Genomic DNA, 46997 nt, shown 5'->3' with positions numbered 1-46997 from the left:
GAGCGGCCCATCCCGGAGGTCACCCGCCTCGTCCAGCTGCTCTCGTCCTCGACGCACGATCCGCGCACCGGTGCCGAAGCGGTGCACACCGCCGCCACCAGCAGGTCCGTCGAGGACCTGCTCCAGCTCATCAACAACCTGAGCGAGAACGGCCGTGGCGGCGCACCCGTGGTGGAGGCGACCCCCGTGGTGCCCGCCGAGCCGGTCGCGCCGCCTGCCGAGCCCGCGCACTCCGCGGCCGAGACGGCGTCGGACGCGCCCGACCAGCGGGAGCGGCAGCGCGGCCCGGCCACTCCCCTGGTCTGGATGCGGCGCGCCGCGGGCGTGCTGATGCTGCTCTGCGCGGCGGCCCACTTCCCGATGGACTGGTCGCACGGGTCCGCGTTCAGCGTCTCCGCGGCCATCGGCATCTCCGCCATCTGTGCCGCGGCGGGCATCGCGCTCTGCGTGAGCCGGTCACTGTCCGTGCCCGTGGCGGCGACCCTGGTGGCCGGTGCGCTGGTCGTCGGCCATCTGGTCGACAACCGGCTCGGCATCGACTCGCTCACGCAGGCGCTGCGCCCCGACGGTGCCCCGTCGCCGCTCCCCGCCCTGTCGGCGGTCGTGGCCGCGCTCGCCGCGCTGCTCGTCGTGGCGATGACGGTCGCGGGCGTGCGGGCCTCGACCGCCGAACGCTCCCCGGCCGCGCGCGTCTGACCACCCGCTGAGCCGAAGCTGCCCCGGCCACGGAGGCCGGATCCCCCGGGATCTCGTCTCCGTGCCGGGGCAGCGGCGTGTCCGCGCCCGGGCTCGCGTGGGTCCCTGGGCGTAGGACCTGCGCCTCAGGCGCGGGCGCCGCCCGGCTGGCTAGGGTCGGTCCCCATGAACACCACGGGAACGGTCGGCCGCCGAGCGGCGGAGCGCGTACGCGACACCTTGCATCGGCTCACCACCGAGCGGGACATATGGGTGTCGACGTCCCACCCCGACCACGGTCCGCATCAGGTGCCGCTGTGGTTCCTCTGGGACGGCCGAGCCGTGTGGATGTGCACGAGTGCCACGTCCGCGACGGCCCGCAACATCCGTACGGAGCCACGCGTACGCCTGTCCCTGCCGGACACCTACGACGTCGTACTCCTCCAGGGCGAGGCCGACGGCCACATCGACGAGACGGTGCCGGCCGACGCGGCGGATGCCTTCGCGGACAAGTTCGGCTGGGACCCACGTGCGGAGGAGAGTTCCTACCTGTACATACGTGTGACCCCGAAGACGGTACGGGCATGGCGCGGTGTTCCGGAGCTCCGGGAAAGGGTCATCATGCGCGACGGGGCCTGGCTCGTACCCTCGTCAGCCTGAGGAATCGCCGACCAGATCCGCGCGACAGAGCAGTTCGCCGCACCGGAACGGCGAGGTTCACTGCCCGTGGCCGGCCAGCTTGCCGTCCGGGCACTCCCAGCGCTGGTGCACATGTCCCGTCTTGGGGTCGAACGAGCGCTCGTCCATCAGCTCCCTCATCGGGGTGCCGCACGAGGGGCAGAGCGGCGGGACGTCGGCGAAGTCGGGGTTCAAGGGCTGCGCGGGGTTCATGGGGTTCACGGGGTTCACGGTTCCTCCCGGGTGAGTACGCGGTTGCGCGGTGATGCGCTCGGGCCCCCACGACTCCAGGGTGAGCCGCGCCCCGGGTCCACGCACCCCGGGCGGCCGGGCCCTACTCGAGGACGCCGAGCGCGGTGTCCGGGCGGCAGTGCGGGCAGGCGTCGATGCCGCTCGTGAGGGACTGCCGCGCCTGGTCGCGGGTGGCGGCGCGGGACCGTTTGCCCGCCATGTGGCAGCCGCCGACGTGCACGTAGACCGCGTGGCGGCCCTGGAGTCCGCGTTCGATGAGCCAGTCCGGCGCCGGGGGCCGGGCCGCCGCGCCGTACGCGCGTTCCGTCTCGCGCCGCTCCTCGTCCGCGATCCACCGGTTGGTGCGCGCGAGGTCCTGCTCCTGGACGCGTTTGAGGAAACGCAGCAGGTCGAGGCGGGTAAGCGGCACACGTTCGGTCACATGTTCGAGTCTAGTGAGCGGCAGGGTCGCCGCTTGAGCCAGCCCCTACGCGCCGGGTGTCGAGCTAACCGTGCAGCGCCCGGTACGCGGCCGCCGCCCCCGGATGCAGCGCGATCCCACCCGTACCGATCAGGCTGCGCACGTCCAGGAACTGGGTGCCCACCGCGTTGCCGGGGACGAGGGACGTGGCGCGGCGGACCAGGAGGCGGGCGAGCGCCTCGGCCACGTCGCGGTCCAGGTCGGGGCGGCAGACCAGGAGGTTGGAGACGCCGATGGTGGCGACGCCGCCCGCCGCGCGGTAGGCGCCCGGGGGGAACGAGACCTGCTCCAGGCCCGCTCCCGCGCGGCTCTCCGCACCGCCGAGCCGGGGCAGCAGCGCGGCCAGCGGAAGGAAGCGCAGTCCTGGCCCCTCGTCGAGGTGCTTCAGGGCGGGCAGGGGGACGCCGCCCGCGACGAGCAGCCCGTCGACCGTTCCGGCGGCCATCGCGTTCGCCGCCTCGTTCAGCGGCAGGTGACGCACCTGGACGTCCGCGGGCGCCGAGAGCCCCGCGGCGCGCAGCAGCCGTCGGCCGAACACGGCGGCCCCGGAGCCCGGCGGCCCGAGCGAGACGACGCGTCCGCGCAGGTCGGCCACGCTCCGCACGCCCGCGTCGGCGCGTACGGGGAACTGCAGGTAGGTCTCGTACACCCGGCCGATCGCGCGCAGCGGCACGGGGCGCGGGAAGACGCCGGTGCCCGCCGCGTCCTGGGCCGTGGCGGTCAGGACGAGGGCGAGGTCGGCGCGGTGGTCGCGCAGCAGCCGGATGTTGTCGACGCTGCCCGCCGTGGTGCGGACCCGGCACTCCAGGCCGGGGTGGTCGGCCGCGAGCTGCTCGGCGAGCAGGTGGCCGAAGGCCTCGTAGAAGGCGGTCGGTTCGCCGGTCGCCAGGCGCAGTACGGCGCTGGGGCCGTGCGCACGCGCGGACCCGTCGCCCGCGAGGGCGCCCGCGAGACCGACGGCTGCGGTGGTGCCGAGCGCGGCGCGCAGGGCGGTCCGGCGGTTCATCGGGCACCGTCCGCCGCGTCGGCGCGCGGCAGGACCGCCCGCGCGACCAGGCCGTGGGGGGCGGCGGGGCGCAGCTCCAGGTGACCGCCGCGTCCGGTGAGGAGCTGCTCGGCGATGGCGAGGCCGAGGCCGGTGCCGGTGGTGCCGGACTGGCGGCCCGAGCGCCAGAACCGCTGCGTGGCCCGGTCGCGCTCCTCCGCGTCCAGGCCAGGACCGTCGTCGGTGACGGTGAGGACGGTCCACGGCCCCTCGGCCGCGCAGCGGAGGGTGATCTCGGCACCGCCGTACTTGATGGCGTTGTCAAGGAGGACGTCGGTGACCTGGGCGAGTTCGTGCTCCGTACAGACGACCGGGGCCGGGCCCATGGGGTCCAGGGTGATGTGCGCTCCCGCGCGGCGCGCGACCGGTACCCAGCGCCGGTGCTGCTCGGCCGCGACCGTGGCCGCGTCGCAGGAGACGGCGGGTTCGTCGCCGACGGTCAGCTCTCCGGCGCGGTGCTCGGCGGTGGCGAGGGTCAGCATGTCGTCGAGCAGCGTCTCCAGGCGGTCGAGTTCGGTGGTGACGCCGGTGTACGTGCGGTGCGCGGTGGCGGGGAGGTGGGTGTGGAGGGCGTCGACGCGGAGCCGGAGGGCGGCCATGGGGTTGCGCATCTGGTGGGAGGTGTCGGCGACGAGGCGGCGCTGCTGCTCCAGGGCGGCGGTGACGGTGCTCGCCATCCGGTTGAACCCGGTGGCCAGCTGGCGCAGCTCGGGCGGTCCCGTGGCCCGGGTGTGCGCGGGCGGCAGTCCGGCGGCGAGGCGGCCCACGGCGCGGTCGAGGCGGCGCAGCGGTCCGACCACCCAGTGGGTGACGGCGCGCGCCAGGGCCGTACAGCCGACGGCGACCAGCGCGGCGGCGGCGAGGACGGCGGCCCAGCGCCAGGCGATGTCGGTCGCGGCGGTGCGCACGGAGGCCCGCAGGACGACGGCTCCGGAGACCCGGGTGCCGGTGCCCGCGGGCTCGGCGAACATCCGGTACCCCCGCGACCAGGGGGTCAGCGACCTCGTCGGGTGTGCGGTCTGGTTGCGCAGGGCCGCGTCGATGAGGCGGGAGACGGCGGGGTCGGCGGCGCGCATGCCGCCGGTCTCGACGACGGGCTCGTGGCCGGTGTCGGTGACGACCAGCGCCTCCCCGTACAGCTCGGTGTAGCGCCGCGCCTCGGCGGCGAGCCCGGAGACGTCCCCGGTGGTCGCGGCCTGGTCCATGAGCGAGCCGAAGCGGTCGAGGTCGGAGCTGCGGGCGAGCACCAGTTCCTGCGTGCGGTCGGACGCGGTGAAGAAGAGCAGCGGGACGGCGAACGCGGCGACGGTGAGCACCACGAACGCCAGGAGCGCGGCCTGGACCCTCTTGCGCACGCGCCGCTTCCTCAGTCCGCCGCGTCGCCGAACCGGTAGCCGAAGCCCCGGATCGTCGTGAGCAGGTGGGGGCGGTCGAGCTTGGTCCGGAGCTGGGTGAGGTGCACGTCGAGGGAGCGGGACCGGGCGCCCTGGGTGTCGCCCCACACCTCGTCGAGGACCTGCTCGCGGCTGACGGCCGTGCCCGCGCGGGCGGCGAGGACCGCGAGGATGTCGAACTCCTTGGTGGTCAGCTCGATGTCGGCGCCGTCGGCGACGACCCGCCGCGCGTCGAGGTCGATCTCCACGTCACCGGCCCGCACCTTGCGGGCCTCGGGCGCCCCGGAGGCGCCGCGCGCCGCCGAGCGGCGGGTGACGGCGTCGATACGGGCGAGGAGCTCCGCGAGCCGGACCGGTTTGACCAGGTAGTCGTCGGCGCCGAGCCGCAGCCCGCGCACCACCGACCGCTCGTCGCCGCGAGCGGTGAGGACGACCACCGACATGTCGCTGACCGCCCGCAGGGAGCGCAGGACGTCGAGGCCGTCGATGTCGGGCAGGCCCAGGTCCAGGAGGAGCAGATCGGAACCGCGGTGGTAGGTCAGGACCTCCCGGCCGTGCCGGACGCGCCGGGTGTCGTGCCCGTGGTCGTAGAGCACTTCGAGGAGCGCGGCGGCCACACCGTCGTCGTCCTCGGCCAGCAGAATCTGCACGTGCACCACCTCCCATCTGCGATGTCTGCGCGGGCACCGCCCGACGAATGTAGACCACGCGACGGGCAGGGGCCGTCCCGGCGGTCGGCGGAGGGGCCCGAATGTTAAGGGACGGTTAGTTCGGTGTGCGGGGCGTTCGGCGGGCGGTGCGCACGGGGTGAGGCTGCGGGCGTCGACGACGACGAGCCGGACCCGTAAGGACACCCCACCATGATCATCGACTGTCACGGTCACTACACGACCGCGCCGCCCGCCCTCGCGGCCTGGCGCGAGCGGCAGATCGCCTCGCTCACCGCCCCCGCCCTCTCCCCGCCCATACGGAGCTGCGGATCAGCGACGACGAGCTGCGCGCGTCCGTCGAGCCGAACCAGCTGCGTCTCATGGACGAGCGCGACATCGACCTGACGGTCTTCTCGCCGCGCGCCTCGTTCATGGCGCACCACATCGGGGACTTCGCGACCTCGGCGGCGTGGGCGTCGCTCTGCAACGACCTGTGCCACCGGGTCGCCGCGCTGTACCCGGACCGGTTCGCCCCGGCCGCGATGCTGCCGCAGTCACCCGGCGTCGACCCGGCCACCTGCGTGCCGGAACTCACGCGCTGCGTGAGGAGTTGGGTGCGGTCGCGTGAACCTCAACCCACCCGTCGGCGGCCCTGGACCGCGCCGCCGCCACCGACCGCTCGGGTCCCGTCTACGAGAGATGGTCGAGTACGACGTCCCGGCCATGTCCACGTCAGTACGAGTGTGAACCCGGCGTTCCACACGACCGGCGCGCACTACCTCACGCCGACACGACGGCGTTCATGCAGCTGGTGCAGGGCGACCTGTTCCGCGACTTCCCCCCCTGCGGCTGGCGTTCGACGGCGGCGGAGCCGTTCCGTACACTGGGGCCGGTTCCGCGGTCTGGCGATGGCGCTCGGAAGCCCCCGCTGGAGGCACGTCGTCTTCTTCGACCACAATGTGTTCTACCACCCAGCCGGGCTCCGACCTCCTCTACGAGGTCGGTCCCGGCCCCGGAACATCCTCTTTCCGCCTCCGAGATGATCGGCGCCGTCCGGGACATCGACCCGTGCACCGGCCACCACTTCGACGACACACGCCGGTACGCCGAAGCCTCGCGCCTGCCCGCGGAGGACCTGGCGGCGGTCCAGGAGCACAACGCCCGCGCCGTCTACCCGCGCCTCGACGCCCTGCTGAAGCGCCAAGGCCGCTGACAACGCCACCCCCACAGCGGAGATTCCACCATGCACACCCTTTCCCCCAAGACCCCCGGCTGGCTGGACTGGTACCAGGACCCGTCCCGGCCGACGTTCAAGCTCCCCGCCGGGGCCGTCGACGCCCACTGCCACGTCTTCGGCCCGCAGGCCGAGTTCCCCTTCGCGCCCGAGCGCAAGTACACCCCGTGCGACGGCGGCAAGGAGCACCTCTTCGCGCTGCGCGACCAGTTGGGCATCGCCCGCAATGTGATCGTGCAGGCCACCTGTCACGGCGCGGACAACTCCGCGATGGTCGACGCGGTCCGCGCCGCGGGCGGCAGGGCGCGCGGCATCGCCACTGTCCGCCCGGACGTCACCGAGTCCGAGCTGCGCGCTCTCGACGCGGCGGGCGTGCGCGGGGTGCGGTTCAACTTCGTACGCCGTCTGGTGGACGCGCCACCCACGGACGCGCTCACCACCATCGCCCGGAAGATCGCCCCGCTCGGCTGGCACATCGTCCTGTACTTCGAGAGCGCCGATCTGCCCGAGCTGGAGGGGTTCTTCGGTTCGCTGCCCACCCCGCTGGTCATCGACCACATGGGGCGCCCGGACGTCACCAAGGGCGCCGACGGGCCGGAGTTCGGCCGGTTCCTGCGCTTCGTCGACCGGCACGACGTGTGGGTGAAGGTGACGTGTCCCGAGCGGCTCAGCGTCACCGGACCGGCCGCGCTCCACGGCGAACGGCGCCCCTACACCGATGTCGTCCCCTTCGGCCGCCGCGTCGTGGAGGAGTTCGGCGACCGGGTGCTGTGGGGCACGGACTGGCCGCACCCCAACCTCACCGACCACATGCCGGACGACGGCCTCCTCGTCGACCACCTGCCGCAGGTCGCGGTGGACGAGGAGCAGCAGCGCAGGCTCCTGGTGGACAACCCGATGCGCCTGTACTGGCCCGGCGAGGACGCCTGAACCCCGAGCCCCTCCCCCGACCATCTGACAAAGGCGTCACATGTCACCCTCCAACGCACTGAACCGGATCGACCGGCTGCCCGTCTCCCGGTTCCACAAGCTCACCCTGATCGCCGTGTCCTTCGCGTACTTCTTCGAGTTCGCGGACATCAACAGCTTCGCCACCACGGCACCGAAACTCATCGACGTGTGGGGGGTGACGGTCGACCAGGTCGCCTATGTCACCTCCCTGTCGTTCTTCGGCATGTTCATCGGCTCCGTCGTCGGCGGCGCCGTCGCGGAGCGCTGGGGCCGCAAACGGGCCCTGCTCCAGACGACGTTCTTCTTCGCCTTCTTCTCGTTCGCCTCGGTCTTCTCGTGGAACCTGGTGTCCCTCGGTGTGTTCCGCGTCCTGACGTCGGCGGGCCTGTCGGCGATGACCGTCGTCGCCGTCGTCTACGTCAACGAGATGTATCCGGCGGCCGTGCGCGGCAAGTACCAGGCCTACGCCATCGTCATCGGCATCTGCGGCACCCCGGTCACCAATCTGATCGCCAGTGCCGTCGTCCCGCTCAGCGACTGGTCGTGGCGCCTGGTCTACCTGTGGGGTTCGCTCGGCGTCCTGCTGATCCTGTTCACGCGGCGCCTCAAGGAATCCCCGCGCTGGCTGGAGAGCCGGGGCGAGCACGCCGCAGCCGACAAGGTGCTGCGTGAGATAGAGGCGCAGGTCGCCGCGGAGAAGGGACCACTGCCCGAGCCGGCGCCCCCGGCCGAGGAAGCCGTCTTCCGGAAGGCCCCGCTGCGGCTGCTCCTGCAGAAGAAGTACCTCTACCCGACGCTTCTCCTCACCGTCCTGTGGGTCACCCAGACCATCGGCTTCTTCGGCTATTCGAGCTGGGCGCCGACGCTGCTCGCCAAGGAGGGCATGAGCGTCGAGAAGTCCGTCTTCTACGCGGCCCTCACGACCGTGGGCGCACCGCTGGGCTCGTACCTGGCCTCCCTGGTCACCGACCGCTTCGAGCGGAAGTGGTCGCTCGCCGTGTTCGGCACGGTCATCGCGGTGTGCGGGCTGCTCTACGGGCTGACGTTCAGCCCGGTCCTCATCGTCGTGTTCGGCTTCCTGGTGAACTTCTTCGAGCGCGGCTACACGGCGCTGGCGTACGCCTATTCGCCCGAACTCTTCGACACGCATGGCCGGTCCCTCGGGACGAGCATCTCCTACGGGCTCGGCCGCCTGTCGAACGCCGCGGGCCCGCTGATCGTGGCGGCGCTCTACAGCAGCCACGGATACCGCAGCGTCTTCTACTTCATCGCCGGGACCTGGCTCGTCGGCGCCCTCGTCCTCGCGCTGTTCGGCCCCCGCACACGCAGGGCCCGCCTCGCCGCGGCCGAGGAGCAGCGGAGAGAGCGGGCCCAGGTGGTCGGCGCCGGTTAGTTCCCGTGCCCGGTGAGCGGGTCGCCCGCCTTGCGGACGGCGCCGGCGATCCAGGCCATGGCCTCGGGCACGTCATAGTTCCCTGCGTGCGGCTGGTTCCAGGCGAGCCGGTAGTCCAGGTTCTCGACCTGCTTGTCGGCGGCGAGCGCCCGGTCGAGGTTGAGGGAGACGGTGAACGCGGTGTCGCGGTCGCGGGTGCCGTGGCGGACGTACCAGTTCGGGGCGGTGTCGGCGCGCGTGCCGATGAACGCCATCGGGTCGATGAGGCGGACCTGGTCGTCGACGGTGGTGCTCTTCTTCGCCGTGTACTGCTTCCAGGTCAGGCCGGTGTCGTCGAGGCCGCTGCCGTCCCCGGCCACGTCGTTGTGGTCCCAGCTGTACGCGGTGTAGTTCATGTACCGCTGGGTCGGCGGGCCGAAGAGGTCGGTCTCGGTGCCGCTGGTGGTGGAGCCGTTGACGCCGAGGGCGTCGAAGGCGGGGGTCGTCTTCAGCTTCGCCTGGGTGGCGACGAAGGCGAGGTAGTTCTCCATGTCGAGGGAGCGCACCGTGCCGGTGGCGGTGTCGACGTCGATCCAGTCGTTGACGTAGGACTTCGTGGTGGGCGGCGTGCCGGGGCCGCCCGAGCTGATCTCGAAGGTGCCACCGAGCGGCGGGATGGTGTGCGCCGGGTCCGCCCGGAGGTAGGTCTCGGCGGAGCGGACGACCTCCTTTCTGATCGTGTCGAGCAGGGTCGCGGTGGTGAGCCGGGAGCCGTCGGGGTTGCGCAGGCCGAGGCCGCGCTCGTAGGCCGCGAACCGCTCGGCGAGCGCGGTCGCGTCGGCCGGTGAGGGGTTGGAGTCGGTGGCGTCCCGGGTGCCGAGGACGTTGAAGAGCCACTCGTAGGCGATGTCCGCGTTGCCGAGATCGGTAATGGGGCAGTACGCGTTGACGGCGAAGACGTCGTCGCGCAGGGTGCTGCGGCCCTTGGCGTCGATGCCTGCCGCGCCGATCCCGGCCAAGTAGCGGTCGTAGTCGGGGCTGTTGCCGGAGGCGCCCAGGATCGACACGAGGGCGCCGCCCCCGCTGGTGCCGTTGATGACGATGCGCTCCGCGCTGCCGGGCATGGCGGCATCGTTGAGGCGCAGGTAGCGCACGGCGGCCTTGGCGTCGACGACCGCGGCGGGGGCCTTGCCGGGTGCCGTGCCGTCGGCGCCGACCAGGCCGCGGCTGCGGTTGGCCACGTCGACGAACACGTATCCCGCCTTCAGCGCGGCGCCCACGTTGCTCGTGGAGCTGTTGTAGGAGGAGCCGTCCGTGACGCTCGCCTTGAGGTAACTGGCCTTCCAACCGCTGTTGTTGACCGCGAAGTAGATCGGCGTGCGCTGATCGCCGAAGGCGCTCTCGGGGACGAACACGTTCATGCTCTGGTAGCCGCACGCGGTGTCGGGGATCGTGGTGGTGCCCCCGCCGGGGCCGCCCGGCTGCTGGGACGCGGCGGCGACGGGGTTCGCCACGTAGCAGATCTCCTTGTACCAGCGGACCTTCACGGGGCGGCCGTCGACCGCGACCGTGATCGTCGTGTACGCGGCGGAGCCGAAGTCCAGGGCGGCGTCCTGCGGGTCCGCCACGGGTCCGCGGCCCGGGAGCGGGGCCGCCGCCGCGACGGAGGTCGGCACCGCGACCGCCGCGAGTACGAGGGAACTCGCGAGCGCCGCGCCGCGCAGGAGGCGGCGGCGCCCGGTTCCCTTTCCGGACTGATCGGCGAGCGCGTCACGACCGTCACGACCGTCACGGCCATCACGGCCGTCACGACCATCACGACCGAGAAACACAGACTTCCTCCGCATGGTTGACCCCTTATCGAGCACGGTTCGTCGGGCTCACGCACGCTACGGGATTGTTAACAATATGCCTAGCAATCTCGCGGACATTCACAGTCCGGTGCGGGTGCGGAAGGTGCGGCGGTAGGTGTCCGGCGGGACGCCCAGGGTGCGGTTGAAGTGGCGGCGCAAGGTGGTGGCGGTGCCCATGCCGGTCGATGCGGCGACGGCGTCGATGCTGTCGTCCGTCTTCTCCAGCAACTCCTGCGCGCGGCGGATGCGTTGGGCCAGGAGCCATTGCAGCGGAGTCGTCCCGGTGGCGGCCCGGAAGAGGCGGCCGAGGTGGCGGGGGCTCATACGGGCCTGCCGGGCCAGGTCCGCCACGGTCAGCGGCTGGTCGAGGCGCTCGACGATCCACGGGATCAGGGCGGTGAGCGGATGGTCGTCCTGGTCGGGCACGGGCGCGGTGACGAACTGGGCCTGGCCGCCGGAGCGGTGCGGCGGCACGACCAGGCGGCGTGCGGTGGTGTTGGCGACGGCGGAGCCGTGGTCGAGGCGGACCAGATGCAGACACAGGTCGAGGGCGGCGGCCTTGCCCGCGGACGTCAGCACCCGCCCGTTGTCCACGTAGAGGACGTCCGGGTCGACCTCCACCTCGGGATGGCGGGCGGCCAGCACGTCGGTGTGGGCCCAGTGGGTGGTGGCGCGCAGCCCGTCCAGGACGCCCGCGGCGGCGAGCACGAAGGCGCCCGTGCACAGGGAGACCACGCGGGCGCCCGCGTCGTGGGCGGCGCGGACCGCGTCGACGAGGTCGGCGGGCGGGTCCACGTCCACGTCGGCCCAGCCGGGGACGATCACCGTGCCGGCGCGTTCGAGATGGTCGAGGCCGTGGTTGGGCTCCAGGCGGAACGGACCGAAGCCGACGGCGGCGGGGCCGCAGAGTGCGAGGTCGTACCAGGGACCGGTGACGGCGGCGGGCGCGGGACCGAACACCTCGCAGGCGATGGCGAGTTCGAAGTGCAGCATCCCGTCGGTGACGGCCAGCGCGACGGACTGTGCGTCGACAGATCGCATGTCCGTAATTGTACGCACCGTGTCGTTGCGGACACTCACACGTACTCACTCGACGACACCAGGATGTATCGCGTCGGCCGATCGGCACGACACACGAGTTTTCAACGGGAGAGACGAACATGACAGCGGGACAGGGACAGGGACTGGGACTGGGACAGGGGCTGAAACAGGGACAGGGCCTGGGACGGCGCGTGACGGTCTACGGGGCCTACGGGCACACCGGCCGGTTCGTGGTGGCGCACCTGCGGGAGCGCGGCTTCGTCCCGGTCCTGTCCGGGCGCGACGCCGACAGGCTGAAGGCGCTGGCCGCGACGGTCCCCGGGCCGGAGGCGCTGGAGATCCGCCCCGCCGAGGTCGCCGAACCCGCCGCGCTGGACCGGGCGTTGAGTGGCGTGGCGGCCGTCGTCAACTGCGCGGGCCCCTTCGCGACGACCGCCGCACCGGTGATCGAGGCCGCCCTGCGGGCCGGGATCCCGTACGTCGACGTGGCGGCGGAGATCGAGGCGAACGTCGACACGTTCACGCGGTTCGCCGACCGCGCCCGCGCGGCGGGGGCCGTGGTCCTTCCGGCGATGGCCTTCTACGGCGGCCTCGGCGACCTGCTGGTCACCGCCGCGATGGGCGACTGGACGGCGGCCGACGAGGCACACATCGCCTACGGGCTGAACAGCTGGGACCCCACTCCGGGCACACGTGCGGCGGGCAAGGTGTCGGCGGAGCGGCGCGGCGGTCGCCGGGTACGTTTCGCCAAGGGCCGCCTGGAGTACCACGACGATCAACTGCCGACCCTCACCTGGCCCTTCCCCGATCCCGTGGGCCCGCGCCCCGTGCTCGGCGAGTTCTCGATGGCCGACATCGTCACCGTCCCCCACCACCTGGCCGTCCCCGAGGTCCGCACCTACATGACGACCGAGGCCGCGGGCGGTGTCGCCGCACCCGACGCGTCGGCACCCACGGCGGTGGACGAACGCGGCCGCTCCGCGCAGACCTTCCTCGTCGACGTCGTCGTACGCGCGGACGGCGGCGAGCGCCGGATCGCCGCGCACGGCCAGGACATCTACGCCGTCACGGCGCCGCTGGCCGTCGAGGCGGTCGCCCGCATCCTCGCCGGGGACACACGCGCCGCCGGCGTGGTCTCGGCGGGCGAACTCTTCGACGCGCCCGGATTCCTGCGCGCCCTGCGCCCGCATGTCACGCTGGTTCGAGGCTAGCCACGACCGGCGGCAGCAGCCCTTGCACGACGAGGCCGGCGTGCCGCCCCGGCAGCGCGGTGACCTCGACCTGGTGCTCGCGGCCGGAGACCGTGCGGCTCTGCCAGGGGACAGGACGACGGCGTCGAGGTCGGCGGGCAGGTCGTCGACGCCGAGCGCGGGTTCGTGCAGCCGTCTGCTGCTCAGGCCGTGCCCCAGGTAGGCGTGCCAGCCGCGATGCTCGAAACAACGCCCAACGGGATGAACTCGGACCAATCTCTCCCCCGGGGCTCTCGAACCGTTGACGGAGCGGCCCCCGTGGACACGTACAAGCTCAGTGAACCGGAGCGATGGCACGGTCACTCGTCGGCGCGCGGCCGACCTGCCCCACGCAGTCCTCGCCACCGCTCCGGTCGCAGAAAATTCAGCACTGGTGCCCGTGCTCGGCCTTCCCCCCCTGAACGGCCGACGGGTACAGCCCCGCGGGGCGGCCCGCGGGCGTGCCGCCGCACGGCCGGCCGGGGTCCGTCAGGAGACCCGTACGGCCGTCGGCTCAAGCGGCCCGCCACAGTGCGGGCACGTTCGGCGGCTCCCACCCCGGCTGGGCCGTGTGTGCCTGGAGACACACATAGGCGCGGCTCCCGTACGTGACCCGGTCACCCGCCCGGTAGGTGACGCCGACGGCCCATGTGCCGCCCGGCGGGGTGGGGGTGCCGGGGCCGGGGTCCTGCGGCACGTCGAGGACGAAGTCGAAGGCCGCCTCCCGGCCGCTGCTCCCGTCCCGGACGTTCATGAGCAGTCGCGGGTCGAAGATGGTGTCGGTGTTGTTGTTGCGCGGCTCGTTCGGGAAGTACAGCTGCGTGGTCAGGACCCGACGGCCGGGCGCCTGCACCTTGACGTGCAGGTGGCGCGTGCGCCCCGGATACAGGCCCGGCACGATGGTCGTGAGCGTGAACGCGCCGCGTGCGTCGGTGAATTGGTGCCCGCGCAGCCGGAAGCCCGTGTTGTCGTAGGCGCCGCCCGTGTCCGCCTGCCACCAGTCGAGGAGGACGTCGGAGACGGGGAGGCAGGCGCGGCCGAAGACGTAGCCGGTCACGGTGAGCGGCGTGCCGGGCAGGCCGGACTCCCGGAGGTTGCTGCGCAGCGGTGAGTTCGGTTTGAAGTAGGGGCCCTCTGTCTGCTCCGGGGTGGGGTCGTCGCCGTCGTCGCACTCCGGGGTCAGCTCCGGTGTCCCGCCGCTCGTCGCGACCGAACGGGCGAGGGCCGGGCCCGCGGCGAGGGCGGCGGGTATGGCCACGGTGGCCGCGAGCGCCGCGCGCAGCACCGTCTTGCGGCGGACGAGCCGGGGAGAGTCCGCCGCGCCGTCGGCGCCGAGGTCGTCCGGTTCCGCGCCGCGCGTGCCTGCTTCGTCCATGTCTCCTCCTCGTGGGGGTGGTGGGCACCGAAGCTAGGCGGGCGCGGGAGGTGGTTCGAGGGACTGGTGTGCACGGCTGTGGTGTTTTCGGAAGGCGCCGGGGCTGCTGCCGGTCTCGCGCCGGAAGAACCGCCCGAAGTAGGCGGGGTCGTCGAATCCGGTGCGGGCGGCGACCTGTCGTACGGACAGCTCGGTGTGGGCGAGGAGTTGCTGGGCCAGGTAGACACGTGTCTCGATGAGCAGCCGGCCGGGCGGGCGTCCGGTGGCCGCGCGCACCGCCTGGGTGAGGTAGCCGGGCGTGACTCCGAGCCGCTCGGCGCACCCCCGCACGCTCAGGGCCGCCGCCTCGGGGCGGGCGATGAGCCGCGCGAAGTCCTCGGCCACGGCGGCCGTACGGCCCTCGGCGCGCGGCACCCGGCCCGGCCCGTGGCCGACGGGCAGCCGGGCGGCGCGGACGACGCGGACGACGAGGACATGGAGCAGCGACCGCAGGACGCTCTCGTGCCCGGCGGCCCGTTGCCGGTGCTCGGCGATCAGCTCGGCGACGAGGGTCCGGATCGACCGGTCGTGCTCGGCGTCGAGGCCGAACCAGCAGAGCGCACCGAGGTCCCGCAGGATCTCGCGGTCGCCGGGGTGGTCCACCAGGAAGTCGTCGGTGAACAGCACGAGGGAGCCCTCGGGGCCCCGGCCGCCCTCCCAGTGGTGCACCTGTCCGGGGAGGATCACCGCCAGTTGCGGAGGCCGCACGGGCCAGCGGGCGAGGTCGACGACGTGGTCGCCCGAACCGGCGCGGACGTGCACGATCTCGTAGAAGGTGTGCCGGTGCGGCCGGTCCCACCGGGACAGCGGGCCCACCTCCTCGAAGGAGCCCGCGGCGAACGGCGGGGCGCCGGGCCCGGCCACTTCCAGGCGGTGCAGCGGCACGTCCCCCGCGCCGGGGGGCTGGCTCGGGGTTCCCGGTAGGACGGTGGTGCTGCGCATCGGTCACGCTCCTCTCACGGATCACGGATCACGGATCACGGATCACGGATGCGGATCACGGGTCACGGACACCGGCCGGATCGGGCAGATGCGTTCCCCTTCTGGTCTGTACCAACCCCTTGCCCGTCGCCCGGGTCCGCCGCAAGCTCCCTTCATGGAGCTGGAGTTGCGGCATCTCAAGACCGTCCGGGCCATCGCGGACGCCGGCAGCCTGACCCGGGCGGCGGTGGTGCTCGGGGTCGCGCAGCCCGCCCTCAGCGCGCAGCTGAAGCGCATCGAACGAGCCCTCGGCGGGGAGCTCTTCGAGCGCGGCCGGCACGGTGTACGGATCACCGCGCTCGGTGAGCTGGTCCTGGAACGTACCCGCATCGTGCTGCCCGCCGTGAGCGAACTCCAGCGCGAGGCCGCCCGCTTCGCCCGGACGAGGCCGGACGGGGACCGGCCCCGGTCGCGGCTGCGGCTCGGCGGGACGCACGGACCGCTCCTCGGCGCCCTGGTGGACCGGCTCGCCGACGCCGCGCCCGCCACCACCGTGACCACCTGCGCCTCCTGGTCGGAGCGTGAACTCGCCAAGTCGCTCACCGAGGGCGGCCTCGACTTCGTGCTCACCGGCGCGTGCGGCCTGGCTCCGCCGCCGGAACCGCCGGAGTCCCCGCGGGTCCGGTGGGAGGAGATCGCCGTCGACCCGGTCTTCGTCATGCTCGCCGACGGCCACCGCCTCGCCCGGGGCCGAGAGGTCGAATTGACCGCGCTGGCCGGCGAGGAGTGGTCGTGCGTCCCCGGCGACGGCTGCTTCGCGGACTGCTTCACGGCGGCCTGCGCCCGCTCCGGCTTCACGCCCCGGCGGATGTACGAGACGGACACCGCGTCCTGCGTCCACCTCGTGCAGGTCGGCCGGGCGGTCGGGCTCTGCCGGGCCACCTTCCCGCCGACCCCCGGCCTCACCATCCGTCCGCTCGCCGGTACGCCCTTGTCGTGGCGGCATCTGCTGGGCTGGCTCCCCACCGGACAGCAGCCGGACACCGCGGCGGTCGTGCTGGCCCAGGCGCGCGAGGCCCACGCGGACGCGGCGGCGCGCAGCGACAGTTACGCGCACTGGCTGGCCCAGCGCCACCCGGAGCCGGACGCCGTGCCGCACCCGGCACCGGCCGCGCGCCCGCACCCCGCCGCCGGTTCCATAACGCGAGGGCAGGGGGTCGGCTGACGTCTTACGGGCAGGGCGCGTCCCTCCTACGGTGTCGGCACTCCCCACAGATCCAGCACCGGAGCGCTGGATGATCCGCCGCTCCGACGTTCCCCCGATCCCCAGGAGACCTCCCCATGCCTCACAGACACCTCAAGGCCACCTGTGCCGCCGTCGCGGCGGCCGGTGCGCTGCTCGTTTCCGGACTCACCGGCTCCGCGCACGCCGGGGCGGCCCCTTCCCCGGCCGCCCCGACGGCCGCCGAGACCCTGCGCACCGCCTCGGCGCCGACCGCCCTGCTCACCGCGCTCCGGCGCGACCTCGGCCTCACCCGGCAGCAGGCGGACCGCCGCCTGGCCAACGAGGCCGAGGCGGGCGCCACCGCGGGCCGCCTGCGCGCCGCCCTGGGCGGGCACTTCGCGGGTGCCTGGGTGAGCGGATCCGTGTCCGGCACCCTGACCGTGGCCACGACCGACCCGGCCGACGTACGCGCCATCCGCGCGCGGGGCGCCGACGCCGCCGTCGTCGACCACACCCTGGGCGCGCTCGACGCGGCCAAGACACGTGTCGACCGGGCCGCCACACGTCACGCCACCACCAGCACACCCGTCTGGTACGTCGACGTCACCGCGAACAAGCTGGTCGTCCAGGCGACCCGGGCGGACGCCGCCCGCTCCCTGCTCGCCGCGGCCGGTGTCGACGCCTCCCTCACCCGGATCGAGCGGGCCACCGAACAGCCCCGCCCGCTCTACGACCTGCGCGGCGGCGACGCCTACTACATAGGCAGCGGCAGCCGCTGCTCCATCGGCTTCCCGATCACCCGCGGCACCCAGCAGGGCTTCGCCACGGCGGGCCACTGCGGACGCGCGGGCGCCACCACCTCCGGCTCCAACCGGGTCGCGCAGGGCACGTTCCAGGCGTCCGTCTTCCCCGGCAACGACATGGCGTGGGTGGCCGCGAACTCCAGCTGGACCGCGACACCGAACGTCAACGGCTCCAGCGCGCAGGTCGCCGGGTCCACCGTGGCCACGGTCGGCTCCTCCGTGTGCCGCTCCGGTTCCACGACGGGCTGGCACTGCGGGACGGTGCAGCAGCTGAACACCAGCGTGACCTACCAGGAGGGCACCGTCTCCGGAGTCACCCGTACCTCGGTGTGCGCCGAACCGGGCGACTCCGGCGGCTCGTTCATCTCCGGCAGCCAGGCGCAGGGCGTCACCTCGGGCGGCTCCGGCAACTGCACGAGCGGCGGCACGACCTACTTCCAGCCGATCAACCCCATCCTGCAGAGCTACGGCCTGACCCTGAAGACCACCACATCGGGCCCCGGGGACCCGGGAGAGCCCGGCGAACCCGGCGAGCCCGGTGGCACCTGGGCTGCGGGCACCGTCTACCAGGCGGGCGCCACGGTCACCTACGGCGGCGCGACCTACCGCTGCCTCCAGGGCCACCAGGCGCAGGCGGGCTGGGAGCCGCCGAACGTACCGGCGCTGTGGCAGCGGGTGTGAGCACTGCCTGACACCGAGGTGCCGGGGCCCGCCCGAACGGCCGGGCCCCGGCACCTTCTCGACGCTGGACGCGCTCAGAGCGTCACCACTCGACCCGGGCCGCCACCGGCCGGTGGTCGCTGCCGGTCGCCGGGAGCACCCACGCCCTCGTCGGCTCCACACCCCGTACGAGGATGTGGTCGATCCGCACCACGGGGAACGCGGCCGGCCAGCTGAACCCGAACCCCGCGCCTGCCACGTCCTGGGCCGAGCGCAGACGGGCGGTGAGGGCGGAGAACGCGCGGTCGTCCGTGGATCCGTTGAGGTCGCCGAGCAGCGCCACCCGCTCCGTCCGCTCGGCGGCGACGGCGGCGCTCAGCGCCTGGACCCCGCGGTTCCGCTGGGCCGTTGCGAAGCCGCCGCTCGGGGTGGCGCGGGTGGAGGCGAAGTGGGCCACGTACACCGCGAGCGGCCCGCGGCCGGTGGTGACCGTGGTGCGCAGGGCGCGGTTGTCGGCCGTGTCGGCGCTTCCCCGCTTGGTGGCCGCGAGCGGCCCGTGGTCCATCCCGATGTCGACCGGTGCGGTCCCCGACAGCGGGAGCTTGCTCCACAGCCCGACCGTGCCGCGCACGGTGTGGTGCGGGTAGGCCGCCGCCAGCTCCTTCTCGTACGTGGGCGTGGCCCGCGCGGTGATCTCCTCCAGGGCCAGTACGTCGGCGCCCGAGGCAGCGAGGGCGTGGGCGGTGGCCGCCGGGTCGGGGTTGTCCGCGCCGACGTTGTGGCTCACCAGGGTGAGGTCGCCGCCCGCGTGGGACCTGTCGGTGAGCAGCCCGCCGTACAGATTCAGCCACAGCAGGACCGGCAGCAGCAGCGCGGCCACCGCGCACGCGGAGCGCCGCCACAGTGCCGCCGCGAGCAGGGCGGGGACGAAGAGGCCGCACCACGGCAGGAAGGTGTCGACGAGGCTGCCGACGTTGCCGACACCGTTCGGGATGTACGCGTGGAGCAGGAGGAGCAGGGCCAGGAGCACGGCCGATGCCGCGACGATCCGGCCGCGCCGCCACGGTCCGGGGCGCAGGGCGGCGCGGGCCGCCCTGCGGGCGCCGCCGCGCAGGGCGGAGGGGCTGCTGATCACCGTTGCATCCTCGGGTCCTCGGTGGGGTCGGCGTACGGGGCCGGGCAGCCGTCGTCGATCGCGGCGGTGCGCAGCTCGTAGTGCCAGGGTTCGTTCCGGTAGATCCGGCACAGCCCGTACGCGGCGCCGTGCTCGGACAGCCATGCCGTCGCGTCGGAGCGTCCGAGATCGACGGCGTCGCCGGACACGTGCGGGGAGGTCGCCGCGGTCGCCACCCAGCGGGCCGCCTCGTCCTCGGAGCCGTACTCGGCGACGGCCTCGCGCAGGAGCTGGTTCTGGTAGGCGGCGGAGCGCCAGCCGCTGTTGAGGCGGAAGACGGTTCCCGTGCCGCCGGCCGCCCGCGCCGCCCGGTGCAGTGCGTCGCGCAGCTCCGGGTCGAGGCGGGCCACGGCCGGGAGGCCGGTGTCGAAGACGGTCGCGCCGTCGGGAACGACACCGTCCGCCGTGTCGGGCGCGCCGTCGCGCGCTGCCCGTGAGCCGAGCGGTGACGGCCGCGCGGGGGGCGCCGCCGTCGAGGTCGGCTGCGCCGAGGCGGCCCCGGAATGCGTCCCCTGGCGAGCGAGAACGGCGGTGCCCGCCGCGATGACGGCGACCAGCGCGACGGCGACGAGCCACCACCGCGTCCGGCGGCTCGGTCGGCTCGGCATGTGTGCTGAAGGTGTGGTGCGATCCATGACGTCAGTCAAGGAGCGGCCGTGTTGCCGACACGTATGCGGTTTTCGATATGCCCGCGATATGCGGCGGCTCGTAGCCTCGTTCCCATGCGTGTGCTGATCGTGGAGGACGAGCCCTACATGGCGGAGGCCATCCGTGACGGCCTGCGCCTGGAGGCCATCGCGGCCGACATCGCGCTGGACGGGGAGAGCGCGCTGGAGCTGCTGAGCGTCAACGCGTACGACATCGCCGTCCTCGATCGCGATGTGCCGGGACCGTCCGGTGACGAGATCGCGCGGCGGATCATCGCGTCCGGCAGCGGTATGCCGATCCTCATGCTCACCGCCGCCGACCGCCTCGACGACAAGGCGTCCGGGTTCGAGCTCGGCGCGGACGACTACCTGACGAAACCCTTCGAACTGCGCGAACTCGCGCTGCGGCTGCGGGCGTTGGACCGCAGGCGCGCACACAGCAGGCCGCCCGTGCGGGAGCTCGCGGGGCTGCGTGTCGACCCGTTCCGCAGGGAGGTCTACCGCGACGGCCGGTTCGTCGCGCTGACCCGGAAACAGTTCGCCGTGCTCGAGGTCCTGGTCGCGGCCGAGGGCGGTGTCGTGAGCGCCGAGGACCTCCTCGAACGGGCGTGGGACGCGAACGCGGACCCGTTCACCAACGCCGTGCGCATCACGGTCTCCGCACTGCGCAAGCGGCTCGGCGAACCCTGGCTCATCACCACCGTGCCCGGCGTCGGCTACCGCATCGACACTCACACCCGTGCGGGCTCCGGGGAGGGCGATCGTGGTTAGGGAGCCCGGGGTGAGCGTGCGGCTGAAACTCACCCTCAGCTACGCCGGTTTCCTCACGCTGGCCGGGGTCCTGCTGCTCGCGGCGGCGTGGTTCTTCTTGATGCGTGTGCCGCACCCCGGGCTCATCGTCCAGCCCGGATACCGCCTTCCGGTGCTGCGCGCCTTCGCGCCGATGGCCGCTGTCGTGCTGGCCTTCCTGTTGCTGTTCGGCCTGGTCGGGGGGTGGTTCCTGGCCGGCCGGATGCTCGCGCCGCTGACCCGGATCACGGACGCCACCCGGCTCGCCGCCACCGGGTCGCTCTCCCACCGCGTCCGGCTGCCGGGCCGCGAGGACGAGTTCCGCGAGCTCGCCGACGCCTTCGACACGATGCTCGCCCGGCTCGAGGCGCACGTCGCCGAGCAGCGCAGGTTCGCGGCCAACGCCTCCCACGAGCTGCGCACGCCGCTGGCCATCTCCAAGACGCTCCTGGACGTGGCCCGCAGCGACCCGGACCGCGACGCCGACGAGCTGTTCGACCGGCTCCACACGGTCAACACCAGGGCGATCGGCCTGACCGAGGCGCTGCTGCTGCTCAGCCGGGCCGAGCAGCGGGCCTTCGCCCGCGAGCGCGTCGATCTGTCGCTCGTGGCGGAGGAGGCCGTCGAGACGCTTCTCCCCCTGGCGGAGAAGCACGGGGTCACCGTCGAGATCCACGGCGACATCAGCATGACCAGCGGATCGCCCGCGCTGCTGCGCCAGTTGGCGGTGAACTTCGTGCACAACGCGATCGTCCACAACCTGTCCGGCGGGGGCACTGTGTGGGTCAGCACGGGTGTCCAGGCCGGCGCGGTGGTGCTGACGGTCGAGAACACGGGCGAGGTCCTCGCCCCTGCTCTCGTGGCGACGCTCAGCGAGCCGTTCCAGCGCGGCACCGAACGCGTCCACACCGATCACGCCGGGGCCGGCCTCGGCCTGGCCATCGCCAAGACGATCGCCGAGGCCCACGACGGAGCACTCACCCTCACACCGCGCTCGTCGGGAGGGTTGCGCATGACGGTGGAGCTGCCCCTGTCCACAGCGTGAGCCGCACGCCGGTTACCACCGGGACTTGCCCCGTGAAACCGATCGGTTTACTCTTCCGAGAGTAGGAAACCGATCGGTTTCCAACGGCTTTCCAGCTTTCCACGGGCCTCTCCATGGCCCTTCAACGGCAGGGACGGAGCGAGTCATGACCGCGATCGAAGGCGCAGTGGTCCTGGTGACGGGTGGCGGCAGAGGCATCGGAAAGGCCCTCGTGGACGGCCTTCTCGACCGAGGAGCGAAGAAGGTGTACGCCACCGCCCGCGATCCGCGCACCATCACGGACCCGCGTGCGGTGCCGCTGGCCCTTGAGGTCACCGACCCCGCGTCCGTCGAGGCCGCCGCGCGTACGGCGGGGGACGTGACCATCCTGATCAACAACGCGGGCGTCTCCACCCACGCGTCCTTCCTGGACTCCCCGCTCGACGACGTGCGCCGGGACTTCGAGACGAACTTCTACGGGCCGCTGCTCACCGCCCGCGCGTTCGTCCCCGTCATCGAACGCGCCGGCGGCGGACACATCCTGAACGTGCACTCCGTGCTGTCGTGGATCGGCCTCGCCGGTTCCTACAGCGCCTCCAAGGCCGCGCTGTGGTCCCAGACCAACTCGCTGCGCCTCGATCTGGCCCCGCGGGGCATCTCCGTCACCGGGCTCCACGTCGGCTACGTCGACACGGACATGACCGCGGCGATCGACGCCCCGAAGTCCTCACCGGCCGACGTCGCCGCCCAGGCCCTCGACGGCATCGAGAACGGGGCCTTCGAGGTGCTCGCCGACGAGCTGACCCGCCAGGTCAAGGCGGGCCTCTCGGGCGACATCCCGGCCCTGTACCCGCAGCTGGCCGCCTGACCGGCCGCCGTGAACCGCTCGGCTCCCCGGAGGTAACCTCGCCCCATGGCCACCACCACGGACAAGGCGTCCACCACGGACAAGGCGTCCACGAGGGACCGGCTGCTCGACGCGGCCATGGAACTCTTCTACCGCGACGGCGTCTCTCTCGGCGTCGAGGCCCTGTGCCGGGCCGCCGGAGTGTCGAAGCGCTCGATGTACCAGCTCTTCGGCGGCAAGGACGAGGTGCTCGCGGAGAGCCTGGCGCGGCGGGCGCCCGCGTACCGGCGCACCTTCGGCCTGGACGCGGAGACCGAGCGGCCGCCCCGCGAGCGCATCCTGTACGTGTTCGAGCAGTTGGAGCAGGCGTCGGCGGCGGCGGACTACCAGGGATGTCCGTTCCTGTCGGTCCTGGTCGAGCTGAAGGACCAGGACCACCCGGCGCGCGCCGTCGCCCTGCGCGCCAAGAACTCCCTGACCGAGGTCTTCCGCGCGGAGGCCGAGCGCGGCGGCGCCCACGACCCCGAACTGCTCGCCCGTCAGCTCACCCTCGTCTTCGACGGCGCGAGCGCGCGGGCGGGCGCGAAGGCGGAGACCCTGCGGGGCCTGGCCACCACGACGGCCAGGGCCTTGCTCGACGCGGCGGGCATGGAGTAGTCCCGGTCCGACATCGACACGGCTGTTCAGGGCCTTCAGCGCGACGTGCGGCGGGAAACCGGCGCCGCCACGGCCGCCCTCGCGTACATCAGCCACCTCGCGCTCGGGCTGCTGCACGGGCTCGGCGTGACCGGGCGCCGCGTCCCGGAGGACGGCAGCCTCGTAGCAACCGGCGGCCTGAGCACGCTCAGCGCGACGACCCCGCCGGTCACCGCGCTCGACGCGCCGCTGCGCGAAGTCGGTTCGCTCGCCGGGGCCACGGCGGCCGCCGCCGTCCGCGCGTCCTGGAACGGCGCGGATGGACGACGGGTGCCGGGTCGCCTCGGGCTCGTACACCTGGGACCTGACCGCGCGACCCCGCGACGGTCAGGGCGCCGATCTGTCCCTGTCGGGGACGACCACCGTGAACTGACGTCACGCCACCGCGTACTTCCGGCCACATCCGCGCATCTCGGCCACTTCGACGCCGACACGACAACCCTTGCCCGGTCCGGGATGTCACACCAAGCAGGAGGAAGCACTCCAAGAACAACAAGGGGGAAATATGCGATTCAACCGTTCTGTGCTGTCACTGTCCGCGGTGGCGGCCCTCGCGGCGGGCTCCACGGCCGTCCTCGCGTCACCGGCCTCCGCCGCACCCAACACCACACCGCAGAAGGTCTGCGGGAGTGCCTACAAGACCGTGAACTCCGCGGCGGTCGGATCGCTCGGGACCATCTACCTCACCTACAACAGCAGCAACGGCCGCAACTGTGTCGCGACCATCCGCTCCACCCCCGGCACCGCGGTCGACATGTCGGCCTGGGTCTACGTCCCCGACACCGACCAGGGGGACTCGGACTACGGCCGCTACACCTCGTACGCCGGTCCGGCCTACGTGTACGGCAAGGCGCACTGCGTGGACTGGGGCGGCAGCATCAAGAACGTCTACGTCTCGGTGTACGGCTCCAACTGCGGGGCCCTGAAGGAGCAGCGGGTCACCACGATCCGCTGACGCATCTCCGCCCCGGCCAGGTCACGGACCTCGGCCGGGGCGGTGGCGTGCGTGAGATCATCCGCGCATGGGCGATGACCTCGAACTCGCAGTGAATGCTCTGGCGATCAACGTCACGATCCCGGAGGCGCTCCGCTGGACGGACACCCGGCGCGGCCAGGTGTTCGCCCTCACCACACTCAACGTCCGGCTCCTCCCCGACGGACACCTCGCCACGAAGGCGTACGGCAGGCCAGTCGAGGGCGGCCGGGGCGCCTACGTGTCGTTCCCTGTTCCCGACAGACCCGAACTGGCGGCGCTGATCTCGCAGGCCGCCGAGCGCGCCGGGGAGTTGTGGGCCGCACACCGCGGTCTCGGCTGAGCACGGAGGACGGACGCGTCAGCCCTCAGCCCTCAGCCCTCAGCCCTCAGCCGTCAGCCGTCGGGGGGTCACCTCCCCCGCGCCACCTGCGCGGCCAGCAGATGCGAGTCGAGGAGCGTCATGTCGGCGGTGCGGTCGGCCCGCGAGTAACCCGCCAGCATGCGTTTCGTCGTGACCAGGGCCTCCGGTGCGCGGCGGCCGAGGGGGCGGGTCCAGGCGGAGACGGCCCGTTCGAGGCCGTCGGCCGGGGTCACCTTGTGCAGGAGGGAGATCCGGTGCGCGGTGGCCGCGTCGAACGTGTCGCAGGTCAGCATGAGTTCCCGGATCCTGGCGGCGCCGCCCTCGGAGATCAGGCGGCCCATGGCACCGCCCCAGGCCGGGGGCAGCCCGACGCCCACCTCCGGCATACGGAAGGTGCAGGTGTCCGCGCCCGCGCGCAGGTCACAGTACGAGGCCAGGGCGAGGCCCGCGCCGATGACCTTGCCGTGCAGTTGCGCGATGGTGACCGCGTGGGTGTTCTCGAGCGCCTGGCACAGACGGTGGGCCTTGTCGGCGATGCGGCGCAGGGCGGCCCCGGTCGGGTCCGTCTCCATGGCGGCCTGGAACTCGGTGCGGTCGGCGCCCAGGCAGAAGTTCTCGCCCAGGGAGGAGAGCACCAGGACACGCAGGTCGGGGCGGTCGTGGAGGTCGTCGAGGACCGCTGTCAGGGCGTCGAGGACGGCGGCGCTCAGCGTGTCGTCGCCCTGCCCCTCGGGGTTGAGGCGGACGTGCAGGACCGGGCCGTCCTCCTCGACGAGGACCGCCTTACGGGACGCCCCGGACGCGTCGGAGGCCTCGGAAGACCCGGCCGACTCCGACGACCCGGTGAAGAAACGATTCAGCATTGTCATGCGAAAGCAACGTCCAAACTCAGGGGGCGCCGGAACGCCACGCGGGGCGCCCAGGTCGGGGGGCGTACGAGGGTGAGCCGGGGAAGGCGCTGGATCATGCGGCGGAGCAGGGTGTGCGCCTCGAGCCGGGCCAACGGGGCGCCGAGGCAGTAGTGGATGCCGCCGCTGAAGGCGAGGTGGGCCGGGCGGCGCAGCGGGTCGAAGCGGTGGGGGTCGGGGTGCCGGGCCGGGTCGCGCTGGGCCGCCGCCACCATCAGGTGCACCATCTCGTCCTGGCGTATCTCGATCCCGCCGAGGACGGTGTCCCGGGAGGCGACCCGGCTGATGACATGGGTCGGCGGGTCGTACCGCAGTGATTCCTCGACGAATGCGGGGACGAGTTCGGGGCAGGAGGTCAGCAGATCCCACCGCTCGGGGTTCTCGACCAGACGCAGTGCCATCGTTGTCAGCAGGGTCGCGGTCGTCTCCAGTGCGGCCAGGACGACGAACAGGGCGAGCAGGTAGACCTGTTCGTCGGCCTCGGCGCGGTCCGGTTCGAGGGCGTCCCACGTCCGTATCCACCCGGAGACGGGGTCGTCGCCGGGCCGGGCGCGCCGGCTGCGGACCAGCTCGACGAAGTAGGCGCGCAGTTCGGCGGTGGCCGCGTCGGACCGGGCGAGCTGGCTGGCGGACGGGAGCAGTTCCTGGGTGAAGACCTGCTCGTGGGTCAGGGCGCGCAGCCGGGGCCAGTCCGCCGCGGGCAGCCCGAGCCAGTGCCCGACGGCCGCCACGGGCAGCTCCTCGCTGACCGCGGCGGCGAAGTCGGTACCGCCCTCGCGCAGTTGCTCGACCAGCGCGTCGAGGAGCTGGTCGGTCACGGTCTCGACGGTCCGGCCGAGGTCCGCGATGGTCGAGCGGTCGAAACCGCCGGCGGCGCGGCGTACGCGCGTGTGGTCCGGGGGGTTGAGCGCGGGAAGGGTCTTGCCCATCTCCCGCGAGGAGGGCGCGTTCCAGCGCGTGCCCGCCCCCTGGCGTTCTCGCCAGCGCGCGTCCGGTTCGAGCCACTCGCGACTTCGCAGGATCTGGTCGCAGACGTCGAAGTCCGTGACGAGGGAGCCGCCCCAGGGGGCCGGGCTGACCCCGCCCCTGGCCGCGAGTTCGGCGTAGAGGGGAAAGGGGTCGGCCTGTCCTTTGGCGGTTCGCAGTCGTGAGAACAGTGAGACGGCGGCCCGACGGTCGTAGGGCTGAGCGGAGACAACTCCCATGGCGACGGCTCCTTCCTGAGCTTCGAGCGCCATGGATACCCACAAGATCGTTGAACCATCCAATTACTTACTGTTTTCGCGGAGTTACTTAAATCACTCGCCCCGGGTCCAGGAGAGGAATCGGCTGAAGAGACCCCCTTTGCGCTGCTTCGAAGCAGCGGAACCGGCATCCACCTGGTTGTTCCGTGCCACCAGCGCATCCGCGGGGGCGACCGAGGGCCGGGAAGCGGAACCGGAGGACGACTGACTCAGATCGCCGCCTGCAAAGGGAATCGTTCGCGGAGTGAAACGGACCGGGAGCGTCACCAGGGAGCGGCTCCACGGCGAGGGCACCCACGCGAGAGCCGCGAACGGACGGCTCAGCTCGACGTCGGGAAGCCGCTTCAGGAGCGACTCGACGGCCGTGACCGCGATCATGAACGCCGGGTCCTTGGCCGGGCAGCCGTGCGGCCCGGCCCCGAAACCCAGATGCGCCTTCGCGCTGAGCTGCTCGCGGTGGACGCTCAGCTTGGGATCGGTGTTGGCCGCGGCGAAGGAGATCAGCACCGGGTCGTTGGCGCGAATCGTCCGGCCGCCGAGCTCCACGTCGTGCGTCGGGTAGTGCGCCGCGTAGTTGGCGATCGGCGCGTAGTTCCACAGCGTCTGGGAGACGGCGCCCTCGACCGGGAGACCGGCCTGCCAGTCCTCGCCGAGGTAGAGCGCGGTGCTGGTCCCGATGGTCGCCGCGAGCGGCGCCGTACCCCCGGAGAGCAGGGTGACGAGCTGGTGCAGCACCTCCTCGTCGCTCAGCCCCGCCGGGTGCTGCATCAGACGCGACGTCACATCGGTGCCGGGCCGGCGGTGCTTGAGGGCGATCAGCTCGGCCAGCGCGCCGCCGAGGACCTCGTCCGCGCCGGGCGTGCCCTCGAAGATGCCGCTGATGCCGGAGATGACCCGGTCACCGATCTCGGGCGGGCAGCCGAACAGCTGGCTGAAGACGAGCAGCGGCAGCGGGGCGGCGTAGGCCGCCATCAGGTCCGCCTCGCCGCCGCGTTCGGCGCTGAAGCGGCTGATCAGGTAGTCGGCGGACTGCTGCGTGAGCCGCACGAGCTGGCGCTCGTCGACCGTCGCGAGGCTGTCGGTGACGACCTGGCGCAGCCGCGCGTGCGCCGCGCCGTCGCTGAAGAGGGCGTTCGGCCGGTAGCCCATCATCGGCAGGGCCGGGCTGTCGGCGGGGACGCGCCCCTCGTTCAGGGCGTTCCAGCGCCGGGAGTCGCGGACGAACGACGCGGGGTTGTGCAGGATGTGCAGGGCCGCGTCGTAGCTGGTGACCAGCTCGACCTCGACGCCCGGGGCGATGTCCACGGGCGCGCTGGGTCCGGCCGCGCGCAGGTGCGCGTAGTGCCCGTCGGGGTCGGCGCCGAACGAGGGACCGTAGAGGTGGAGGTTCTCGTGCGCGGGGCAGCCCTGCGGTATGTGCGAGGTGTCTTGGGGGTGCTGCATGGCGGGGGGCTCCTAGGCGAGCAGGGACATGAGGTGCTTCACGAGGGTGATGAGTGCCTGCGCCGCGGACTGCTCGTCGCGTACGTCGCACTTGACGACCGGCGTCTCGGGCGAGAGGTTCAGCGCCTCGTGCACCTCCTCGAGCGGGTAGTCGACGGTGCCGTCGAAGTGGTTGACGCCGATGGCGTACGTCAGGCCGAACCGCTCCACGAGGTCGAGGACCGGGAACGACTCGTCCAGGCGCTCGGGGTCGACGAGGACCAGCGCGCCGAGGGCGCCCCGGGACAGCTCCTCCCACATCTCCTTGAACCGCTCCTGTCCGGGCGTGCCGAACAGGTAGAGGACGAGGGACTCGCTGAGGCTGAGGCGGCCGAAGTCCATGGCGACGGTCGTGGTCGTCTTGTCCGGCGTGCCCGAGAGGTCGTCGAAACCGACGCTGGCCTCGGTGATCTCCTCCTCGGTGCGCAGCGGCTCGATCTCGGAGAGGGCGCCGATGCAGGTGGTCTTCCCGACCCCGAAGTGCCCCACTATGAGGATCTTCACCGCATGGGAGACGTCTGGATCCAGGTACAAGAAGTCACGCTCCGAATCGGTTCTTCAGGCCATTGAGGACGGCGCTGACCAGTTCCCTGTCGACCCGTTCGGCGCGCGGTATGGGTTTTCTGACGAGGATCAGGCCGCTCTCCTCCAACTGCGCGAGCAGGATGCGTACGACGCCCAGCGGCAGGTGGGTGTGGCCGGCCACCTCGGCGACGGACAGGAATCCGTCGGCGACGAGGTCGACGACCGTGCGCGCCTCCGGGGAGAGTCCGCGCATGGCGGCCTCGCCGTCGCGGGCGGCGGTCACCAGGGCCGTGTGCTCGTACTGGTGCTCAGGGGGCAGGGCGCGCCCGTTCGTGATCACGAACAGGGGCACTAACGGGGCGGTGAGCTCGGGCCCCTCGTCCGGGTCCTCAGACATCAGCGGCTCCCCCGCCGTACGGCGACTGCGCGGTCAGGTCGGGCACCACCTCGTGCAGCCGCGTGGTGAACTCCTCGATGTCGCAGTCGTGTTCGGCGGCGGCGGCCAGGAAGGCCCCGCCACCTGCGGCGATCAGGAAGATCCAGCCGTGCGAGAACTCGATGACGGTCTGGCGCCACGCGGGCTCCTCGACGTCCCCCGCGAACTGGGCCGTCACCCGGCTGTAGGCGTGGATGCCGGTCATGGCGGCGGAGATGGTGTCCGCCATGTCCCGGGGCATCCCCGCGGTCGCCCCGATCGGCAGCCCGTCGCCGCCGAGCAGTACGGCGTGGCGGGCGCCGCGCACCTCGGCGACGGTCTTGTCGAGGGCGGGCAGCACGAACCCCGAGCCGCTGGTGGCCGAGTGCCGGGCCGCGTCGCCCCCGCTGTTCGCCGCGCTCTCGTCCGTCGGGACGCGTGGCGCCGAGGTGAGGTTGTTGCCGAGCCGGGCCACCAGGCGGTGCATGCGGAAGGAGATCTGCTGCATGTCCACGTCGGGCTCGGCCGCCGCGGCGAGGTAGGCGCCCTGGCCGGCCCCGATCAGGAAGATCCAGCCGTGCGAGAACTCGATGATCGTCTGGCTCCACTCGCCGTCCTTCGCCGGACCGGCGAAGTGGGCGGTGGCCCGGCTGAGGGACTGCATCCCGGCCATGGCGGCGGAGATGGTGGAGACGTCCTTGGCGTCCAGGCCCTCGGTCGCGCCGCGCGGCAGACCGTCGGCGGACAGCAGGACGGCGTGGCGCGCCCGGGGCACGTTCTGCACGATGTCCTGGAGCATCCAGGACAGGTCTGAGGTCATGCGTCTTCGGACCCTTCCGCCGGGGCCGCCTCAAGGTTGCGGCCCGACATCGTTCCCCGCTGGAAGGCGCCGAGGCTGCGGCCCGAGGTGCGCGGCACCTCCGTGGCGCCCCGGGGGCCGGGCCGGCCGGTCGCGGCGTCGGTCACGCTCGTGACCGGGGACTGGCGCGCTCCGCGCTTCGGCAGGCCGTGCACCGTCCGCCTCGGGGCGGGGGCGGGCCGCTCGTCCGCGGGACGCTGCTCGGCCTCGATGCGCGGCTCGGGCTGGCGGATCGGGCTGACCGCCGCCTCCCTCGGCTGCGCGGGCGCGTCGTCGGCCTGCGGGGGCGTCTCCTCCATGGTCCACAGCTCCTCGGGCAGCAGGACGACGGCGCGGACGCCGCCGTACCGGGAGACTCCGGTGACGTCCACCTTGAAGCCGTACTGACGGGCGATCAGGCCGATGACGGGGAAACCGAACTTCGGCTGGTTGCCCAGCTGCGACAGGCGGGGGACGTCGTTGCCGGAGAGCAGTGCGGTCGCCCGCTGCCGGTCCTCGTCGCTCATGCTGACACCGGCGTCGTCGATGACGATGCACAGGTTGTTCTGCACCCGCTGGAACGTCACCTCGATCGGGGCGTCCTGCTGGGAGAAGCTGGCAGCGTTGTCAAGCAGCTCCGCGACGGCGAGCGCCACGGGTGCGACGGCCGACGCCTTCAGCGCGAGGCCGGTCTGCTGCATGATGGCGACCCGGTTGAAGTTGCGGATCTGGCCCTGGGCGCTGCGGACCACGTCGTAGACGCTGGCGGGCCGTGAGCGGCGGCCGAGCGGGGCGCCGCACATCACGGCGATGCCCTGCGCCTTGCGCGCCATCTGGGCGTTGGCGTGGTTGACGTCGAGCAGGTCGCTGAGGACGGCGTGCCCTCCGTACCTGCGCTGGATGCTGTCGAGCAGCGTCGTCTGCTCGGCCGCGAGGCTCTGCAGGAAGCTGGCGGCGCCCTTGAGGACGGCCTTGGTGTTCTCCTCGGCGGCTTCCTTCGCCTCCAGGATCGCACCGTCGCGCTCGTCCCAGATGCGCTGCAACTCGACGCGGGACACGTGCAATTGACTGTTCAGGGTGGACAACTGCTGGCGCAGCTCCGCCTCGGTCTGCTTCTTCTTCGCCGCGAGGGCTCTACTGCGGGCGGTGAGTGCCACAACAGCGGCGATGGATATCGCGGCTATCGCAACCAGGCACCACACAAGTGCGTCTCGTGTCATGGAAACCTTTCTCGGCGCATGGCATGCAGTGAGCGACAGATGCACGTCGTCGGGGCCCACGCCACGGCCCGGGACACCGCCCGGCAGGCGAGGCACATGTGGGGGCCGCGTCGCAAGGCGGCGCGCGGGACGAGTGGATCAAGATCGCGGATGCCGGGATGCTATCACCGTGATCACGGCTCGGAATCCGCGCGGAGACGTCCCCTCGGACGCCCCCGCATCCCCGTGCTGACAGCGCCGAAAGCCCTGCTGAGCCCTGGGTTGGGACCTCGCCGCTCCCCCTCTCCACCAGGCGTGATGTCCGCATTTCAACAGAACGTCAACGGGCGTTCGAATACCCCGCTCACTAGATGAACACCTAGGGAATTGCCCGCGGCGCGCGGTGTCGGCGCGGACGGGCCGCATGACCCGAGGGACTGTTTTCAGCCACCGGACGATCAGAAGTTGGCCAAAATCTACAACCGTGTAGATGCGGTGGGTCGGGGGTGTGACGGCCACCGTCGACTGCCGACGGAACCGTGCACCGGATCTTCACAGGCGCGGTGTTGCGGGGTGCCCCGGCCGGCGGGGGGAGGCACCGGCCCGGCGTTGCCCACACCCGCACCGTCCCCCGGGGGCCCGCCGTACCCCCGTACTGCGGTTGCCCCCACCCCCGAGTGGCCAGCCACCCCGAGTGACCGGGTGCGGGCGGCTGCCTAGCGTTGCGGCATGTCCGAGTTTCTGATCACCGCGAGTCCGGTCGTCGCACGCCTGCGCAGACGTGCCGGCGTGGGGGCGTTGCTGGCGGCTCTCGTCGTGCCGCTCGCGCCCGTTGCCGCGCAGGCCGCCGAGGTCGCGCCGCGTACTGCTACTGCTACTGCCTGCGGTTCGCACGGCGAGTTGCGTCAGGCGTTGCGCACGCTCGTCGATCGCGATCGGATCACCGGGGCCGCGGTCCTGGTCACCGACGCCGACGCTGGCGCGCCGTGCGGGACCCATGCCGAGGCCGTCGGGACGGCGGACCGGGTCACCGGGCGCCCCATGAACGCGGCCGACCGATTACGCGCGGGCAGCGTCACGAAGACGTTCACCGCGACGGTCGTCCTGCAACTCGCCGCCGAGCACCGGCTCACGCTGGACGCGCCCGTCGACCGCTATCTGCCCGGCATGATCCGGCGCAACGGCCACGACGGCCGCCGCATCACCGTACGGCAACTGCTGCGCCACACCAGCGGCCTGCCCGACTACCTCGAAGCCCCGGAGTGGGAGCACCCCGAGCGCCTGCGGTACCGCCACTTCGAGCCGCGCGAACTCGTCGACCGGGCCCTGGACCTGCCCCGCCCGGACCGCACGTGGCACTACGCCACCACCAACTACCTCCTCGCGGGCCTGATCATCGCCAAGGTCACCGGCCGCTCCCCCGAGGCGGAGATCACCCGCCGCGTGATCCGCCCCCTCGGCCTGCGCGACACGTACTGGCCCGGCGACGACACCCGCATACAAGGCCCGCACTCCCGCTCCTACTTCACCGCCGAGGACGGCCGCCTCGTCGACGGCACCGCCTGGAACACGACGTTCGGCGGAGTCGGCGGCGCGCTGATCTCCACGCCCGCCGACCTGACGAGGTTCGGCACCGCACTCCTCGGCGGCCGTCTGCTGCCCCCGGCCCAACTGGCCGAGATGCGCGACACCGTGGCCGCCGACCCCGACCGGCTCTGGCCCGGCGCCCGGTACGGCCTCGGCCTGATCGCCTCCCCGCTGCGCTGCGGCGGCCGGTGGTGGGGGCATGCGGGGACCGTGCCCGGCGGCCACCGGGCGCTGACCGCCGTGGGCCCCGGCGGACGAAGTGTCGCCGTCGCGCTCAACCAAGTACCGGACACGCTCCAGGCCGAACTCGACTTCCTGGACGTCGTCCAGGCGGCCTTCTGCGAGAACCCGCCATCCAGCCGAACGACGCGCTCCACCGAAGGGAAGCACCAGTGACGCGCTCAGCCCACCCTCCGCACACCCCCGCGAGGACAGCGAGAAAAGCGGCCCTCGGCCTCGCCGCCACCGCCCTCGCCCTGACCGCCCTGCCCGCCACGACCGCCCAGGCCCACGCCGCCTCCGACCCCCTCGCCCGCTACCACCACCAGCGCCTCGACTGGAAGAGCTGCGTGCTCGGCGCCGACGACGCGACCGACAAGGAGCTGGAACAGGCGGGCGCCGAGTGCGCCGACGTGACCGTACCGCTCAGCTACGACGCGCCTCGCGGCCGTACGATCACCGTCGCCGTCTCCCGGATCCGCGCCACCGACACCGCCCACCGCGTCGGCCCGCTGCTGCTCAACGGCGGCGCGGCCCCGGCGGGCACAGACGATCGGACGCCCTTGCAAAGCCTGGGCGACCTGGGTCGCAAGCGTACGTCGCCGCACGCTACGACGTGTTGGGCGTGGACCCGCGCTTCGTCGGCCGCTCCACCCCGCTGGACTGCCGGTGGCCGACCGGCTCCGCGTTCCGCGGCGCGGGCGCCGACCGCGCCGGTTCGACCGCATGGCGGCCTTCTCCGGCGACCTCGCCGACCGCTGCCGCCGGCACGCCGGTGACGTCCTGCCGACGCCACCACTCGCAACCACCGCCCCGGACATGGACGTCATCCGCGACCGCGCTCGCGAGCGGCGCATCTCCTACCTCGGGTACTCGTACGGCAGTTACCTCGCCAGGTGTACGCGAGCATGTTCCCCGGCCGGCACCGACCGCGTCGTCCTGGACGGTGTCATCGACCGGACGCCTACGGCCCGAGCTCCTCCAGGGCGCCGGAAGGCCAATCGGCACGCCTTGGAGGATGGGCCTCGTGGGCCGCCCGTCCGCGACGCGGCTATGGCTGGCCGCACCCGTGGCGTCGCCGCCAACCTCTGGCCTCGCAACACGCGTGGACGAACACATACTCCCTCTCATCCTCTTCAACGGGCTCTCGCAGGACAACGACGCGCCTACGGGACTCGCCAGGGCGTCCAGACCTGCGGCGCGCGCGACGGCAGCGCGTGACGCCTCCCCCTGGCTCGCCGGTGTCCTCGCCTTCGAGCTGACCGCGCCGACTCCGCCTCCGCGTACGGCATGTGCAGGACCGCGATCCTGGCGGGACGCCGCCGCCGGGAACCGGAGGTCTACTGGCGCGACGTACAACGGGCACGCGCGCGTGACGCCTTGTTCGGCCCCGTCACCGCCAACCTCAACCCGTGCGCCTTCTGGGACGCGCCCCGCGAACGCCCGACCGCCATCAGGGCCGACCTGCCCGCCCTCCTGGTCAACGCCACGGGCGACCCCCGCACCACCTACGACGGCGCCGCGGCGGTGCGCCGGGCATGGCCCTCCTCCCGCCTGGTCACCTTGCGCGGCGCCGACCAGCACGCGGTGTTCGGCGTCTACGGTTCCGCGTGCGCCGACGCCGCGGTCAACAGCTACCTGGCCACCGGCAGGCTGCCGCACAAGGACGTGAGCTGCGCCGGGCGCGGACGGTGAGCCTTACCGGGTGCGGACGCTGAGCCCACGGACGCTGAGCCCACGCGCCTTGTCCTGAGCGGGCGCGCCCCGGGATGATCGGCGATCATGCGAATCGAGGAACTCAACGCCGCCGAGCGCCGGTTGTGGCGCTCCTTCGCCCGGGGCGAGACCGTGGACGTGGCCCAGGAGGAGCCGGGCGTACGGGCGGAGGTCGTCGCGGCGCTGTTGCTGGGCGACGGCGAAGGCCCCGCCCCGGGTGAGCGCCCGGCGCTCCGCCTGACCGGCGCCACGGTCACCGGAACCCTGGACCTGCGGTTCGCGGAGATCACGGCGCCGGTCGTCCTCGACGCGTGCCGTCTCGACGCCGCGCCGCTGTTCCAGGGCGCCCGGACCCGCGACCTGGTCCTCACCGACTGCACCCTGCCCGGTCTCGCCGCCGGGTCGGCACAGATCGACGGCCGGCTCGTGCTGGCCCGCTCGCGCCTGAGCGGGCCGCTCGTGGTCGGCCGCGCCCAGATCCACGGCGACCTCGACCTCCGCGACACGGCCGTCACCGCTCCGGGCACCGAGGCGATCTCGGCGGTCCGCCTCACCGTGGGCGGCGACGTCCTGGGCACCGGTCTCGCCGTCCGGGGCGGGTTCCGCCTCTCCGGCGCCGTCATCGCGGGCGAGTTCGACCTCGAAGGCGCCTCCCTCCGCAACCCGGGCGGCCATGCCCTCGACGCCTACCACGTCCAGACCGGCGAGGACTTCACCTGCCACCCGGGGTTCAGCGCCGAGGGCCGCGTCATCCTCTCCGGCGCGACGGTCGCGGCGGCGATCGGCTTCTGCGGCGCCCGTCTGTCCCACCCCGGCGACATCGCCCTGGAGGCCGTCGACGTCCACGTCACCCGCAACCTCGACCTCGGTGTCGGTCTCACCGTCGACGGCGGCGTGCGGCTCGACGGCGCCCACATCGGTACGCGGCTCAGCCTCCACGACGCCGTACTCAGGAATCCGGGAGGCACCGCCCTCTCCCTCCGACTGACCCAGGCCCGCGAGACCGACCTGCGGACCCGGGTGCCAGCCGTCGGCACCGTCGACGCGAGCAACGCACACCTCGGCACCGTCCACGACACCCCGGCCACCTGGCCCGCCGACCTGCGCCTCGCCGACACCACCTACGACGCGCTCGCCTCCCCGCTCCCGGCCACCGAGCGCCTCGCCTGGCTGCGGCGCGGCGCCACCGGCTACCTCCCCCAGCCCTACGAGCAGCTCGCCGCCTCCTACCGGCGCCTCGGCCACGAGGACGAAGCCCGCACCGTCCTCCTCGCCAAGCAGCGTCACCGCCGCTCCCAGCTCACCCCGCTCACCCGCCTGTGGGGCCACCTCCAGGACGTCACCGTCGGCTACGGCTACCGCCCGCTGCGTGCCGGACTGTGGCTCATGGCTCTGCTGGCCGCCGGGGCGCTCTTCTTCCACCTGCGTCCGCCCGCGCCGCTCGAAGCCGCGAAAGCGCCGCCCTTCAACGCTCTCGCCTACACCCTCGACCTCCTCGTGCCCCTCACCGCCTTCGGCCAGGAGAGCGCCTACGCCGCGCACGGCGCCGGGCAGTGGCTCGCCTACGCCCTGACCGTGGCCGGCTGGGTCCTCGCGACCACGGCCGCCACCGGCGTCACGCGTGCGCTCGCCCGCTCCTGACACCCCTCGCGGGCGCGGGTCACACGTGTGAGAGGGCGAACGAGACCAGGAACCCGCACACGGTCACCAGGCCGATCGCGAGGTGTGCCTCCTCGAACGCCTCCGGGATCATCGTGTCGGCCACCATGGCGAGGATCGCGCCCGCGGCCACGGCCGTCACAGCGGCGATCACGGCCGGGGAGAACGCGCCGATCACCGCATAGCCCAGGACGGCGGAGACCGTGCTCGCCGCCGCGATCGCCGCCCACACCCCGAACACGTATGCCTTGCCGCGTCCGGCCCGTTTCATACCCGCCGAACTCGAAAGGCCCTCGGGCACGTTGCTGATGAAGACCGCCGCCACGGTCACCAGGCTCACCGCCCCGCCCTGGAGAAGGCTGACGCCGATGACCGCCGACTCCGGCACACCGTCGAGGAGCGCGCCGAGCGCCAGCGCCGTCCCTGACCCGCTCTGCTCCTCCTCCCCCGGCTGCGACGGGCCCCGCCCGCTCCCCGAGCGTTTGCGGTGCCGGGCCCCGCGCCGCGCGAGCCACACGTTGCCGAGCGTGTAGGCACCGGCCCCGGCGAGCGTGCCGATCGCGGCGGGGCCGAGCCCGCCTTCCCCGTACGCCTCGTCCACCAGCTCGAAGGAGACCGCGGAGAGCAGCACCCCGGCGCCGAACGCCATCACCGTCGCGATCACCTTCTGCGGGATCCGCACCCCGTACCCGAGCACCGCGCCCACCAGCAACGCCGAGCCGCCCACCAGCCCCCACAGTCCCGCCTGCACCACTTCACTCATGCGGCTACCGGTACCCGGAGCGCGGCCGTGATCACAGCACCCGCCTGTGTTCGTCGGCGGCGAATCCGGTCGTGCGCCGTGCTCCGCGACTGCGACGGTGTACAGATGAGGACGAAACCCGACGGCCGCCCCGTCCCGCCCCCACACGCCGACGAGCGCACCACGCTTCAGGCGTGGCTGGACTTCCACCGCGCGACGCTGACCCTCAAGTGCTCAGGACTGAGCGAACAGCTCGACGGAGTCACCGGGGCATGACCGGATTGCGGGCCACGGCCTTGAGGAACGTACGGAGAAAGACCCCTCCGGGCTGCGTCGCGCGGACCACAGCAAGCCCGAAGCAGAAAGGCTGACGCATGCTCACGCTGGCGCGGATCGCCGAGGAGCCCGGGCTCCTGACGCGTCATCTGCCGGTTCCTGCTGGCTGCGACCTCGTCTTCCGCCCGCTCGCACACGCCGACTCGGCACATCTCGCGGAGTTCCTGCGCGCCCTGTCCTCCGCGTCGAGAAGGTTCATCGGCTTCGACGGGTACGACCTCGCGGCAGCGCGGGAGTTGTGCGACGCGATCGCGCGCTACGACAAACTCCGGCTGGTGCTCGAGGAGACGGCGTCGCACCGTATCGTCGGCCTGCTCGAGTTCAGCCTCGACCTGACTCCCTCCGACATCTCCCGCTACCGGGACGCGGGTGTCCACCTCGCCGCGACCGACTGCCGTTTCGGCCTCGCCCTGGCCGACGACTACCAGGACCGGGGCGTCGGAAGCCTCGTCCTCCCCCTCGTCACAGAGGTCGCACGGCTGCTCGGCAGGGCGAGGATCATCCTGTGGGGCGGCGTCCGCGCCGACAACGCGCGCGCCATCCGCTACTACGAGAAGAACGGCTTCCGCCCGCTCGGCTCCTTCACCGAACCGGACGGCTCACGATCGCTCGACATGCTGCTGGAGTTGCACCGACCCGGGCAACAGGTGTCCGGTGTTCGGAAGCCGGCGGAGGTCAGGCGCCCGCCCGGCGCTTCCGGAACGCCGCGACCCGCGCCCGGTTCTGGCAGGTGACCGAGCAGAAGCGGCGTCGGCCGGCGGGTGACCGGTCGAGGTAGACGTCGGCGCAATGACCGCCGGTGCAGATGCCGATACGGGCGAAGCCGCGCTCGGCGAGGAATCGACGCAGGGTGATCGCCGCCGCCGCGGGCAGGGCGTCAGCGAGGGTGTCGACGCTCCATGCGGCGCTCAGGGTCCCGGTGGCCTGCGTCGCCACGACCGGGCGCACGCCCGTCCCGGTCAGCAGACGCGTCAACTCCCGTGCGCACGCCTTCTCGTCACGGGCGGCGAAGACCACGTGCAGCCGGTCCGCCGCGTCCGTGAGCGTCTGCACCGTCAGCGCGGAGGCCACGCGCGGGGGCAGGCCGAGGCGGGGCGCGATGTCGGTCACGGGGTGATGCGGAGCGTCCCCCCGGCCGTCCTCCTGGCGTGGCAGCGTGCCCCAGCCGTTGACGAGGTCCGTCAGGGCATCGGGGTCGAGTTCCGTGAGAGAGACGGCCATGGATGTCAGCGTAACGCTTTGGGGCTTGTTTACACGTTGCGCAGCCACACCGCATCCGTAACGTAATGGAGTGCAGATAAGCGTTACTCCGTCGAACGCCGCCCATTGCACTCCGCACACGGAACGCCGAACGCGGGAGGTTGCCGTGCTGGACCTGTCCCTGCTGCCCGCCTACCTGGCCGCGGTCGCGGTCATCACCATCGCCCCGGGGCCCGACGCCGCATACATCGTGGCGGTGGCACTCGAACGCGGCCCGCGGGCCGGCCTCGTCTCCGCCTCCGGGATGGCCCTGGGCATGGCGGTGCACGTGACCGCCGCCGCCCTCGGACTCGCCGTCCTCCTGCGCACCACACCCGCCGCGCTGCTCCTGGTGGAACTGGCCGGCGGCCTCTATCTCGGGTGGCTGGCGGTGACCACGATCCGGTCGGCCCGGGCGGCGCCCACAGCGGCCTTCCGTCAGCCGCCCGCACGCCGGGTTCTGCACCGGGCCGTCGTCACCAACCTGCTCAACCCGAAGATCGTGCTGTTCTTCGCCGCTTTCCTGCCGCGCTTCACCAACCCTGAGCAGGGGCCGCTGTGGCTTCAGTTGCTGGCTCTCGGGATGATCTTCCTGGTGGTCGGGCTCGTCTGGGACAGCGCCATCGGCCTGTGCGCCGGCCGGCTGGGGCAAGGGCTGGTACGCGGGCGCCGTACGGCCGTGCTCGTGAATGCCGTCGCCGGAATCACCTTCGCCGCGCTGGCGGCCCTCCTGCTGGAGGACGTGCTGACCACCGTCATCCCATAACGCTGAGCGGTCGGCCAGTCACTGGAAAAGGTGCCGGTGAGCCTCGCTCCACGCCAGCTTCTCCTCAAGCTCCCGCACGTACCCCTCGGCCACCCACGTCGCCTGCGGTTCGAGCCCGGCGGCAGCGAGGCGGCGTACGCGGTCGATGTTCTCGCGCTGCCGGTCGACGACCGCGTCCACGATGCCGTCGGTGGAGGTCAGCCCGTAGGCGGTGCAGAACTGTTCCAGGCGTCGGCGCCGGTCGGGCGGTTCCGGGTAGCTCAGCCAGCGAACGCACTCCACGTCGTCACGGAACGGCGCGACGAACTCCAGGGCGTAGGCGACGTCGTCCAGCCGTGCCCCGGGGCGGGCGAAGTCGAAGTCGATGAGGCCGACCGCGCGCCGCTCGCACCAGACCACGTTCCACGGGCCGAAGTCGCCGTGCGTGACGACGTCTCCGGCGGGGGGCTCCGTCCCGCCGGGCGCCCAGACCGCGTCGTCGGGCGGGACGAAGTCCTGGGTGGCGTCGTGGTAGTCGCGCAGGAGCCGGGCGAAGGCGGTCAGACCGTCGTCCGTCCGGACCTCGGCCCAGCCCGACGGACCTGACGCACCGTCGATGTGCCCGAGCATCTCCCGGCCCTGCTCGTCGATGCCCAGGAAGCGCGGAGCGCGGGAGAAGCCCACCGCTTCGAGGTGGCGCAGCAGCGCGTGCACCGTTTCGCTCCAGGGCTGTACGGGGCGGCGAACGGTGTCGCCGACCCGTACGACCTGCCGGTGCGCGTCGTCCTGCAGCACGTCCTCGGTCGTCACGCGCACGAGGCTAGGCACCGGTACGGGCCTGGGCAAAAGGTTATGCGCCGACAAGGAGCGTCGCAGGTAGGGGAGTTCATGCCTCCGGCCCCACGACGGACAGGTCCCGCAGGCACTCGGCCGACTCCACGATCGTCGTCGTGGCGGGGCGCGGGCGCCAGCCGAGTTCGTCACGGGCCCGGTCGTTGTGGATGACCGGGCGCGGGAGGTCATCGCCGGGGGCCTCCTGCCGGGGAGCGCGGGCGGCGAGCGGGCCGAGCCGGTCGCGCAGGATCCCGGCCAGTTCGACGAAGCTGAGCGTCGGCCCGTCGGCGACGGCCAGGTACCGGCGCCCCGCGGCCTCGGGCGCGGCCATCGCACGCAGATGGAGATCGGCCACGTCCCGTACGTCGACGATGCCGAAACGTGCGCGGGGAGCGACGCCCATCGTCCCGTCCAGCATCGCTTTGATCAGCTGCATGGAGGAGCCGAGGGCCGGCGTCAGGGTGGGGCCGAAGATGCCCGTGGGGTTGAGCACGACGAGTTCCATGGCACCGCCCTCACGGTCCGCCCAGTCCCAGGCGGCACGCTCGGCGATCGTCTTCGAGCGGGGGTAGGGGGCGAGCCCGGGTGTGTCGGGGTCGGTCCAGTCGGCCTCGGTGAACTCGGCGCCGGGCTTGGGCGTGTAGCCGACCGCGGCGAACGACGAGGTCAGCACGGTGCGCCGGGCCCCTGCGTCGCGGGCGGCGCGCAGCACGCGCAGCGTGCCCTCGCGGGCGGGCACGATCAGCTCGTCGGGGTCGTCGGGCTGGATGGCGGGAATCGGCGAGGCCACGTGGTGGACCTCCTCGCACCCGGCGAGCGCGGCGGCCCAGCCGTCGTCGGCCAGCAGGTGTGCCGCGACGATCTCCAGGCCGGTGTCGTCGGCGCCGCCCCGGCGCACCGCGGCCCGCACCTCCGCCTCGCGGTCGAGCGAACGCACTGTCGTACGGACGTCCCTGCCGGACCTAAGCAGCGCCGCGACCAGCCGGCTGCCGAGGTAACCGGATCCGCCGGTGACCAGGACCGGGCTCATCGGGCCACCTCCAGCCGCTGCGCCGCGGCGAGGGAACGCCGGGTGGCCTCGGCCTCCGCCACGGCGTCGCCGCGTTCGCGGGCGTCCCACAGCGCGGCCTTCTCGCGCAGGTAGGCGAGGCGGGCGTGCTGGGCGGCGATCTCCGCCTCGACGCGGTCGGCGTGCCGCAGCAGCAGATCGCGCTGCTCGGCCGCGGCGGAGTGTCCCCGGGTCCGGTTGCCCTGGTAGGTCCGCATGTCCTCGATGCTCATGCCGACCGCCCGCAGGCAGGCCAGCGCCTGCAGCTCGTCGAGGTCCCGCTCCGCGTACCGGCGGTGTCCGCTGCGCTCGTCGCGGTCGACCGGGCCGATCAGGCCGATCTCCTCGTAGTAGCGCAGGGTCGGTTCGCTCAGCCCGCTGCGCCGGGCCACGTCCTGGATGGAGAAGGCGGTTGCTGTCATGGGGGGAGCGAAACACACCTCAAGCGCTTGAAGGCAAATGTGGGGGATGCGGCGGAGGTGCGGCCCGCGGGGTGCACTACCGAACGTTCTCCCTCACCTCCTGGTACGGTGCAGAGCATGAGCGCGAGCACACCGACCCGGAACACCGGGAGCCCATCGGAGGCGCGGTCCCGCCTGCTCGACACGGCCACCCGGATCTTCTACGCGGAGGGCATCCACTCCGTCGGCGTGGACCGGATCGTCGCGGAGGCCCAGGTCACTCGCGCCACTCTGTACCGGCACTTCAAGGGCAAGGAAGAGTTGATCGTCGCCTATCTGCAGCGGGCCGATCACGGGCTGCGCGCGCAGGTGAGCGCCGTCCGGGCACAGGGGCTGACGGCGGCCGACACCGTCCGGGCCGTCGGTCGCGCCATCGCCGACAGCATCGAGTCCCCCGGGTTCCGGGGGTGCGCGTTCCTGAATGCGGCGGCCGAGTACCCCGACCCGGCCCACCCGGTCCACCGGGCCGTGCTGGCCCACCGCCAGTGGTTTCTGGAGACCGCCACGCAGTTGCTGACCCAGGCAGGTTGCGCGCCCGCCGACGCGACGGGCCGCCACTTCGTCATGCTCCGCGACGGCGCCATGGCCGCCGGCTGCCTGACCGACCCGGCAATGGTCACCGAGACGTTCCTCCGGGGCGTGGACGGCATCCTGGCACGGACGACTTCGTAGGCCGGACGCGTCACGCCACGTCACGCCACGTCACGCCACCTCACGCCGCTCACTTGTCATGCAAGTGAGCACTTGCCTATGGTGGAGACATGGCCGATGACCTTTTCAAAGCTTTGGCCGATCCCACCCGTCGCGCCCTCCTCGACGAACTCGCCGAGCGATCGGGGCAGACCCTGTTCGAGCTCTGCGCACGCCTGGCGATGAAGCACCGGCTCAGCATGTCGCGCCAGGCGGTCTCCCAGCATTTGGCGGTACTGGAGGCCGCCGGGTTCGTCGAGAGCAGGCGGGAGGGGCGCTACAAGTTCCACGACCTGAACACGGCCCCGCTGCGACAGATCACCGAGCGCTGGCCTCTCCCCGGGACCAGCGCCGGACCAGAGCCCACCGAACCACAGGAGAGCGCACCGTGAAGATCCACCTCACCAGCATCTTCGTCGACGACCAGGCGAAGGCCCTGGCCTTCTACACCGATGTCCTCGGCTTCGTGAAGAAGCACGACGTGCCCGTAGGCGAACAGGACCGGTGGCTGACCGTCGTCTCCCCCGACGAGCCCCAGGGCACGGAACTCCTCCTCGAACCCGCCGGCCACCCGGCGGCCCGCACCTACCGCGACAGGACGGCATCCCGCTCGCCCAGTTCGCCGTCGACGACGTCCACGCCGAGTACGAGCGCCTGCGCGACCTCGGCGTGCGCTTCACCCAAGAACCCCTGGAAATGGGCGGCGTCACCAGTGCCGTACTCGACGACACATGCGGCAACCTGATCCAGATCGCGACGGAACCGAAGTAGCGGCGGGCGCGCGGGCCAGGGGGCTGTTCAGGTTCAGCGCAGTGAGTGCCGCCGGTAGCGCGAGTCCGGCGGTCCGAGGGTCAGCTCGTTCTCGTCGAGGGCGTTGGCGATGGTCAGGCGGTCATGGAGGAAGCGGAAGCTGACGGCGAGTGTCCCCTGCGCGACGTCTCTTCCGCTCCACTCGAGCAGCTCCACGTCCTGCAAGGTCCGACGGCTCAGGGCGAGCAGTCCGGTATCGGCGTCGGCCCGCCATTGGAGCTCGCATCCCGGCCACACCACCGGTCGGGCGGGGTCCACCGTGTTCCAGGTGAGCGAGAGATCGTCGAACTTCTGGTGGTTGATCTCGACCTGTTCCCCGGAGAACTCGAGCAGGACCGGACAGTCGCGGAACCACGCGTCGTCCTCCATGTCCCAGACCTGCCATACGCGGGTCAGCGGCCGGCCGACGAGCGCACGCAACCGACGGCCGTGGTTCGCCATGACGGAGGAGCGGTCCTGCGCCCATCGCGGCCGGTATCCCTCGATCCCGAAATTGAACATGCCGGGATCCTCTCAGGGCTCGGTCCACCCCCATGCACCCGTACGGGTGATCAGCCAGATCCACGTTCGGACAGGGGGGCGGGGGTCGTCGCCGTCGGAGCGGGCATCACTCGGGCAGCGCCAGTCACGGATCACGGCGAGGAGCCCCCCACATGCTTCACGGCCTCGACATCAGCGCGTACCAGCCGCCTTCCTACGAGACCGACGACCAGTCGTTCGTGTTCATCAAAGCGACCGAGGGCCGCAAGTACACCAACCCCCACCTCGAAGCCCAGACAAGGACGGGCCGCCGGGCCAAGTTGGTCGTGGGCTACTACCACTTCCTGTGGCCGGGTCGTATCCGCGCCCAGGTCCGGCACTTCCTGTCCGCGATTCCCGACACGGCCGGCGACATCCTGGCCGTGGACTGGGAGGCCACCGGCAACGGCAGCCACGCCTCCAGCAAGGAGAAGGACTACTTCATCCGCAGGCTGAAGAAGCAGCGGCCGCACCAGCGCGTCGTCCTCTACACGAACCGCGACTTCTGGCTGAACAGCGACACCGCCTCCTACGCCGGCGACGGCCTCTGGATCGCCGACTACGTCACCGCGGGCGAACCCCGCATCCAGGCCGACTGGCTCTTCCACCAGTACACTTCCCACCCCCACGACAAGAACGTGGCCCACTTCCCGAACCACGCCGCCTTGCGCCACTGGGCGGACGGCGCCTGAGCCGAGCCTGCGTTCCCCTCCAAGACTGCCTGGCGGCCGCCTAGGCGGAGGGCGAGTCCCTCGCTACGGGGACGGCCGCTTGTTACGGGGACGGCCGCTCGGCTACGGGGCCCCCTGACACACCCCCAGCACCATCCGGGAACATGAAGCATGCTTCCCGATGGCTGGCACCTCGCCCACGACGTCGACGACTTCCTCGCCCGAGCCGGGAAGTTCCTGCGTTCGCGCCCCGCCCTGCACAACACTGCGCTGACCGACATCGAGAAACTCCGCGCGGATGCCTCGCCGTTCGAGATGCCCGATATCGCCGGTGCCCCGCTGTTCGGCCGGCTTGAGGCAGGCGGCGAGGTCGTGCGGTCCTCTACCTCACTCCGCGCGGCCGTCTCGGCCTCACCCCGCTCACCCCCGAGCGGACGCACACCCTCGCGGCACACCTGTCGGGTCTCGGCCACACCCCCGCCTACGTCATCGCCGACGAGGACACCGCCGACACCTTCGCCGAGGCCTGGCGGCACCACACGGGCGCGGCGCCGACACGTTTCTGGCGCACACACCTCTACCGGCTCGGCACACTCACCCCGTCCAGGCGGCGGCCCGAGGGGCGGGGGCGCGTCGCGGGCGCGGCGGATCGGGAGCAAGTCGTGCGCTGGTGCCGGGAGTTCAGCGTCGAGGTCGGTGAGCAGTTCTCCATCGACCTGATCGACGCCGGACACTGGGACGCGTCCCGCTTCGGCGACCGGCACTTCACCTTCTGGGAGACCCCGGACGGCACCCCCGTCGCCATGGCCGCGGCGACCTCGGTCACCGGCGGCATGGTCCGGGTGGACCCCGTCTACACCCCGGCCCACTTCCGCGGCCGCGGCTACGCCGGAGCCGTCACGGTGGAGACCAGCCGCGCCGCCCTCACCGCGGGCGCCACGGACGTCGTCCTCTTCACGGACCCCGGTAACCCGACCAGCAACGCGCTCTACCAACGCCTCGGCTACGCCCACATCGCGGACTTCGCCGGGTACCGCTTCGACTACCCCGACTATCCGGAAGCGGTGCCCCCGTTCAACGTATGACGTGGGTCATTGCCACCCGCACCCGCCGCAGCGCCGCTCGCAGGTGGGCGTGGGCGGTGACCCTGTCGCCGTGCTGGAACACCTGGATGCCTATGACCAGGTGGTGGAGGGCGTCGGCGGGCAGGTCGTCGACGGTGCCGTGCACGAGGTACGCGGCGTTCGCGGGAGAGCGGCGTGCCAACGCCATCAGGGCGACGTCGGAGATGTCCAGGCCCGTCAGGTCCAGGCCCATCCGCGGATGGTGGCACGGCCGGGGGCCGCCCCTCCATCCGTACCGCACACGTGGCGTGGCATCAGGTTCGCGCCCGCGTACGTGACTGCTCGTCCAGCGCCGCCCTTTCCGGTCCGGTCCGGTCCGGTCCGGTCCGGTCCGGTTCGCGTCGCGTCCTCGTCGTGCGGCCCGCCAGGTGTGAACGAAACGTGACGGGGCATGCGGATGCGCGCCACCGTCTCCGCTCCTACCTGGAGAAACCCATGTCTGTCAGCACCGCGGCCCCCGCCGCCGAACCCGCCTCCGGGAGATCTCGTACCGATCGGACGCAGCGGCTGCGACGTCGGATGGAACGTCTCATCGGCGTGGCCGCCACCGAGGGGAACAAGCTGACGCCCCTGCGCAACGGCGACGAGATCTTCCCCGCCATGCTGCGGGCGATCCGTGAGGCGCGGCACACGGTCGACATGATGACGTTCGTCTACTGGAAGGGCGACATAGCGCGGGAGTTCGCCCAGGTGCTCGCCGAGCGTGCGAGCGCCGGCGTGCGCGTCCGGCTGCTGCTCGACGCGTTCGGCAGCCGCACCATCGAACGGGACCTGCTCGACCTGATGGACGAGGCGGGTGTCGACGTCGCCTGGTTCCGCAAGCCCCTGCTGCTGTCCCCGTTCAAGCAGAACCACCGCTGCCACCGCAAGGTGCTCGTCGTCGATGAGGTGACCGCGTTCACCGGGGGCGTCGGCATCGCCGAGGAGTGGTGCGGGGACGCCCGCGGGCCGCACGAATGGCGCGACACGCACGTCAAGGTGGAGGGCCCGGCCGTCGACGGGATCTGCGCCGCCTTCGCCCAGAACTGGGCCGAGTGCCACGACGAGCTCTTCGACGAGCGCGACCGGTTCATCGAGCACGAGCCGAAGGGCGACTCGGTCGTGCAGGTGGTGCGCGGGTCGGCCAGCATCGGCTGGCAGGACATCCAGACGCTGCTGCGGGCGACGATCGAGTCCGCCGAGGAGCGGCTGCGCCTGGCCACCGCCTACTTCTCACCCGACGACCACTTCGTCGAGCTGCTCTGCACCGCCGCGCGCCGTGGTGTCGAGGTCGAACTCCTCGTACCGGGGCCGCACACCGACAAGCAGATCAGCCGGATCGCCGGACGCCACCACTACCACAAGCTGCTCGAGTGCGGGGTGAGCGTGCGCGAGTACCAGCGGACGATGCTGCACTGCAAGATCGTCACGGTGGACGGCACCGCGTCGCTCATCGGCTCGGCCAACCTCAACCGCCGCTCCCTCGACCACGATGAGGAAGTGATGCTCGCCGTGCTGGACCCGGAGTTCACCGCCGCCCTCGACGCGGACTACGAGAACGATGTCACCCACAGTGTGAAGGTCGACCCCGCCCGCTGGGCGAAGCGTCCGCTGGGGTTCCGCGCCGCCGAGGTCG

General features: G+C 72.3%; 48 protein-coding genes and 5 pseudogenes. 28 read left to right on the top strand and 25 right to left on the bottom strand.

Translation table 11 applies throughout. The annotated features are described in order from the left end of the window. Nucleotides 1-696: pseudogene (locus tag N5I75_RS04495) on the top strand (hypothetical protein); the annotation flags it as partial. Nucleotides 697-861: 165 nt separating this feature from the next. Further along, nucleotides 862-1335, top strand: a complete 474-nt coding sequence (locus N5I75_RS04490; RefSeq protein WP_476674497.1) for a pyridoxamine 5'-phosphate oxidase family protein — start codon at nucleotides 862-864, stop codon at nucleotides 1333-1335. A 57-nt stretch (nucleotides 1336-1392) separates the two neighbouring features. On the opposite strand, the gene N5I75_RS04485 is transcribed toward N5I75_RS04490, so the two are convergent. From N5I75_RS04485 to N5I75_RS04465, 5 genes are all read right to left on the bottom strand, one after another. Beyond that, nucleotides 1393-1575, bottom strand: coding sequence for a hypothetical protein (locus N5I75_RS04485; RefSeq protein WP_476674495.1), 183 nt, complete (start codon nucleotides 1573-1575; stop codon nucleotides 1393-1395). A gap of 112 nt (nucleotides 1576-1687) precedes the next feature. Beyond that, nucleotides 1688-2026 (bottom strand): DUF6233 domain-containing protein, encoded by a 339-nt coding sequence (locus N5I75_RS04480; protein WP_476674493.1) that lies wholly within the window; start codon nucleotides 2024-2026, stop codon nucleotides 1688-1690. A gap of 64 nt (nucleotides 2027-2090) precedes the next feature. Next, the gene (locus tag N5I75_RS04475; RefSeq protein WP_476674491.1) at nucleotides 2091-3071 is read right to left on the bottom strand and encodes a TAXI family TRAP transporter solute-binding subunit; all 981 of its coding nucleotides are present in this window, start codon (nucleotides 3069-3071) and stop codon (nucleotides 2091-2093) included. Then, the gene (locus tag N5I75_RS04470) at nucleotides 3068-4465 is read right to left on the bottom strand and encodes a sensor histidine kinase (protein WP_476674489.1); all 1398 of its coding nucleotides are present in this window, start codon (nucleotides 4463-4465) and stop codon (nucleotides 3068-3070) included. Before N5I75_RS04470 ends, N5I75_RS04475 begins: the two co-directional genes overlap by 4 nt. A gap of 11 nt (nucleotides 4466-4476) precedes the next feature. Further along, nucleotides 4477-5154 carry a response regulator transcription factor gene (locus tag N5I75_RS04465; RefSeq protein ID WP_476674487.1) on the bottom strand — a complete coding sequence of 226 codons (678 nt, stop codon included), beginning with the start codon at nucleotides 5152-5154 and terminating at the stop codon, nucleotides 4477-4479. Between the two features lie 210 nt (nucleotides 5155-5364). On the opposite strand from N5I75_RS04465, the pseudogene N5I75_RS04460 reads away from it, so the two are divergent. The 3 genes and pseudogenes from N5I75_RS04460 to N5I75_RS04450 all read left to right on the top strand — a co-directional run bounded on the left by N5I75_RS04460 (nucleotide 5365) and on the right by N5I75_RS04450 (nucleotide 8732). Continuing rightward, nucleotides 5365-6367: pseudogene (locus N5I75_RS04460) on the top strand (amidohydrolase family protein). Nucleotides 6368-6397: 30 nt separating this feature from the next. Then, complete coding sequence (locus N5I75_RS04455) at nucleotides 6398-7318, top strand: amidohydrolase family protein (protein ID WP_476674485.1); 921 nt, start codon at nucleotides 6398-6400, stop codon at nucleotides 7316-7318. 40 nt (nucleotides 7319-7358) lie between these two features. Then, on the top strand, nucleotides 7359-8732 hold the full coding sequence (locus N5I75_RS04450) for an MFS transporter (RefSeq protein WP_476674483.1): 1374 nt from the start codon (nucleotides 7359-7361) through the stop codon (nucleotides 8730-8732). Here the strand turns inward: N5I75_RS04450 and N5I75_RS04445 are convergent. Both N5I75_RS04445 and N5I75_RS04440 read right to left on the bottom strand, forming a co-directional pair. Next, the gene (locus tag N5I75_RS04445) at nucleotides 8729-10558 is read right to left on the bottom strand and encodes a subtype B tannase (protein WP_476674481.1); all 1830 of its coding nucleotides are present in this window, start codon (nucleotides 10556-10558) and stop codon (nucleotides 8729-8731) included. The two genes, N5I75_RS04450 and N5I75_RS04445, sit on opposite strands and share 4 nt — an antisense overlap. Before the next feature lie 84 nt (nucleotides 10559-10642). Beyond that, a complete protein-coding gene (locus N5I75_RS04440; protein WP_476674479.1) occupies nucleotides 10643-11605 on the bottom strand; it encodes a helix-turn-helix domain-containing protein in 963 nt (320 codons plus the stop codon). 119 nt (nucleotides 11606-11724) lie between these two features. On the opposite strand from N5I75_RS04440, the gene N5I75_RS04435 reads away from it, so the two are divergent. Then, entirely contained in the window at nucleotides 11725-12816 is a 1092-nt protein-coding gene (locus N5I75_RS04435) for a saccharopine dehydrogenase family protein (protein ID WP_476674477.1), read from the top strand. Between the two features lie 532 nt (nucleotides 12817-13348). Here the strand turns inward: N5I75_RS04435 and N5I75_RS04430 are convergent. Together N5I75_RS04430 and N5I75_RS04425 are read right to left on the bottom strand one after the other, a co-directional pair. Then, nucleotides 13349-14209 carry a dioxygenase family protein gene (locus tag N5I75_RS04430; protein WP_476674475.1) on the bottom strand — a complete coding sequence of 287 codons (861 nt, stop codon included), beginning with the start codon at nucleotides 14207-14209 and terminating at the stop codon, nucleotides 13349-13351. A 33-nt stretch (nucleotides 14210-14242) separates the two neighbouring features. After that, nucleotides 14243-15190 carry a helix-turn-helix domain-containing protein gene (locus N5I75_RS04425; RefSeq protein ID WP_476674473.1) on the bottom strand — a complete coding sequence of 316 codons (948 nt, stop codon included), beginning with the start codon at nucleotides 15188-15190 and terminating at the stop codon, nucleotides 14243-14245. Nucleotides 15191-15344: 154 nt separating this feature from the next. Between N5I75_RS04425 and N5I75_RS04420 the strand changes: the two genes are divergently transcribed. After that, on the top strand, nucleotides 15345-16394 hold the full coding sequence (locus N5I75_RS04420) for a LysR family transcriptional regulator (RefSeq protein WP_476674471.1): 1050 nt from the start codon (nucleotides 15345-15347) through the stop codon (nucleotides 16392-16394). Nucleotides 16395-16510: 116 nt separating this feature from the next. Continuing rightward, a complete protein-coding gene (locus N5I75_RS04415; protein WP_476674469.1) occupies nucleotides 16511-17878 on the top strand; it encodes a carbohydrate-binding protein in 1368 nt (455 codons plus the stop codon). 82 nt (nucleotides 17879-17960) lie between these two features. On the opposite strand, the gene N5I75_RS04410 is transcribed toward N5I75_RS04415, so the two are convergent. Continuing rightward, nucleotides 17961-18971, bottom strand: a complete 1011-nt coding sequence (locus N5I75_RS04410; protein ID WP_476674752.1) for an endonuclease/exonuclease/phosphatase family protein — start codon at nucleotides 18969-18971, stop codon at nucleotides 17961-17963. A 17-nt stretch (nucleotides 18972-18988) separates the two neighbouring features. Further along, nucleotides 18989-19639 carry a M15 family metallopeptidase gene (locus N5I75_RS04405; protein WP_476674465.1) on the bottom strand — a complete coding sequence of 217 codons (651 nt, stop codon included), beginning with the start codon at nucleotides 19637-19639 and terminating at the stop codon, nucleotides 18989-18991. A gap of 114 nt (nucleotides 19640-19753) precedes the next feature. On the opposite strand from N5I75_RS04405, the gene N5I75_RS04400 reads away from it, so the two are divergent. The 7 genes and pseudogenes from N5I75_RS04400 to N5I75_RS04370 all read left to right on the top strand — a co-directional run bounded on the left by N5I75_RS04400 (nucleotide 19754) and on the right by N5I75_RS04370 (nucleotide 24350). After that, complete coding sequence (locus N5I75_RS04400; protein ID WP_476674463.1) at nucleotides 19754-20449, top strand: response regulator transcription factor; 696 nt, start codon at nucleotides 19754-19756, stop codon at nucleotides 20447-20449. A 10-nt stretch (nucleotides 20450-20459) separates the two neighbouring features. Continuing rightward, complete coding sequence (locus tag N5I75_RS04395; protein WP_476674462.1) at nucleotides 20460-21512, top strand: sensor histidine kinase; 1053 nt, start codon at nucleotides 20460-20462, stop codon at nucleotides 21510-21512. A gap of 145 nt (nucleotides 21513-21657) precedes the next feature. Beyond that, the gene (locus N5I75_RS04390; RefSeq protein WP_476674460.1) at nucleotides 21658-22359 is read left to right on the top strand and encodes an SDR family oxidoreductase; all 702 of its coding nucleotides are present in this window, start codon (nucleotides 21658-21660) and stop codon (nucleotides 22357-22359) included. Nucleotides 22360-22404: 45 nt separating this feature from the next. Beyond that, nucleotides 22405-22995 carry a TetR/AcrR family transcriptional regulator gene (locus N5I75_RS04385; RefSeq protein ID WP_476674459.1) on the top strand — a complete coding sequence of 197 codons (591 nt, stop codon included), beginning with the start codon at nucleotides 22405-22407 and terminating at the stop codon, nucleotides 22993-22995. A gap of 45 nt (nucleotides 22996-23040) precedes the next feature. Next, nucleotides 23041-23265 (top strand): annotated as a pseudogene (locus N5I75_RS04380) (substrate-binding domain-containing protein); the annotation flags it as partial. Between the two features lie 274 nt (nucleotides 23266-23539). Further along, nucleotides 23540-23989 (top strand): spore-associated protein, encoded by a 450-nt coding sequence (locus N5I75_RS04375; protein ID WP_476674457.1) that lies wholly within the window; start codon nucleotides 23540-23542, stop codon nucleotides 23987-23989. Between the two features lie 67 nt (nucleotides 23990-24056). Beyond that, nucleotides 24057-24350, top strand: coding sequence for a hypothetical protein (locus tag N5I75_RS04370; RefSeq protein ID WP_476674455.1), 294 nt, complete (start codon nucleotides 24057-24059; stop codon nucleotides 24348-24350). A gap of 68 nt (nucleotides 24351-24418) precedes the next feature. On the opposite strand, the gene N5I75_RS04365 is transcribed toward N5I75_RS04370, so the two are convergent. The 7 genes from N5I75_RS04365 to N5I75_RS04335 form a co-directional block, all read right to left on the bottom strand. Further along, nucleotides 24419-25240, bottom strand: a complete 822-nt coding sequence (locus N5I75_RS04365; RefSeq protein WP_476674453.1) for an enoyl-CoA hydratase/isomerase family protein — start codon at nucleotides 25238-25240, stop codon at nucleotides 24419-24421. Beyond that, a complete protein-coding gene (locus tag N5I75_RS04360) occupies nucleotides 25237-26484 on the bottom strand; it encodes a cytochrome P450 (protein ID WP_476674451.1) in 1248 nt (415 codons plus the stop codon). Before N5I75_RS04360 ends, N5I75_RS04365 begins: the two co-directional genes overlap by 4 nt. 93 nt (nucleotides 26485-26577) lie before the next feature. Next, nucleotides 26578-27966, bottom strand: coding sequence for a cytochrome P450 family protein (locus N5I75_RS04355; RefSeq protein ID WP_476674449.1), 1389 nt, complete (start codon nucleotides 27964-27966; stop codon nucleotides 26578-26580). A gap of 12 nt (nucleotides 27967-27978) precedes the next feature. Beyond that, nucleotides 27979-28539: a GTP-binding protein gene (locus tag N5I75_RS04350; RefSeq protein ID WP_394428115.1), complete on the bottom strand. Its 561-nt coding sequence runs from the start codon at nucleotides 28537-28539 to the stop codon at nucleotides 27979-27981. A 4-nt stretch (nucleotides 28540-28543) separates the two neighbouring features. Further along, complete coding sequence (locus N5I75_RS04345; protein ID WP_476674447.1) at nucleotides 28544-28927, bottom strand: DUF742 domain-containing protein; 384 nt, start codon at nucleotides 28925-28927, stop codon at nucleotides 28544-28546. Then, on the bottom strand, nucleotides 28920-29765 hold the full coding sequence (locus N5I75_RS04340; RefSeq protein WP_476674445.1) for a roadblock/LC7 domain-containing protein: 846 nt from the start codon (nucleotides 29763-29765) through the stop codon (nucleotides 28920-28922). The genes N5I75_RS04345 and N5I75_RS04340 overlap by 8 nt, the downstream gene beginning before the upstream one ends. Then, the gene (locus N5I75_RS04335) at nucleotides 29762-31003 is read right to left on the bottom strand and encodes an ATP-binding protein (RefSeq protein ID WP_476674443.1); all 1242 of its coding nucleotides are present in this window, start codon (nucleotides 31001-31003) and stop codon (nucleotides 29762-29764) included. Before N5I75_RS04335 ends, N5I75_RS04340 begins: the two co-directional genes overlap by 4 nt. 708 nt (nucleotides 31004-31711) lie before the next feature. Between N5I75_RS04335 and N5I75_RS04330 the strand changes: the two genes are divergently transcribed. The 4 genes from N5I75_RS04330 (at nucleotide 31712) to N5I75_RS04315 (ending at nucleotide 36145) form a co-directional block, all read left to right on the top strand. After that, the gene (locus tag N5I75_RS04330) at nucleotides 31712-32965 is read left to right on the top strand and encodes a serine hydrolase domain-containing protein (protein ID WP_476674441.1); all 1254 of its coding nucleotides are present in this window, start codon (nucleotides 31712-31714) and stop codon (nucleotides 32963-32965) included. Next, nucleotides 32962-33567, top strand: a complete 606-nt coding sequence (locus N5I75_RS04325) for a hypothetical protein (RefSeq protein ID WP_476674439.1) — start codon at nucleotides 32962-32964, stop codon at nucleotides 33565-33567. Before N5I75_RS04330 ends, N5I75_RS04325 begins: the two co-directional genes overlap by 4 nt. Before the next feature lie 511 nt (nucleotides 33568-34078). After that, nucleotides 34079-34483, top strand: coding sequence for an alpha/beta hydrolase (locus N5I75_RS04320; RefSeq protein WP_476674437.1), 405 nt, complete (start codon nucleotides 34079-34081; stop codon nucleotides 34481-34483). An 87-nt stretch (nucleotides 34484-34570) separates the two neighbouring features. Beyond that, nucleotides 34571-36145, top strand: coding sequence for an oxidoreductase (locus tag N5I75_RS04315; RefSeq protein ID WP_476674435.1), 1575 nt, complete (start codon nucleotides 34571-34573; stop codon nucleotides 36143-36145). A 19-nt stretch (nucleotides 36146-36164) separates the two neighbouring features. Here N5I75_RS04315 and N5I75_RS04310 read toward each other — a convergent pair whose 3' ends face one another. Beyond that, the gene (locus N5I75_RS04310; RefSeq protein WP_476674433.1) at nucleotides 36165-36926 is read right to left on the bottom strand and encodes a ZIP family metal transporter; all 762 of its coding nucleotides are present in this window, start codon (nucleotides 36924-36926) and stop codon (nucleotides 36165-36167) included. Nucleotides 36927-37031: 105 nt separating this feature from the next. Here N5I75_RS04310 and N5I75_RS04305 point away from each other — a divergent pair, with 105 nt between their 5' ends. Both N5I75_RS04305 and N5I75_RS04300 read left to right on the top strand, forming a co-directional pair. Further along, the gene (locus N5I75_RS04305; RefSeq protein WP_476674431.1) at nucleotides 37032-37181 is read left to right on the top strand and encodes a hypothetical protein; all 150 of its coding nucleotides are present in this window, start codon (nucleotides 37032-37034) and stop codon (nucleotides 37179-37181) included. Between the two features lie 98 nt (nucleotides 37182-37279). Continuing rightward, nucleotides 37280-37975 carry a GNAT family N-acetyltransferase gene (locus tag N5I75_RS04300; protein WP_476674429.1) on the top strand — a complete coding sequence of 232 codons (696 nt, stop codon included), beginning with the start codon at nucleotides 37280-37282 and terminating at the stop codon, nucleotides 37973-37975. On the opposite strand, the gene N5I75_RS04295 is transcribed toward N5I75_RS04300, so the two are convergent. Next, nucleotides 37917-38462 carry a CGNR zinc finger domain-containing protein gene (locus N5I75_RS04295; RefSeq protein ID WP_476674427.1) on the bottom strand — a complete coding sequence of 182 codons (546 nt, stop codon included), beginning with the start codon at nucleotides 38460-38462 and terminating at the stop codon, nucleotides 37917-37919. The two genes, N5I75_RS04300 and N5I75_RS04295, sit on opposite strands and share 59 nt — an antisense overlap. Nucleotides 38463-38607: 145 nt before the next feature. On the opposite strand from N5I75_RS04295, the gene N5I75_RS04290 reads away from it, so the two are divergent. Then, nucleotides 38608-39246: a LysE family translocator gene (locus N5I75_RS04290; RefSeq protein WP_476674425.1), complete on the top strand. Its 639-nt coding sequence runs from the start codon at nucleotides 38608-38610 to the stop codon at nucleotides 39244-39246. Nucleotides 39247-39264: 18 nt separating this feature from the next. Here the strand turns inward: N5I75_RS04290 and N5I75_RS04285 are convergent, their stop codons facing one another. From N5I75_RS04285 to N5I75_RS04275, 3 genes are read right to left on the bottom strand one after another with little or no spacing between them, the layout of a single operon-like run. Then, entirely contained in the window at nucleotides 39265-40209 is a 945-nt protein-coding gene (locus N5I75_RS04285; RefSeq protein ID WP_476674423.1) for a phosphotransferase, read from the bottom strand. After that, nucleotides 40112-41089 (bottom strand): NAD-dependent epimerase/dehydratase family protein, encoded by a 978-nt coding sequence (locus N5I75_RS04280; RefSeq protein WP_476674421.1) that lies wholly within the window; start codon nucleotides 41087-41089, stop codon nucleotides 40112-40114. Before N5I75_RS04280 ends, N5I75_RS04285 begins: the two co-directional genes overlap by 98 nt. Further along, the gene (locus N5I75_RS04275; RefSeq protein WP_476674419.1) at nucleotides 41086-41529 is read right to left on the bottom strand and encodes a MerR family transcriptional regulator; all 444 of its coding nucleotides are present in this window, start codon (nucleotides 41527-41529) and stop codon (nucleotides 41086-41088) included. The genes N5I75_RS04280 and N5I75_RS04275 overlap by 4 nt, the downstream gene beginning before the upstream one ends. Before the next feature lie 117 nt (nucleotides 41530-41646). On the opposite strand from N5I75_RS04275, the gene N5I75_RS04270 reads away from it, so the two are divergent. The 3 genes and pseudogenes from N5I75_RS04270 (at nucleotide 41647) to N5I75_RS04260 (ending at nucleotide 43029) form a co-directional block, all read left to right on the top strand. After that, nucleotides 41647-42240 carry a TetR/AcrR family transcriptional regulator gene (locus N5I75_RS04270; protein WP_476674417.1) on the top strand — a complete coding sequence of 198 codons (594 nt, stop codon included), beginning with the start codon at nucleotides 41647-41649 and terminating at the stop codon, nucleotides 42238-42240. An 89-nt stretch (nucleotides 42241-42329) separates the two neighbouring features. After that, nucleotides 42330-42650: an ArsR/SmtB family transcription factor gene (locus tag N5I75_RS04265; protein WP_476674415.1), complete on the top strand. Its 321-nt coding sequence runs from the start codon at nucleotides 42330-42332 to the stop codon at nucleotides 42648-42650. Further along, nucleotides 42647-43029, top strand: a pseudogene (locus N5I75_RS04260) (VOC family protein). The gene N5I75_RS04265 and the pseudogene N5I75_RS04260 overlap by 4 nt, the downstream one beginning before the upstream one ends. Nucleotides 43030-43062: 33 nt before the next feature. On the opposite strand, the gene N5I75_RS04255 reads toward N5I75_RS04260, so the two are convergent. Beyond that, nucleotides 43063-43569, bottom strand: a complete 507-nt coding sequence (locus N5I75_RS04255; RefSeq protein WP_476674413.1) for a hypothetical protein — start codon at nucleotides 43567-43569, stop codon at nucleotides 43063-43065. Nucleotides 43570-43721: 152 nt separating this feature from the next. On the opposite strand from N5I75_RS04255, the gene N5I75_RS04250 reads away from it, so the two are divergent. Both N5I75_RS04250 and N5I75_RS04245 read left to right on the top strand, forming a co-directional pair. Beyond that, entirely contained in the window at nucleotides 43722-44279 is a 558-nt protein-coding gene (locus N5I75_RS04250; protein ID WP_476674411.1) for a GH25 family lysozyme, read from the top strand. 150 nt (nucleotides 44280-44429) lie between these two features. Next, a pseudogene (locus N5I75_RS04245) lies at nucleotides 44430-45343 on the top strand (GNAT family N-acetyltransferase). Here the strand turns inward: N5I75_RS04245 and N5I75_RS04240 are convergent. Beyond that, on the bottom strand, nucleotides 45333-45575 hold the full coding sequence (locus N5I75_RS04240; protein WP_476674409.1) for a class I SAM-dependent methyltransferase: 243 nt from the start codon (nucleotides 45573-45575) through the stop codon (nucleotides 45333-45335). The pseudogene N5I75_RS04245 and the gene N5I75_RS04240 sit on opposite strands and share 11 nt — an antisense overlap. A 242-nt stretch (nucleotides 45576-45817) precedes the next feature. Here N5I75_RS04240 and N5I75_RS04235 point away from each other — a divergent pair. Then, nucleotides 45818-46997 (top strand): phospholipase D-like domain-containing protein (locus N5I75_RS04235; protein WP_476674407.1); only part of this gene is annotated, 1180 nt, incomplete at its 3' end.

Source organism: Streptomyces sp. R818, assembly GCF_056172735.1.
This window is presented reverse-complemented; position numbering and strand designations above follow the sequence as displayed.

Bases quoted from the DNA above. Each gene is read 5' to 3' on its own strand.
- N5I75_RS04430 (WP_476674475.1), bottom strand. From the start codon at position 14,209: ATGGACGAAGCAGGCACGCGCGGCGCGGAACCGGACGACCTCGGCGCC.
- N5I75_RS04300 (WP_476674429.1), top strand. From the start codon at position 37,280: ATGCTCACGCTGGCGCGGATCGCCGAGGAGCCCGGGCTCCTGACGCGT.
- N5I75_RS04250 (WP_476674411.1), top strand. From the start codon at position 43,722: ATGCTTCACGGCCTCGACATCAGCGCGTACCAGCCGCCTTCCTACGAG.
- N5I75_RS04355 (WP_476674449.1), bottom strand. From the start codon at position 27,966: ATGCAGCACCCCCAAGACACCTCGCACATACCGCAGGGCTGCCCCGCG.
- N5I75_RS04305 (WP_476674431.1), top strand. From the start codon at position 37,032: ATGAGGACGAAACCCGACGGCCGCCCCGTCCCGCCCCCACACGCCGAC.
- N5I75_RS04335 (WP_476674443.1), bottom strand. From the start codon at position 31,003: ATGACACGAGACGCACTTGTGTGGTGCCTGGTTGCGATAGCCGCGATA.
- N5I75_RS04240 (WP_476674409.1), bottom strand. From the start codon at position 45,575: ATGGGCCTGGACCTGACGGGCCTGGACATCTCCGACGTCGCCCTGATG.
- N5I75_RS04340 (WP_476674445.1), bottom strand. From the start codon at position 29,765: ATGACCTCAGACCTGTCCTGGATGCTCCAGGACATCGTGCAGAACGTG.
- N5I75_RS04445 (WP_476674481.1), bottom strand. From the start codon at position 10,558: ATGCGGAGGAAGTCTGTGTTTCTCGGTCGTGATGGTCGTGACGGCCGT.
- N5I75_RS04450 (WP_476674483.1), top strand. From the start codon at position 7,359: ATGTCACCCTCCAACGCACTGAACCGGATCGACCGGCTGCCCGTCTCC.
- N5I75_RS04295 (WP_476674427.1), bottom strand. From the start codon at position 38,462: ATGGCCGTCTCTCTCACGGAACTCGACCCCGATGCCCTGACGGACCTC.
- N5I75_RS04255 (WP_476674413.1), bottom strand. From the start codon at position 43,569: ATGTTCAATTTCGGGATCGAGGGATACCGGCCGCGATGGGCGCAGGAC.
- N5I75_RS04400 (WP_476674463.1), top strand. From the start codon at position 19,754: ATGCGTGTGCTGATCGTGGAGGACGAGCCCTACATGGCGGAGGCCATC.
- N5I75_RS04270 (WP_476674417.1), top strand. From the start codon at position 41,647: ATGAGCGCGAGCACACCGACCCGGAACACCGGGAGCCCATCGGAGGCG.
- N5I75_RS04455 (WP_476674485.1), top strand. From the start codon at position 6,398: ATGCACACCCTTTCCCCCAAGACCCCCGGCTGGCTGGACTGGTACCAG.
- N5I75_RS04315 (WP_476674435.1), top strand. From the start codon at position 34,571: ATGCGAATCGAGGAACTCAACGCCGCCGAGCGCCGGTTGTGGCGCTCC.
- N5I75_RS04360 (WP_476674451.1), bottom strand. From the start codon at position 26,484: ATGGGAGTTGTCTCCGCTCAGCCCTACGACCGTCGGGCCGCCGTCTCA.
- N5I75_RS04310 (WP_476674433.1), bottom strand. From the start codon at position 36,926: ATGAGTGAAGTGGTGCAGGCGGGACTGTGGGGGCTGGTGGGCGGCTCG.
- N5I75_RS04365 (WP_476674453.1), bottom strand. From the start codon at position 25,240: ATGACAATGCTGAATCGTTTCTTCACCGGGTCGTCGGAGTCGGCCGGG.
- N5I75_RS04420 (WP_476674471.1), top strand. From the start codon at position 15,345: ATGGAGCTGGAGTTGCGGCATCTCAAGACCGTCCGGGCCATCGCGGAC.
- N5I75_RS04440 (WP_476674479.1), bottom strand. From the start codon at position 11,605: ATGCGATCTGTCGACGCACAGTCCGTCGCGCTGGCCGTCACCGACGGG.
- N5I75_RS04370 (WP_476674455.1), top strand. From the start codon at position 24,057: ATGGGCGATGACCTCGAACTCGCAGTGAATGCTCTGGCGATCAACGTC.
- N5I75_RS04280 (WP_476674421.1), bottom strand. From the start codon at position 41,089: ATGAGCCCGGTCCTGGTCACCGGCGGATCCGGTTACCTCGGCAGCCGG.
- N5I75_RS04375 (WP_476674457.1), top strand. From the start codon at position 23,540: ATGCGATTCAACCGTTCTGTGCTGTCACTGTCCGCGGTGGCGGCCCTC.
- N5I75_RS04425 (WP_476674473.1), bottom strand. From the start codon at position 15,190: ATGCGCAGCACCACCGTCCTACCGGGAACCCCGAGCCAGCCCCCCGGC.
- N5I75_RS04330 (WP_476674441.1), top strand. From the start codon at position 31,712: ATGTCCGAGTTTCTGATCACCGCGAGTCCGGTCGTCGCACGCCTGCGC.
- N5I75_RS04275 (WP_476674419.1), bottom strand. From the start codon at position 41,529: ATGACAGCAACCGCCTTCTCCATCCAGGACGTGGCCCGGCGCAGCGGG.
- N5I75_RS04490 (WP_476674497.1), top strand. From the start codon at position 862: ATGAACACCACGGGAACGGTCGGCCGCCGAGCGGCGGAGCGCGTACGC.
- N5I75_RS04320 (WP_476674437.1), top strand. From the start codon at position 34,079: ATGTGCAGGACCGCGATCCTGGCGGGACGCCGCCGCCGGGAACCGGAG.
- N5I75_RS04265 (WP_476674415.1), top strand. From the start codon at position 42,330: ATGGCCGATGACCTTTTCAAAGCTTTGGCCGATCCCACCCGTCGCGCC.
- N5I75_RS04435 (WP_476674477.1), top strand. From the start codon at position 11,725: ATGACAGCGGGACAGGGACAGGGACTGGGACTGGGACAGGGGCTGAAA.
- N5I75_RS04385 (WP_476674459.1), top strand. From the start codon at position 22,405: ATGGCCACCACCACGGACAAGGCGTCCACCACGGACAAGGCGTCCACG.
- N5I75_RS04390 (WP_476674460.1), top strand. From the start codon at position 21,658: ATGACCGCGATCGAAGGCGCAGTGGTCCTGGTGACGGGTGGCGGCAGA.
- N5I75_RS04405 (WP_476674465.1), bottom strand. From the start codon at position 19,639: ATGCCGAGCCGACCGAGCCGCCGGACGCGGTGGTGGCTCGTCGCCGTC.
- N5I75_RS04415 (WP_476674469.1), top strand. From the start codon at position 16,511: ATGCCTCACAGACACCTCAAGGCCACCTGTGCCGCCGTCGCGGCGGCC.
- N5I75_RS04345 (WP_476674447.1), bottom strand. From the start codon at position 28,927: ATGTCTGAGGACCCGGACGAGGGGCCCGAGCTCACCGCCCCGTTAGTG.
- N5I75_RS04475 (WP_476674491.1), bottom strand. From the start codon at position 3,071: ATGAACCGCCGGACCGCCCTGCGCGCCGCGCTCGGCACCACCGCAGCC.